This window comes from Aquitalea magnusonii (assembly GCF_003202035.1).
In the GTDB taxonomy this organism is placed as follows: Bacteria; Pseudomonadota; Gammaproteobacteria; order Burkholderiales; family Chromobacteriaceae; genus Aquitalea; species Aquitalea magnusonii.
Window position 1 is genome coordinate 1 of the sequence record NZ_QJKC01000024.1, and the last position, 43,615, is coordinate 43,615.

The following is a 43,615-nucleotide window of genomic DNA, read 5'->3' on the forward strand; positions in this document are numbered from 1 at the left end:
CGCCTTCCCATCCCGAACAGGACCGTGAAACGCCTTAGCGCCGATGATAGTGTGGCATTCGCCATGTGAAAGTAGGACACCGCCAGACTCCCCTTTAGAAGCCCAGCTCAACAGAGCTGGGCTTTTTGCATTGCATGCGCCCATCTTGCTTTCAATTGCGACGGGTCGTGTCGTGAAAATAGCCGCTGAGAAGCGGCTATTTGCATTGATTGGCAGCGGATAGGGGGTGCGCTACAGCATCAGGTTCAGCATGCGATCAATGCGTACCCGGCTGAGCCGGGTGAGGATGGTGCGCACTTTCAGTGGATAGTTACGTACGCTTTCCAGCTGGCGATAGTGGCTGATGCGGGTGGTGTGTTGCAGGATGTGCTGCTGTTCGGCATGGCTTTGCGCTTGCAGTTGCTGTTCCGGATCGTGAATCAGCAAGGCATTTTCCAGATCCAGCCGGAATGCACGTGGATTCATATTGTTGCCGGTCAGCAGAATGTGCTGTGCATCACACCACATGCCTTTGAGGTGATAGCTGTTTTCACCTTCTTTCCACAAATGCAGATTAAGCTTGCCGCTTTCGATCTGTGCCTGGCGACGTTTGGCAAAGCGGCGCAGGTTCATTTCATACAAATAGGGCAGGGCACCAATCAGCTTGAAGGGTTCTGTCTCGGGAATGAAAAAATCGTTGGCGGTTTTGTCGCCCACGATGATGGTGACTTCCACGCCGCGTCGCAGTGCGCGGTTGATGGCGCGCAGTACCGCCATGGGGAAGTTGAAATAGGGCGTGCAGATGACCAACTGGTGCTCGGCCTTGGCGATCAGCTGCAGAATGAGGCGATTCAGTGCATTGCCCTTGCCCAGCCCAACTACCGGGGTAACACCCATGCCGTGCTGGCAGGTTTGCTCGGGCGGCAGGGTGTAGTGCATGGTTTCCAGTCGGCTGCGGAAGGCGCGGATTTCCTTGCGGATGCTGCGGGTGCTGGGTACCGGTTTGTCTAGCCGGAACACAGCCTCGTCATTGAAAAAGTGTTGGCACAGCAAGCTGACCATGCTGTCGGCCAGTGCGGCATTGTCCAGCAGGTGATAGCGGTCGAAACGGTACTTGTCCTGCTTGTGCAGATACACATTGTTGAGGCTGGCACCGCTGTAGATCACCTGGTTGTCGATAACGAAACCTTTCAGGTGCAGTACGCCGAACAATTCACGGGTTTGTGCCGGGACACCATAGACCGGCAGTTCGACCGCGTGACGGCTGCATTCCTCGCGGTACCAGGCAGCATTGCAGCTGTCTTGGCTCTCGCCGATGCGGCCGCGTTGTGCGCGATGCCAGTCCACCGTGATGCGGATGTCCAGTGCGGGATTGGCCTGTTTGGCTTTGAACAGCGCTGCCAGTATTTCCTGACCGGCCTCGTCCTGTTCCAGATAAAGTGCCGTGAGATAAATACGCTGCCTGGCGCTGGCGATGGCTGCCAGCAGGGCATGCCGAAACGCGGCTGCGCTGGACAGGGTGGTAAAGGCGGCGGCGCTCAGCGGAAAACGCGGCAGGCGCTGCAATGAAGGCCGGTCAAGAAGAAATGCCATGCGGGATCGATCACGAGTAAAACGGTTGATCGGGGCATCCTAGCATCGTTTGCCGGTTTTGGGGCTGCTAGCAGGGTCATGCTGGCCGTCAGCACGTGGGCGGCTAGACGCCAAGGGTATCGCGCAGGCGGTGGTAGAGCGTTGACAGCCGCAGCAGGCTGTCTTCCAGCGAGGCTGGCAGTGGCAAGGGGTGTGCATACAGCTTGTTGAATACATCAAAGCAGCCGATATCTCCCGCCATGGTCTCTGCCAGCATGTGCCCGGCCATGCCACTCAATGCGACGCCATGGCCGGCAAAGCCCTGGGCATGATAGATGCGCTGGCTCTGGCGGCCGATCTGCGGCAGGCGCGCCGGACCGATGTCCACATGCCCACTCCAGGCATAGTCGATCTGCCGGTTTTGCCACTGGGGAAAGATGCGGGCCAGTCGTGCCTGATACTTGGCCATCATTGCCTGCGGGCTACTGCTGGAACTGCCTGGATAGCCACCAAACAGCAGGCGTTGATCCGGTGTCAGGCGGAAATGCTCAGGCAAGGGGCTGCCTTCACAAACGGCGGCTCCTTCCGGCAGCAGGCTGCTGGCGAGCGCTGGCGGCAGCGGTGCCGTGACAATGAACTGTGAGCGCAGCGGTACGATGCAGCGTCGCAATCCGGATGCTAATGGCCCGATATCGACATTGCAGGCCAGTACCATTTTGTCGGCATTGACCCAGCCCTGAGGTGTGCCGATTTGCAAGCCGCGTTTGTCCTCGTCGATGGAGGTGACGGGGGAGTGTTCGAACAGCTTTACCCCCGCTTGCGAGGCCGCCCGTGCCAGCCCCTGTGCATATTTGAGCGGGTGCAGATGACCGCAGCCGCTGTCGTAAAGTGCAGCGCTGAAGCAAGGCGAGTCGATGTGGCGGCGCAGTGCTGCTCCTTCCAGCCATTGCGCGTCGTGATAGCCATAAGCCTGCAGCTGGCGCTGCCGTGCCTGTACCCACTGCTGTTGCCGGCGATTGCTCACGGTGGTGAGGACGCCCCAGTGCAGGTCGCAGTCGATCTGATGGCGGTGGATGCGGTTGGCAATCAGCGAGACCCCCTCCAGTGAGGCATCCCAGCATTGTCGTGCACCGCGGCCACCCAGCTGTTTTTCAAATGCAGCCATGCTGGCGGCAAAACCGTGCAGGATATGCCCGCCATTGCGACCGGATGCGCCAAAGCCGACCAGGGCGCCTTCCAGCAAGGTCACCGAGAGTCCTTTTTCGGCCAGGCTCAGCGCGGTGGACAGGCCGGTAAAACCGGCCCCCACCACACAGACATCACAGCGTATGACTTCGTGCAGAACCGGGTAGCGCTCACGCAGTGGCGCCGTGGCCGCGTGCCAGGAGTCGATATGATGGCCATCAAACTGGGCCAGATGCGGTGCGTGTTCACGGTTCATGCAAGCTCTTTCAAGCCTGGCTTAGCAGATGGCGATACTCCCAGGGGCTGACCTGGCGATTGAATTCCTGCCATTCGCTCAGCTTGAGCTGACAATAGGTGGCAACAAACTGCGGTCCCAGCATGGCGGCCAGTTCAGCATTGGCGCTCAGCCGCTCCACCGCTTCCAGCTGGGTGCGGGGAAAAGCGTAGGGGCGGCCATAGGCGCTGCTATCCAGCGGAGCCGTGGGCTGCAGTTCCTGTTGCATGCCAAGCAAACCGCAGGCCAGGGTGGTGGCCAGTGCCAGATAGGGGTTGGCATCCACACCGGGCAAGCGGTTCTCCACCCGTCTTGCCTGCGGGCCACCATGTGGAATGCGCAAGCCGCAGGTACGGTTGTCGTAGCCCCATTCCACATTGATGGGCGCTGCGGTAAAAGGGGCCAGCCGGCGGAAGGAGTTGACGTAGGGTGCCAGGAGCAGCAAGGCATCCGGCAGATAATGTTGCAGCCCGGCGATATAGTGGGCGAAGCGTGGCGCAGGTTGGCCGTTGTCCAGCGAGAAGGCATTGCGGCCGCTATCGGCATGTACCAGGCTCTGGTGGATGTGCATGGCACTGCCGGCATCATCGGCCAGGGGTTTGGCCATGAAACAGGCTTCCAGCTGATGGCGGGCTGCCGCCTCACGCACCATGCGCTTGAACAGGAAGGCCTGATCGGCCAGCGCAATGGCATCGCCATGCTGCAGATTGATTTCCAGTTGGCCGCAGCCAACCTCTTGCAGCAAGGTATCCGCACCGATGCCCAGGCATTGGCAGCCATGCTGGATATCGCCCAGCACCGCATCCAGATCGTGCAGCCGGTCCAGTGAATAGGGCTGGCGCAGGCTGTCGCCGGGGCTGCCGTAGCAGGCCGGGGCTTGCGGAGCGGCATCCAGGCTGCTGCGGCGGGCAAACAGATAAAACTCCATTTCCGGCGCGACGACCGGCGTCAGGCCCAGTTCGGCATAGCGTGCCACTACCCGCTTGAGCACATTGCGCGGCGCGAACTCCACCAGGCTGCCATCTTCATGCAGACAGTCGTGAATCAGCATGGCGGCCGGTTCGCGGCTCCATGGCAACTGGCGCAGGGTGCTGGCGTCAGGCAGCAGGCGCATGTCGGGATCGAGCTCGGGCACCAGCTGTTGCAGGCAGTGGCCGCTGACGCTTTGTACCAGGCCAACCTGGGAAAAGCGCAGCTCGCTGGTGGTGAGCAGGCTGGCCGTGGGGACAAGCTTGCCGCGTGCGCTACCGGTGATATCGGAAAACAGGCATTCGATCGTGCGAATGCCGTGGCTGTGCAGCCAATTTGCAGAATCTTGCATGGATGGTCCTTGTGCTAGGCATTGTCGTGAGCCGCCATACGGCGGGTATTACGGCACAACGCTAGCGGTGACCGACTGCAGTAAACGGCTGGATGAAGAAGCCCAGTGACAAGGCTGTCGGATTGGCCCACGGGCACAGCGCCACCATGGCCAGAGGCCGGGCGGAGAAGGCTGGTGGACTGCGACGTGCTTGCATGAGGCCGGGCATCCTGATGAGGGGTGGGGAGGATTGCGCTGAATTTTTAAACGGCTTTACCCGGCGGCGTCAATTCTTTTTCATGTGCCTGGCGCATGCTGTGGTGGATTTGCCGGGCATGCGGGTGGACAGGCGCATGGCAAGAGCTGACGAAATGTGCAAAAATTCGGTCAACTAGACGATTTGCAGGTTTTTTTCATGCTGGACCGGGACGGATATCGCCCCAATGTCGGAATCATCCTCATTAACGGTAAAAATGAGGTGTTCTGGGGCAAGCGGGTGCGCGAGCATTCCTGGCAATTTCCGCAAGGAGGCATCAAGCCGGGCGAAAGTCCGGAGGCGGCCATGTACCGCGAGCTTCTGGAGGAGGTCGGGCTGTTGCCGCAACATGTCAAGATCGTGGGGCGTACCCGCGACTGGCTGCGCTATGACGTGCCCAGCAACTGGGTAAGGCGCGAATGGCGTGGCAGCTACAAGGGGCAGAAGCAGATCTGGTTTCTGCTGCGGCTGACCGGGCGCGATTGCGACGTCTGCCTGCGTGCCAGCAGCCATCCGGAGTTCGATGGCTGGCGCTGGAATGATTACTGGGCGCCGGTGGATGCGGTGATCGAGTTCAAGCGCGATGTGTATATCCGTGCCCTGACCGAATTGTCGCGTTTTCTCAAGGGCCTGGAAAACTACGACAGCTTTGTGCAGCGCATGCGCCAGCCTGCCTGCGGCTTGCCGGACAAACTGCAGGATCACTGACGCCGCCTTGCCGGGCGATCGGCCTCATTCTTCAAGCAAGCGGCGGCCCAGTGCTGCCGCTTGAGCATCATGCCGGCCCTGCCGTGTGGCGGGGTGGCGACATCATTCAGCTTGGCCCTGGCTGCAGGGCCGATACAGGCGACGAAACAAGCTATGACTCAACAGTACGACGAATCCTCGGTACGGGTGCTCAAGGGGCTGGAACCGGTCAAGGAACGGCCGGGCATGTATACCCGCACCACCGACCCCACGCATATTTGTCAGGAAGTCATCGATAATGCGGCCGACGAGGCGCTGGGCGGCTATGCCCGCAAGATTGCCGTCACCGTGCACCAGGATGGCTCGCTGTCGGTGGAAGACGATGGCCGCGGCATTCCGGTAGGTCTGCATCCGCAGGAAGGTGTGCCGGTGGTGGAGCTGGTATTCACCCGGCTGCATGCCGGCGGCAAATTCAACAAGAAGGATGGCGGTGCCTATGCCTTCTCCGGTGGTCTGCATGGCGTGGGGGTGTCGGTGACCAATGCCTTGTCCACCCGGCTGGAAGTCGAGGTCAAGCGCGAAGGCGGCGTGCACCGCCTGGTGTTTTCCGGCGGTGATGTGATTGAACCGCTGGCCCGCGTTGGCGACTGTGGCCCGCGCACCAGCGGCACGCGGGTGCGGGTATGGCCGGATGGCAAGTATTTTGAAAGCCCGCGTTACTCGCTGCCAGAGCTGGAACGCCTGCTGCGCGCCAAGGCAGTATTGCTGCCTGGCGTGGCGGTGACGCTGACGGTGGAGAAGCCCAGCGGTGACGAGGTCAAGGTATGGCAGTACCCGCAGGGCCTGAAAAGTTATCTGGCCGAGCTGTGCAACGGCGATGAACCGATTGCGCCGCTGTTTGCCGCCGAAGCCTATATCGGTGACGACCACGAGCAATTTGCCAAGGGCGAAGGCGTGCAGTGGGCGATGGCCTGGTTCGAGGACGGTGCCAGCGGCGAGAGCTATGTCAACCTGATTCCCACCCCTTCCGGCGGTACCCACGAGGCGGGTTTGCGTGCCGGGGTGTTCGATGCGGTGAAGAGCTTTATCGACCATCACAACCTGCTGCCGCGCGGCGTCAAGCTGATGGCGGAAGACGTGTGGAGCCGGGTGCGCTTCGTGTTGTCGGCCCGCGTGCTGGACCCGCAATTCCAGGGCCAGACCAAGGACAAACTGACCAGCCGTGATGCCCTGAAGCTGATTTCCAGCCTGGCGCGTGACCCGGTGGAGCTGTGGCTGAACCAGAATGTGGAAGCCGGCAAGAAAATTGCCGAGCTGGCCATCCGTCAGGCGCAATCACGGCTGAAATCGGTCAAGAAAGTCGAGAAGAAAAAAGGCTCTGGCGTGGCGGTGCTGCCGGGCAAGCTGACCGATTGCGAAAGCGAAGACATCGAGCGCAACGAGCTGTTCCTGGTTGAGGGTGACTCGGCCGGTGGCTCGGCCAAACTGGCGCGCGACAAGGAATACCAGGCCATCCTGCCCTTGCGCGGCAAGGTGCTCAATAGCTGGGAAACCGACAAGGACCAGCTGTTTTCCAATGCCGAAATCCATGACATCTCGGTGGCCATCGGTGTCGACCCGCATGGGCCGGATGATCACCCGGACTTGTCCAGCCAGCGTTACGGCAAGATTGCCATCCTGTCCGATGCCGATGTGGACGGCTCGCATATCCAGGTGTTGTTGCTCACCTTGTTCTTCCGCCATTTCCCGCGGCTGATCGAAAACGGCAATATCTACATCGCGCAGCCGCCGCTGTTCCGGGTGGATGTGCCGGGCTCAGGCAAGAACCGTCCGCCGCGCAAGATTTATGCGCTGGACGAGGGCGAGCTTAATGCCATTCTGGATCGTTTGCGCAGTGAAGGGGTGCGTGAGGGCAGCTGGGGCATTTCCCGCTTCAAAGGCTTGGGTGAAATGAACCCGGAGCAACTGAAGGACACCACCATGAATCCGGATACCCGCCGCTTGTCGCGGGTGCAGGTGCGTCCGGGCGAGCTGGCCCATACCCTGTCCACCTTCGTCATGCTGATGGGCAAGGGCGAGGCGTCCAGCCGTCGTAGCTGGATGGAAGCCAAGGGCAATGAGGTGGAAGCCGATATCTGAGCCAGTCGCTGTCTGGCGCGGATGGGCAATGCACAAGGGGACCTGCGGGTCCCCTTTGCGATGGCGGCTGCCGCAGGTTCAGTCGGCCAGCGCGATCACCACGCGCTTGTTGCGTGCGCCCTTGCTTTCAATCTTTTTCACCAGCAGGCGGCCGATCTCGCCGGTGCTGCGCACATGGGTGCCGCCACAGGGTTGCAGGTCGACACCCTCAATTTCCAGCAGGCGGATTTCCGGCAAGTCCAGCGGCGGGGTCACCGACATGGTCTTGATCAGCTCCGGACGGGCTTTCAGGGCTTCGCCGCTGGTCATCTGGATGCTCACTGCCAGGTCTTGCGCTACCAGCGCATTCAGGCCGGCCTCGATCTCGTCCTTGTCCAGCTCCATGCCTTCCGGCAAATCAAAATCCAGTCGACCGCCTTCTGCGGTCAGATTGCCGCCGGTGACCCCGGCCTTGATCACCACCGACAGCAGATGCAGGCCTGTATGCACCCGCATGTGGCGGTGACGGCGTGCCCAGTCCAGCGTCAGGGTGACCGGGCTGCCTGCTGCCAAGCGCGGGGCAGCGGCAGCGGTGATATGGAGTATTTCGCGGGTTTCACGGTTGCGGCGGGTATCGCTGATGGCCAGCGTGCTGCCATCGGCCAGGCTCAGCGTGGCGGTGTCGCCCGGCTGGCCGCCGCCCAAGGGGTAGCACAGGGTGTCTGCCAGCACCAGGCCAGCATCGTCATGGCGCACCACCGTGGTTTCCAGCTGGCGTTGGTAAGGGTCGAGGTAAAAGCGTTCCGGCATGACGGCTCCTTGGGTGGCGAATGATCTGATCATGACAGGGTGATGGCGTTGCGCTGCCATTTCAAGTGGCAATTCCCCGGCAAATACAGGGTGACAGCTTGTGAAGCCGCGCCGGGGGTAAGATAATCGCGGCTCTTTACTTATTCTGTTCCCCTGTTGCCGCCATGAGCCAAGCCCACAATCTGGAAAACTACACGCCGCCGCCGGATACCGGCCTGTCGGTCATTTACGTGGATGACTGCCTGCTGGTGGTGGACAAGCCGTCCGGCCTGCTGTCGGTGCCGGGGCGCGGCGAGGGCAAGGAGGATTGCCTGGTCAGCCGGGTGCAAAAAGTGTATCCGGATGCGCTGACGGTGCACCGGCTGGATATGGCGACCTCGGGGCTGGTGATCTTTGGTCGCGGCGCGGCCATGCAGCGGGCGTTGTCCATCGCCTTTATGGACCGCAAGGTGAAGAAGCGCTATATCGCTGTGGTGGATGGCATTGTCGAAAGCAATAGCGGCACCATCGACCTGCCGCTGATCATCGACTGGCCCAATCGCCCGCGCCAGAAAATCGACCATGTCGAAGGCAAAGAGGCCATCACCCATTACCGCGTGGTATCGCGCGATACCACACGCCACACCTCGCGCATGGAGCTGGACCCACAAACCGGCCGTGCCCACCAGTTGCGCATGCATATGCTGCATCTGGAAAGCGGCCACCCGATTCTGGGGGATGACATCTACGCGCCGCCGGAGGTGCTGGCCAAGGCCGATCGCCTGCTGTTGCATGCCTCGCGGCTGGTTTTGCGCCACCCGATTACCCGTGAAGAAATGGAATTCGAGGCACCGGTGCCGTTTTGATGGTCGGCGCTTGCCCGCAAAAAAGCCTGCTTGAACCACAAGCAGGCTTTTTTACTGTAGACGGCCAGCTTACTGCCGTGCAGTGCGGGTATTGGCGGTGGGCGCGCTTTCCCAGTTGCTGCGCCAGGGGTTGATGTCCAGGCCGCCACGGCGGGTGTAGCGGGCGTATACCGTCAGCTGCTGCGGTGCGCAGGCGCGCAGGATGTCGGTGAAGATGCGCTCCACGCACTGCTCGTGGAATTCATTGTGCTGGCGGAAGCCAATCAGATAACGCAGCAGCGCTTCACGGTCCAGCTGCGGGCCGGTGTAGCGGATTTGCACGCTGCCCCAGTCCGGCTGGCCGGTCACCAGGCAGTTGGACTTCAGCAGATTGCTGCACAGGGTTTCGCTGACGATATTACCGGTGTCGGCACGCAGAATCTCCGGGCAGGGCGCGTAGTGGTCCACGGCGATGTCCTGCTCGTCGATGTAGTCGCCATCCAGTTCGGCAATGCGCTCGGCGGCAAAGTCCTGCGGCAGCTGCACGCTGACCGTGACGGTGCCACCAGCGGCATTGGACAGGTCCAGCGCCAGCTGCGCCTGTAATTCAGCCAGGCTGGCGATACGGGTCTGGTTATAGCTGTTCAGGTAGAGCTTGAACGATTTGGATTCGATCAGGTTGGGGCTGTCCGCCGGAATGCGGAAGGTGGCAATGCCCACCTGCGGCTTGCCGCGTGCATTCAGCCAGGACAGCTCGAAGCCGGTCCAGATATCCACGCCGGCAAAGGGCAGCGCCTGCTCATCCACGCCGATTTCATCACGCTTCATCTGGCGCGGAATGGGAAACAGCAGGCTGGCGTCGTACTGGTCCTGATAGCTGACGGTCTTGCCCAGCGGGGACTGTTCCGGTGACATGGCTTGGGGTTGCATAAGGACTCCAGTCAAAACGGGATCAATGTTCACGGCGCATGAACTGGCGCGGGCGGAAGCCCAGCGCAAACAGCATGGCAAAATAAGTGATGGCGCCGGCCACCACCAGCAAGGTCAGCCAGCATACGCGTTGCCAGGCGTGGCCGTCCCAGTGGATGGGCAGCAGCCATTGCAGTGCCAGCAACACGGCGGCCATGGCCAGGATGGCCAGGGCCATCTTGCCAAGAAAGCTGCTCCAGCCGGCTTGCGGCTGGTAGATCTTGCGTTTGAGCAGGGTGGACAGCAGCAGGCTGGCGTTCAGGCAGGAGGCCAGGCCGATGGAGAGCGCCAGCCCGGCATGCTTGAGCGGGAAGACAAAGGCCAGGTTCATCAGCTGGGTGCAGCCCAGGGTGATCAGCGCAATGCGCACTGGCGTCTTGATGTCCTGGCGCGCATAAAAGCCCGGTGCCAGCACCTTGACCAGAATCAGCCCCAGCAGGCCAAACGAATAGGCAATCACCGCCTGCTGCGACATCAGCGCATCGTGGGCGGTAAAGCGGCCATACATGAACAGGGTGGACAGCAAGGGGCCGGACAGCAGGCCCAGGCCCACGGTGGCCGGTACCGCCAGCAGCAGCGACAGGCGGATGCCCCAGTCCAGCAACACGCTGAATTCGCTGTCGGACTTGCTGGCGGCATGCTTGGACAGCGAGGGCAGCAGGATGGTGCCCAGCGCCACGCCCAGTACGCCAGAGGGGAATTCCATCAGCCGGTCGGCGTAATACATCCACGACACACTGCCGGTGGGTAGGAAGGAAGCAAAGGTGGAGTTGATCAGCAGCGAAATCTGCGCCACCGACACGCCGAAAATGGCCGGGCCCATCTGGCGGATCACCCGCCATACCGCGGCATCCTTGAAGTCGAAGATGGGCATGGTGAGCATGCCGATCTGCTTGAGGAAGGGCAGCTGCCATACCAGCTGGATCAGCCCGCCAACAAACACCGCCCAGGCCATGGCCATGATGGGCGGGTGAAAGCTGTGGGTGAAAAACAGCGCAAACACGATGAAGCTGAGGTTGAGAAAAGTGGGGGTGAAGGCCGGAATCGAGAACCTGCCCCAGCTATTGAGAATGCTGCCGGTCATCGACGACAGCGAAATGAAAAAGATATAAGGAAAGGACACGCGCAGGATGTCGGCAAACAGCGCGGCCTTGGCCGGTTCGCGGTAAAAGCCGGGGGCGGAAATCCACATGATGGCCGGTGCGGCCAGCATGCCGATGGCGGTGACCAGCAGTAGTACCGAGCCCAGCACGCCGGTGACCTTGGCCACGAATTCGCGCGTTTCGGCCTCGGTTTTCTGGTTCTTGTATTCGCCCAGAATGGGGACGAAAGCCTGGGAGAACGCCCCTTCGGCGAACAGGCGGCGCAACATGTTGGGAATCTTGAAGGCGGCATTGAAAGCATCTGCCGCCATGCCGGCGCCAAAGACGCGGGCGATAAGGGTGTCGCGGACCAGGCCGAGAATGCGCGACACCATGGTCATGCTGCTGACTGCAGCCAGAGCCTTGAGCAGGTTCATTTATTGGGGGGAGGGCGGGTTGAGCAAGCCGGCTAGTTTACGCTGGCGGGTTTATTGTTGCAAAACCTGAGTTTAAGGCTTAGAATCGCGGGTTTCAGATTCCGCTCATCAGGAGAAAGATTCATGGCTAACAGCGCACAAGCTCGCAAGCGTGCACGCACAGCCCTTAAGCAGCGCGCGCATAACGCCAGCCTGCGTACTGCGTTCCGTACTGCAGTAAAGAAAGTGCTCAAGGCAATTGAAGGTGGTGACAAGGCTGCGGCCAAGGTTGTGTTCCACGCTTCCACCAAAGTAATCGATCGTATCGCTGACAAAGGCGTGTTCCACAAGAACAAGGCTGCTCGTCACAAGAGCCGTCTGTCTGCTCAGATCAAGGCCATGGCCTGATCCCAGCCCAGCGCTGACGAATACGCAAAAAGGCCCCGCAACTGCGGGGCCTTTTGTGTTTGCCGCGCCGGCGCAGCCACGGGGGTGTTGCGCCATTGCCACGACCCGTGCTTCAGCCTAGCAGGGCAAAGGCCTGGCTGGCCATTTCCCCTTCTTCGTCGGTAGCCAGTACGTAGGCATGATGCAGGCTGTCGCTGCTGGTCAATTGCCGGGCATGGGCCAGATTGGCCGCGTGATCGGCGGCAAAGCCCAGCCAGCCCAGCTGGCCCAGCACGCGGCCACGGACTTCTGCCGAATGCTCGCCGATGCCGGCGGTAAAGATGATGGCGTCCAGCCCCTTCATGGCGGCGGCCAGCGAGGCAATTTCGCGCACGATGCGGTAGCAGAACAGCTCCACCGCCTCACGCGCGGCCGGCAGGCTGCTGGCCAGCAGCTCGCGCATGTCGGCGGACAGTCCGCCGGATACGCCCAGCAGGCCGGAGTTCTTGTACAGCTCGCGCCGCACCTCGCCCACGCCCATGCCTTCATGTTCCATCCAGTACAGCACCACTTCCGGGTCCAGATAACCCGGACGGGTGCCCATCATCAGCCCGTCCACTGCCGAAAAGCCCATGCTGGAGGCCACGCTGCGGCCTTGCTGGATGGCGCAGGCACTGGAGCCGCTGCCCAGATGGCACACCACTACCCGCGCATCGGCCAGCCCCAGGCTGGCCAGCTTGCGGGTGATCGAGGCATAGGACAGACCGTGAAAGCCGTAGCGGCGCACGCCTTCCTCATGCCAGTGGCGGGCAATGCCGAAGCGGGTGGCCACCTCGGGCTGGCTGGCGTGAAAGGCGGTGTCGAAGCAGGCCAGCTGCGGCAGCGTGGGGTCGAGCGTGCGGAAGGCATCGATCACCTGCAGGCTCACCGGCTGGTGTAGCGGGGCCAGCGGAATGAAGGCTTCCAGTGCCTGGCAGCTGTCTTCATCCAGCCGGGTGACGGCGTGGAAGCGGCTGCCGCCATGCACCACCCGATGCACCACGGCGGCGACGGCGATGCCGTGATCGGCCAGGGTATTGATCATGGCGGCCACCGCCGCTGCGCGGCTGTCATCGCCCAGCTCGCGTTCTTCCAGCTGCTGGTGCAGGGTGTCGTGCAGGCTGAGGCTGGTGTGCTTCTGGCCGAAGTGATCGATCAGGCCGCGCATCAGCAGGGCGCCGCCATCCATGGCGTAGGCGCGGAACTTGAGGGTGGAGGAGCCGGCGTTGACGGCGATCAGGGCCTTGATCACTGGCTGGCTCCACGGCGGCGATGGGCCAGGACATTGGCCACGGCGGCGGAGGCCAGGCGGCCGGTGGCATCTTCGGCGCGGCTGGTCAGCACAATCGGCACGCGTGCGCCCATCACGATGCCAGCGGAGGAGGCCGCGGCCAGGTAGGTGAGCTGCTTGGCCAGCATATTGCCGGATTCCAGGTCGGGCACCAGCAGGATGTCCGGGTCGCCAGCCACTTGCGACACGATGCCCTTGGTGTCGGCGGCCTCATGCGAAATGGCATTGTCGAAGGCCAGCGGGCCATCCAGCAGGGCGCCCTTGATCTGGCCACGGTCGGCCATCTTGCACAGCGCGGCGGCATCCAGCGTGGCGCGCATGGCCGGGTTGATGGTTTCCACTGCGGCCAGAATGGCCACCTTGGGGCAGGCGATGCCCAAGGCGTGGGTCAGGTCGATGGCGTTCTGGCAGATGTCGCGCTTGGTCATCAGGTCGGGTTCGATGCTGATGGCGGCATCGGTGATGAACAGATAACGCGGGTAGCTTTCCACCTTCATGATGAACACATGGCTGATGCGGCGGTCGGTACGGATGCCGGTGTTGCGGGCCAGCACTTCCGTCATGAATTCGTCGGTATGCAGGCTGCCCTTCATCAGGATGTCGGCATAGCCGTCACGCACCAGCTTGACCGCCTGTTCGGCCGAGGCATGGCTGTGCGGGGTGTCGATCACTTCGTAGCGCGAGAGGTCGACATCCAGTTCTTCGGCCAGCTTGTTCAGGCGGCTGCGCGGGCCGATCAGGATGGGCGTGGCAATGCCGTGCTCGGCCGCCTCCACCGCCCCCAGCAGCGCCTCGCGGCTGCAGGGGTGGGCCACGGCCATGGGCAGCGGACCCTGATTGGTCGCTTGTTGCAGGATATCGTCAAATGCTTTGTCATCGCGGGTCATGGATGGTCTCCGGGCGCGAACGGGAAAGGGGATTGGCCAGCTTGCGCTGGCCGCCGTGGCATCAGGCCATGATGTGATGGCCGCCATCGACATAGATGGTCTGGCCGGTGAGGCTGCGGGCTGCATTGGAAATGAGGAAGGCGCAGGTCATGCCCACGTCTTCGATGTCTACCAGCTTGTTTTGCGGCGCACGAGCGATGGCATCGTCGATCAGCTGGTCGAAGTGGGCAATGCCGGAGGCGGCACGGGTCTTGAGCGGGCCGGGCGATACGGCATGCACGCGGATGCCCTTGTGGCCCAGTTCGCTGGCCATATAGCGCGACACGCTTTCCAGCGCGGCCTTGACCGGTCCCATCATGTTGTAGTTTTCCACCACTTTGTCCGCGCCGTAGTAGCTCATGGTGATCAGCGAGCCGCCATCTTTCATCAGCGGTTCGGCATGGCGTGCCATTTCCACGAAGGAGTAGCACGATACATGCATGGCTTGCTGGAAACCTTCACGCGAGCAGTCGACGACGCGGCCGTGCAGGTCGTCCATCGGGCAGAAGGCGATGGAGTGAATGAGGAAGTCCAGCTTGCCCCAGTGTTGCTCGATATTGGCGAACACCTCTTGCATCTGGCCCGGCTGCTCCACGTCCAGCGGCATCACCAGCGGGGCTTCCAGCTTGTCAGCCAGCGGGCGGACATATTTTTCCGCCTTGGCATTCAGGTAGGTGACGGCGACTTCCGCCCCCAGTTCGCGCAGCACGCTGGCGCAGCCGTAGGCGATGCTGTTTTCGTTGGCAATGCCGACAATCAGGCCTTTTTTGCCATTGATGATATTGCGGATGCTATCCATATAGTCCTCTGGTAAAACCATTTTTCAAGTAGGTCGATGTCATCGTGGCAGCGTGATGTTGCGAGTGCGTGAAAACAGCATTTTTGTATTGCGGCGACAGTCGGATATAATCGAAGGTTTGTGGGTAAGCGACTTGTGTTTGCCTTCTCTGACCGCACTTTGCATCATAGGTCAGGGCCACGCGTTTATTGTGCACTGCAGTAAAAGCGTATTGTGCACTGTAGCAAAAATACGCCATTTATGCCATTTAGATGATGGTTGGAGTGAAATATGCCGATCTACGAATACCGCTGTACTGCCTGTGGCGCAGCCAAGGAACATCTGCAGAAAATGAGCGATGATCCCATCGCCCAGTGTCCGGCCTGTGGCAGTGCCGACTATCACAAGCAACTGTCTGCTGCCGGCTTCCAGCTGAAGGGTTCCGGCTGGTATGAAACCGACTTCAAGAACAGCAGCTCCGGTGGAGGTGGCCACAGCTGCGGCAATGGTTCTTGCGGCGGCGGGTGCGCTTAACACCCCATGACACAAATCAAAATGACCGTACGGGGCTACCTGGTGGCCGGCCTGCTGATCTGGCTGCCGCTGGGTATCACCCTGTGGGTGCTGAACCTGATCATCGGTTCGCTGGACCAGACCCTGAACCTGCTGCCGCACGAGTGGCGGCCCGAGCAGCTGTTCGGCTTCCGCATACCCGGTCTGGGTGTGGTGTTCGCCTTCCTGATGCTGCTGGGCACCGGCATGTTGGCCGCCAATGTGCTGGGGCAGCGCCTGGTGGATTTCTGGCACGGGCTGCTGTCGCGCACGCCTTTTGTCAAATCCATCTACAACAGCGTCAAGCAGGTCAGCGACACGCTGCTGTCGGATTCCGGCCAGGCTTTCAAGAAGGCGCTGCTGGTGCGCTGGCCGCATCAGGACGCCTGGACGGTAGCCTTCCAGACCGGTTCCCCGGCACCGCAGGTGCTGGCGGAAATGGGCGAGGAAGAACATGTCAGCGTTTATGTGCCGACCACGCCTAACCCGACTTCCGGCTATTTCATCATGGTGCCCAAGCGTGACACACGCGAATTGACCATGAGTGTGGACGACGCGCTGAAATACGTGATCTCCATGGGGGTGGTGGTACCCAATCCACCGCCGCAGGAGCTGCGCTCCCGCCGGCAGGACGAATCCAATCGCCAGGGCTAGGCAATCCAGCGCCTGGCCCGGCTGTGCACTGAACGACATTCAGACTTACCAATACAGAATTCAATACTAAGGGTTACCCGATGCGTACCGACTACTGCGGACTTATTGACAAGAAATACCTCGGCCAGACCGTCACCGTGAAAGGTTGGGCGCATCGTCGCCGCGACCACGGTGGCGTGATCTTCATCGACCTGCGCGACCGCGAAGGCCTGGTGCAGGTGGTGATCGACCCGGACACCCCGGAAGCCTTCAAGCTGGCCGACAGCAGCCGCAATGAGTACGTGCTGGCCATTACCGGCATCGTGCGCGAGCGACCGGCCGGCACCGCCAACAGCAAGATGATTTCCGGCGAAATCGAAATCCTGGCCAAGGAAATCGAAATCCTCAACAGCGCCGCCACGCCGCCCTTCCAGATCGACGACGAGAACATCTCGGAAAACGTGCGCCTGCTCAACCGCGTGATCGACCTGCGTCGCGCCCCGATGCAAAAGAACCTGCGCCTGCGCTACCGCGTGGCCATGGGCGTGCGTAACCACCTGGACAAGCAGGGCTTCATCGACATTGAAACCCCGATGCTGACCCGCTCCACCCCGGAAGGCGCCCGCGACTACCTGGTGCCGTCCCGCGTGCATCCGGGCGAATTCTTTGCCCTGCCGCAATCGCCGCAGCTGTTCAAGCAGCTGTTGATGGTGGCCGGCTTCGACCGCTACTACCAGATCACCAAGTGCTTCCGTGACGAAGACCTGCGTGCCGACCGTCAGCCCGAATTCACCCAGATCGATATCGAAACCTCGTTCCTGAACGAGGACGAGATCATGGACATCACCGAAAACATGGCGCAGGAAATCTTCCGCGACGTGATGAATGTCGAGCTGGGCAAGTTCCCGCGCATGACGTACAACGACGCCATGTTCCTCTATGGCTCGGACAAGCCGGACCTGCGCGTGTCGCTGCAGTTCACCGAGCTGACCGACCTGATGAAGACCGAAGAATTCAAGGTCTTCCGTGGCGCGGCCGATATGCCGAATGGCCGTGTGGTGGCCCTGCGCGTACCGGGCGGTGCCGCCCTGTCCCGCAAGGAAATCGACGAGTACACCCAGTTTGTTGGTATCTACGGTGCCAAGGGTCTGGCCTATATCAAGGTCAACGACAAGAGCAAGATCACCAACGACGAAACCAGCGGCCTGCAGTCGCCCATCGTCAAGTTCCTGTCGGTGGCCGCGCTGGAAGAAATCATGGCGCGTACCGGTGCCGACAACGGCGACATCATCTTCTTTGGTGCCGACAAGGCCAAGGTGGTGAATGAAGCCATCGGCGCGCTGCGTATCAAGATCGGCCACGAACGTGGCGAGAAGGATGGTTACTTCGTGCGCGAATGGCGCCCGCTGTGGGTGGTGGACTTCCCGATGTTCGAACACGACGAAGAAGCCGACCGCTGGACCGCCTGCCACCATCCGTTCACCAGCCCGAAACCGGGTCATGAAGACCTGATGGACACCGATCCGGGTGCTTGCCTGGCACGCGCCTACGACATGGTGCTGAACGGTTGGGAAATCGGTGGTGGTTCGGTGCGTATTCACCGCGCCGACGTACAGGAAAAGGTATTCGCTGCGCTGAAGATCACCCCGGAAGAACAGCAGAACAAGTTCGGCTTCCTGCTGGACAACCTGAAGTTCGGCGCACCCCCGCACGGTGGCCTGGCCTTTGGTCTGGACCGTCTGGTGACCCTGATGGCCGGTGCCGAGTCCATCCGCGACGTGATTGCCTTCCCCAAGACCCAGCGCGCCCAGTGTCTGCTGACCAACGCCCCGAATGCGGTGGACGACAAGCAGCTGCGCGAACTGAACCTGCGTCTGCGTCAGAAAGCCGAGCCGGCTGCCTGAGCCAGCTCCTGGCTGACATGGCCTGCAAAACGGACACCAAGGTGTCCGTTTTTATTTATCTTGATAATTATCTATGTACATGTGTAAAATTATAATTCATTCAAGGAGAGCAAGATGACACAGGTCGCAGAAAACAAGGCCATCGTGGTGGAACGCACCCAGACCGGGGTGAAAATTGAAAAGCGCCTGCTCAAGGTATTGAAGGCGATGGCGGAATACCACGACATCACCCTGGGTGATTTGCTGGAAGGCATTGTGTTGCATGCCTTCGATGGCAAGGTGGCGTTTGGTGAGGAGTCGCTGGCGCGCATCCGCCAGCTCAAAGAGGTATATGGCCTGGAGCTGGATGCCAGTGCCAGTCACCGCCTGCAGGAGAAATCCTGACCGTGACAAGCCAGACCCAAGGGCCGGGTGGCTTGAAACCAAAGCCTGCCGCCCGCATCTGATAAGGATCGCCAGCAGGGCGAGTCGGCTATTGCGAAACTTTATCGACACGATATGGATTTACAATTGGCCGATGATGGGCGGGCTGTTTTATAAAGCCCCCGCATTCCGCAGCGTTTGCGCATCGCCCGATACCGCAAACGCTGTCATATCAAGAAACTCAAGGAGATCCGCATGGCCGTACTCGTTGGTAAGCAAGCACCGTTCTTCGCTGGTGAAAAAACCTTCTCCGCCGTTCTGGGCGATGGTCAGATTGTTGACAACTACTCCTTCCAGGAAGCCACTGCCGGCAAATACGCCGTGGTGTTCTTCTACCCGCTGGATTTCACTTTTGTTTGCCCGTCCGAGCTGATCGCCTTTGATCACCGTCTGGCCGAATTCAAGGCCCGCAATGTGGAAGTGATCGGCGTGTCCATCGACAGCCAGTTCACCCACGCTGCATGGCGCAATACCCCGGTGGAAAAGGGCGGTATCGGCCAGGTTGGCTACACCCTGGTGGCCGACATCCAGCACGAACTGTGCAAGGCTTTCGATGTGGAAGCCGATGGTGGCGTGGCCTTCCGCGGCTCCTTCCTGATCGACAAGGCCGGCGTGGTACAGCACCAGGTGGTCAACAACCTGCCGCTGGGCCGCAATGTGGATGAAATGATCCGCATGGTTGACGCGCTGCAATTCACCGAAGAACACGGTGAAGTATGCCCGGCCGGCTGGAACAAGGGCAAAAAGGGCATGAAGCCGAGCGCTGATGGCGTGGCTTCCTACCTGGCTGAAAACGCCGCCCAGCTGTAATCTTCCTGCTTGCGCTGCCGTCATGACGGCAGCAATCGGCATCCGGACCCCGCTTTCAGGCGGGGTTTTTGCGTTGGGCCTGCTATACCGGAATAAACAGCGATAAACAGGTGGCCCATTTGCAATTGTCTTCATCGCGGGTGGAAACGGCAGTTCGCTTGCATGTGCTGCGCCTGACCGTTGATGCCCAGCCCTTTTCCATGATCGCCGCGGCCCTGCTGGCGCTGACCCTGCTCATGCATTCGCCCTGGCCTGCCGTGGCGGGCTGGTGGGGCTGCATGCTCTGTGCCCAGCTGTGTTATCGGCAGCTGCTGCTGCGTTTGTTGCAGCCAGACCGGATTGGCCAGTCGCTCAGCCAGCGCGATTTCCTCTGCTTTTGTGGTGCCACCTTGTTGATCAGCCTGCTGTGGAGTTGTGCGCCATGGTGGCTGGTGGCCGACAATGATCCCTTGTACATGATGCTGGTGCTGCTGTGGCTGGCGGCCGTGGCCGCCGCCTATGCCGCCTATTTTTTCAGCGTGCGCCCCCTGTTTTACCTGGCGCTGCTGGTGCTGGTGCTGAGCGCCATGCTCAAGCTGTTGCTCAGCGGGGTGCCGGTGCTGTATCTGGCCGCGCTGTCCTGCCTGTTGTACGGCATGGCGCTGGTGGTGGTGATCTGGCCCTTGCACCGCATCATCCGCGACAGCTTTGTCGCACGCGATGAAAACGCTGCGTTGCTGAACGAGCTGGGGGCGCAGCAGCAGCAACTGGAGGCAGTCAATCTGCAGCTGGAAGAGCAGGGGCGCTTGCTGGATGAAGCCCTGGTCAAGGTGGAGGAGCTGGTGGCGCATGATCCGCTGACCGGCGCACTGAGCCGGCGCGCCATCCTGCTGCAGGGCGAGCGGCTGCTGGAGCAGGCCAGCCTGGCAGGGCAGCCTTTTTGTCTGGCCATGCTCGACCTGGACCATTTCAAGTCCATCAATGATGGTTTTGGCCATCTGGTGGGGGATGAGGTGCTGCGCCAGACCTGCCTGCTGCTGGGCGCCGAGCTGCGTGCCAGTGACAGCCTGGGGCGCTATGGTGGCGAGGAGTTCATGCTCTTGCTCAGCGGTGCGGAGCTGGCCCAGGCCCAGCCGCGGCTGGAGCAGATGCGGCTGCGCCTGCAGCAGCATGACTGGTCGGACTTGACCCGGCAACAGCCGGTGACCGTTTCCATCGGCCTGGTGGCCTGGCAGGCCGGGCTGGATCTGCCACAACTGATCCGCCGTGCCGATGATCTGCTCTACGTGGCCAAGCGTGCAGGGCGCAACCGGGTAATGGTGGAGCAGACGGCAGCACTTGCCGAGAAGGGCCGCGCATGAAGCCCGTACTTCCCTTGCTGCAGGAGCAGGCCGGATGGCGTGAAGAGGCCGACCTGGTGCGTTACTTCATCGACATCGCCTATCGTTCCATTCTGGCGGTGATATGCGGCCTGCCTGTTCTGGTCACCATCATCTACCAGCATGCCCAGCCCTTGCATCTGGCCTTGTGGTTGCTGCTGTTCGGCCTGGTCGAATGGCGGCTGTGGTGGGTGATCCGCCGCTTCCGTGCCGCCGATCTGCATCCGGGCAGCGTGTTCCAGCACTACACTGCGGTGCGTGATTGTCTGCTGGCCAATTGTCTGCTGTGGGGCGCCAGCATCTGGGTGATGGATTCGCATCAGCTGGATGATCCCTACCACCTGTTGCTGCTGCTGTGGTTGACCGGCATTTTTGCCTTGCTCTGCATCATGATGGCAGCGTGCCGGGATATCCATGCCCTGTTTTTTGCCACGTTCTGGGCGTATCCGCTGTGTAGTCTGCTGGTGCATGGCCAGCGGCTGGAACTGATGATACTGGCCGGCCTGTTGCTGTATCTGGTGGCGCAGTGGCGCTTTCTCGGCCGTTTCCACCGTACCTTGTTCGATACCGTCAAACTGCGCCATGCCAATCAGAGCATGATGGAAAACCTGGTCGAGCTGCATGTGCAGGCGGCGGTCAAGCGCGAAAGACTGCAGCAACAGCAAAGGGAACTGACCGAGGCGATTGCCGAGCGCCAGCGCTTGCTGGAATGCGATGCCCTGACCGGCTGCTACAACCAGCGCGCCTTGCGCCGCCAGCTGGATGCCCACGCCGCCGCCAGCGCCGCCAGCGGCCGCGAATGGGCGCTGGCGATGCTGGATCTGGATCATTTCAAGCAGGTGAATGACAGCTTTGGTCATCAGGCGGGTGATGCGGTGTTGCAGCAACTGGTGCAGCAGTTGTCCAGCCTGCTGCCGCCAGGGCTGGAGCTGTTCCGTTATGGTGGCGAGGAGTTTGTCATCCTGGCTGCCGGGCTGGCCGAGGCTGAGCTGGCCGCTGCGCTGGATGACATCCGCCACACACTGGCCGCGGCACGCTGGGAAGCGTTACCGGCCAGCTGGCAACAAACCGTGTCGGCCGGGGTGGTGGCCTGCCAGCCGGGAGACCCGGTCAATCACAGCCTGCAACTGGCCGACATGGCCCTGTATGCAGCCAAGCATCAGGGACGCAACCGGGTCTGTCTGGCCAGTGCCCTGGCCACCCCGCCACTGGAACGGTTCAGCCGTAGCGGCTAGGCGCGTTATTTCAGTGGCAGTTTGGCCTTGACCGTGTGCATCATGGTGGCTTGCACGCTGGCCACCGGGTGCAGGCCGTCCGGCTGGAACTTGCTGATGTCCGTGGCAAAGCCGGCCACCAGCAGCGGCACATAGGGCAGCTGGTTGCGTTTGGCTATGCTGTCGTATACCGCACGGAACTCCGCCGTATAGCGGGGGCCATAGTTGCTGGGCAGCGCCATGCCCACCAGTACCACCCGCGCTGCCGCCCGCCGTGACAGATTCACCATCTGTTGCAGATTGTCCTGTAGCCGGGACATGGGCAGGCCGCGCAGGCCATCGTTGGCTCCCAGCTCCAGAATCACGATATCCGGCTTGTGGCGGCGCAGGGCTTCCGGCAGGCGTGCCAGCCCGCCATCGCTGGTTTCGCCGGAGATGCTGGCATTGATAATCCGGTGTCGTGGCTCCAGATCCTGTTGTAGCAGGCTGACCCAGCCCTGGCCCGGTGCCAGTCCGTAGCCTGCCGACAGGCTGTCGCCCATCACCAGGATGGTGGCGGCAGAGGCCGGCAGTGCCAGCAGGGCGGCACACAGAACGCTAACAATGTTGACCATTGCAGAAGGCATATGACTCCAATCGATAACAAGGCAGTGCTGTCGGCGCAGAATCTGGCCAAACAGGTGGTGTTTAACGGCGAGCCGCTGAATATCCTGCATGCGGCCAGCCTGTCCGTGGGTCCGGGCGAAAGTGTGGCCATTGTCGGTGCTTCCGGCTCCGGCAAATCCACCCTGCTGTCCTTGCTGGCTGGGCTGGACCAGCCCAGCAGCGGCGAAGTGGCCCTGTTCGGCCAGTCGCTGGCTGGCCTGAATGAAGACGGCAGGGCATTGCTGCGCAGGGACAAGGTGGGGTTTGTCTTCCAGAATTTCCAGCTGATGCCGCAACTGACGGCATTGGAAAACGTCATGCTGCCGCTGGAACTGGCCGGGCGCAAGGATGCGCGCGACAGCGCCAGCCAGATGCTGACGCATGTCGGCCTGGGGCAGCGGCTGCGGCACTACCCGCGCCACCTGTCCGGCGGCGAGCAGCAAAGGGTGGCGCTGGCGCGCGCCTTTGCCATCCATCCGGGCATCCTGTTTGCCGATGAGCCTACCGGCAATCTGGACGCGGCCACCGGCCGCCAGATCATCGACCTGCTGTTCCAGCTCAATAGCGAACAACACACCTCGCTGGTGTTGGTGACCCACGATAACGAACTGGCCAGCCGCTGCGATGCCATTTACCGCCTGGTGGATGGCCGCCTGAACGGAGCGCGGGCATGAGCTGGTGGAGTCGTCTGCTGCTGGCTGCCCGCTTTGTGCGGCGCGAAATCGTCTCCGGCGAACTGACCATTCTGGCGCTGGCCCTACTGGTGGCGGTGACGGCACTGACCAGCGTGAGTTTTTTTTCCGACCGGGTCGAGCGTGCACTGACCACCCAGGCCACCCAGCTGCTGGCAGCCGATCTGGTACTCAATGGCAATCAGCCGGCACCGGCAGCCATTCGCCAGGAGGCGCAGCGGCGCGGGCTGCAGCTGGCCGACAATATCAGTTTCCCTTCCATGGTGTTTGCCCAGGGCCAGGCTACGCTGGCCACCTACAAGGCGGTCAGCAACCATTATCCGCTGCGCGGTGAAATGACCGTGCGCGGTGCGGACGGGCAGCCAAGCACGGGTGTGCTGCATCCGGCTGCCGGCACCGCCTGGGCCGATGCCCGCCTGCTGCGCAAGCTGGGGCTGAAGCTGGGTGATCGCATCAGCGTCGGCAATAGCTCGCTGCTGCTCAGCGGCGAAATCCTGCGCGAGCCGGACGGGGCCATGGACCTGTACAACTTCGTGCCGCGGCTGATGTTCAACAGTGCCGACCTGGCCGCCACCGGCCTGATCCAGGAAGGCAGCCGCGCCCGCTGGCGGCTGATGCTGGCCGGAGACGACCGGCAGATCAGCGCCTTTCGCCAGTGGCTGGGCCAGCATCTGCCTGCCGGCAGCCGGCTGGAGAATGTGGAAGAAGCGCGCCCGGAAATCCGCACCGCGCTGGAGCGGGCACGCCGTTTCCTCGGCCTCACCGCCATGCTGACCGTGGCACTGGCCGCCGCCGCCGTGGCGCTGGCGGTACGGCGCTATCTGGCGCGGCACTGGCAGCCGGTGGCGGTATTGCGCTGCATGGGGCTGACCTCGTCCGAGGTCTTGGGGCTGTTTGTCTGCCTGTTCCTGCTGCTGGGGCTGCTGAGTGGTGCACTGGGGGCGCTGGCCGGCTACGCCGTGCAGCTGGGGCTGATGCAGCTGAGCAGCCGTTTTGTCGGCGAAGTCCTGCCCGACCCCGGCTGGCATAGCTGGCTGCTGGGACCGGCCGCCTCGCTGCTGTTGCTGGCCGGCCTGGCCTTGCCGCCGCTGCTGGCCATCCGCAATGTTTCGCCGCTGGCGGTACTGCGCAACGATGTGGTGCTGGTGCGCAGCAATCTGCTGGCACCGCTGGCGGCGCTGCTGGCCTTGCTGGCGCTGGCTGCCTGGCAAATGGACGATGTCAGCCTGGCGGCCTGGCTGCTGGCCGGCATGACCGCCTTTTTCGCCGGGGTGGCGCTGCTGGCCTGGGGCATGTTGTGGCTGCTGCGGCGGCTGCCGGCCGCGCCACGCACCGGCTGGCGCTATGGTGTGGCCAATCTGGCGCGCCGCCCCTGGCTGGCCATCGTGCAGATCGTGGCACTGGCGGTGGGCATCATGGCCCTGCTGACGCTGACCGTGGTGCGCGACGACCTGATCTCTGCCTGGCAGCACAGCATTCCGCCGGATGCCCCCAACAAGTTCGTCATCAATATCCAGCAGAATCAGCGGGCGGCATTGCGCGACCGCTTTGCCGTGGCCGGGCTGCAGCAGCCTGAGCTGTCACCGATGATTCGCGGCCGGCTGATTGCCATCAACGACAAACCGCTGCGCCCCTCCGCCCTGGCCGACGAGCGCGCCCGCCGGCTGGCCGAACGCGAGTTCAACCTGTCGTGGCGGGATGATCTGCCACAGGGCAACCGGCTGGTGGCCGGCAGCTGGTGGCAGGGCAAGGCCAAGCCGCAGTTTTCGGTGGAGCAGGGGCTGGCCGGCACGCTGGGCATCCGGCTGGGCGACACACTGGCCTTTGATATCGGCGGCAGCACCTATCGTGCGCGTGTCACCAGCCTGCGCGCCGTGGCCTGGGACAGCTTCCGGGTGAATTTCTTTGTGCTGGCACCGCCTTCGCTATTGCAGCAGCAGCCCGCAAGCTGGATCAGCAGTTTCCGGCTGGAAGGCGCACAGGAAGAATTTGCCAACCGGCTGGTGGCGGCCTTCCCCAATATCACCATCATCGACGTTAGCGCTATTCTGGACGAGGTGCGCGCCATGGTGGACAAGCTCACCCGCGCCATCGAGGCCATGTTCGTGCTGGCGCTGGCTGCCGGTGTGCTGGTGTTGTGGGCGGCGCTGGCCGCCACCCGTGACGAGCGGCTGTCCGATATCGCAGTGATGCGTGCCTTGGGGGCCTCGCGCGCGCAGCTGCGCGCCGTGGTGCTGGCCGAGCTGGCCTGGCTGGGAGCGTTTACCGGCTTGCTGGCGGCGCTGGGCGCCATGGGCATTGGCGGCATTGCTGCCGGCAAACTGTTCAATCTGCCCTGGAGTGTCAATTTCTACTTGCTGCCCATCGGCATGGCTTGCGGTGTGGTGGTGGTGACACTGGCCGGCTGGCCGCTGGTCGGCCGGGTGGCACGCGCTTCGCCGCTGGCGATTTTGCGCGCAGGGCAGTGAGCCCATAACAAGGCGGGCAGGACAGCCCGCAAGGAGTGTGGAGAGATGGATACGCAAGTGTTGGCCGCCATGGCCAAGTGGCCGAATGTGCCGGCGGTGTTTGGCTGGCTGCGGCTGGATGGACGCGGGCAGTGGTGGATACGTGATGAACGCCTGACGCATGCAGGCATGGTGGCATTTTTCAACCGCAATTACAGCCGCGACGCACATGGCCGCTACTATGTGCAGAACGGCCCGCAAAAGGTGTTTGTCAGCCTGGATGCCGCGCCACTGGTGGCGCGACTGGTCGATGGCACATGGCAGACACTGCCGTGTGATGACGACGTGCAGGCCCGTGCCGCCTTCATGACGCCCGAAGGCCAGCTGTTTATCGAAATTGCCGGCGAACTGGCCGTGGTGGACGACCGCGATCTGGCCACGGTGGCCGCCGCCGGCCTGGGGCAATGGGATGGCGATACCACACGGCTGCCCGCCACCCTGCAGCTGCACGACCATCCGCTGCCGCTCAGCCTGCATACCCTGCCGGCCCTATGGCAGCGTTATGGTGTGGTGACCCGGCCGCAAGCCTAGCAGGACTGACAATCCCCCCCCGCTGCCGCGCGCTGCCCGGCCTGCGCTACCGGCTAGTGCCGGAGCGCCTGGGCGCGTGCTCAATCCAGCCGTACGGCCCTGGCCCGGAGCAGGCGCTGGCGTCCGGCCAGCAGGCCGAAACACAGTGCAGCGCCAGCGATGCCGCCAAACAGCCAGCCGGCTGGCCGCCAGTTGCCGGCCGCATCATGGATGATGCCGGCTGCCAGCGGACCGGCGGCGGCGATGGTATAACCCACGCCCTGGGCCATGCCCGACAAGTGTGCCGCCACATGGCTGTCCGGCGAACGCAGCACCAGCAGGCTGAGCGCCATGCTGAAGGCGCCGCCCTGGCCTATGCCCAGCAGCACGGCCCACAGCCAGAGCTGGCCTGGCGGGGCATACAGCATGCCCAGCAAGCCGGCCAGCGTCAGCGTCATCACGCAGGCAATGGGCAGGCGCTGATCCGGGCAGCGCTGGGCCAGCAGCGGCACCCCCAGCGAGGCCAGCACCTGGCTCATGATGGACAGCGACATCATCAGGCCGGCATCCAGCGGCGACAGCCCGCGTTCGATCAGGATGGACGGCATCCAGCCAAACACGATGTAGGACAGCGAGGACTGCAGGCCCATGTAGGCGGTGACCTGCCAGGCCAGTGCTTCACGCCACAGGCCGCTGACCTGCCAGTGGCCGGCATGGCGCTGCTGTCCTTGCCCCAGTTGTGGCCACCACACGACGAAGGCCAGCAGGGCCGGGATCGCCCAGAAAGCCAGTGCCACCTGCCAGCGTTGACCAAACAGATGATCCAGCGGCACGGTGGCGCCGGCGGCCAGCGCCGCACCCAGACAGAGCGCCATGGTGTAAACGCCGGTCATCAGCCCGGCCTGCTGCGGAAAGTCGCGCTTGACGATGCCAGGCAGCAGCACGCCGATCATGCCGATGGCGGCGCCGGACAGCAGCGAACCCAGCAGCAGGCCGTGCAGGCCCAGCTGGCTGCGCAGGGCGATACCGGCCGCCAGCAGCAAGAGTACGGCGGCAATGCTGCGCTCGCTGCCAAAGCGGCGTGCCAGTTGCGGCGCCAGCGGGCCGAACAGGCCCAGGCACAGCACCGGCAGCGTGGTGAGCAGGCCGGCCATGGTGGCGGAAATGCCGATTTCGGTCTTGATCTGCCCCAGTACCGGCGCCAGGCTGGACAGGGCCGGCCGCAGATTGATGCCGATCAGCACCAGGCCTGCCACCAGCAGCCAGCGTGGTGTGGTGGGTACGGGGGCCTGCTGCACGCCATCATCATCGATTTCGGCGTCGATCAGCAGTTCGTCCGCCAGACTGGGCGGTGCAGAGGGGGGCGTGCGGGACATGGTTTTCTTTGCGGGAGGGGTTGAGCTGGCCACTGTCAGCCGGCGTTGGGTGGCAGCAGGGCATCCAGTGCCTGCAATAAGGGGCCGGTGACGGCTGCGGCGGCCTGGCCGGCCGCTGTGGCATCACGATTGCGAATGGCCGTGACAATGGCCTGATGCGAGGCCAGGTCCGGATCGGGCAGGGCCTCGTCCTGAATGGAAAAGCGGATGCCCAGTTGCACCGTGCGCGAGAAATAGCGGTACAGCTCGGCCAGTGCCGCGTTGCCGCAGGCATCGGCAATCGCCAGGTGAAAGTCCAGATCACGGGCAATGAAGTCGTCGGCGTTTGGGTACTGCTGCTGTTCGCCGCGTACCGCCAGGCAGCGTTCAATCCGGGCAATGTCCTGCTCATCGGCGCGCAGGGCTGCCAGCCTGGCCGTGCTTTCCTCCAGCACCGCCCGTACTTCCAGCTGCTCGCGCAGGCTGGCCCGGCTGATGCTGCGCATGGCCTCGGCCGGGCTGGTGATGGCGCGCACATAGGTGCCGTCGCCCTGGCGCACTTCCAGCAGGCCGGCATACAGCAAGACCCGGATGGCTTCGCGCACGGTATTGCGGCTGATGCCCAGTTGTTCGGCCAGCTCCGCTTCGGTGGGAATGCGGCTGCCCACGGCCCATGTGCCGCTGGTCAGTCGCTGGCCCAGTTCCTCCAGCGCCAGATCAACCAGGGAACGCTTGCTGTGTGTCAGTTTGCTCATGGTCATGCTCATTCATCCAATCATCCGATGTATTTTGCCGCATGCAGCGTTCAGGGGCAAGCGGGGTGAGGTGGGGAGTGGGGAGTGGGGAGTGGGGAGTGGGGAGTGGGGAGAGTGGCGGGCTGTCATCGCCCGCCTTACTGCTTATTTGGCTGCGGAAGCAGCGTCCTTCACGCATTTCTTCACAAAGCTGTTCTTGGCGGCGCCGGCCAGTTTCTTGTCGGCAGCCTTGCCTTCACACATGGCTTGCGGTGCGGCAGCCTTGCTGTCTTTCTCACATTTCTTCAGGAAGCTGGTCTTGGCGGCGCCAGCCAGTTTTTTCTCGGCCGCCTTGGCATCACAGCTGGCGTCTGCAGCCAGAGCGACATTGGCAGTGGCCAGGGTCAACAGTGCCATCATCACGAATTTGCGCATTGCAGTTTCCTTTAACGTTGGGCGGGAGACATTCCCGGCGGTCCGGCCGGCATCGAGGGTAAAAACCGGCCTTGGGCAAACTACCATAAAACACATGACAAAAATTATCCATTACGGATTGTTACAGCGCTTGTCAAAGTTTGTTCCTGATGCGCTTACTGGGCCGGCGACAGCGCACGGGCCAGCTGGCGTGCATTCTTGGCAGTCCAGCTATTGATCAGCTTTTTCAGCAGCTCGGCGGTGATGGCCTCGTCCTTGGTCTTGCTGCCCGGATTTTCCAGCAGGTTGACGCCGCCAGCCAGCAAGGTGTGATCCTGCGAGTCGTCAAGCTGACCCATGGTGGATACTTTCAGCAGATAGGGATCGGTGCCGGTGGCGAAGCGCGCCAGGTTGAAGGCGGCCTTGATCGGCAGGATGTCGCTGACTGCCAGGCCGGGTTTGTCCTGCTGGAAGCCGGTCACTGCCACGCGCAGGCGGGCCACGCCCGGCCCCGGCGCGGTGACGACCTGGATTTTTTCCTTGCGCAGCGCGGTTTCCATGCTCATGCGGTAGTAATGATCGATCTTGTTTTTTTCCGCGGCGACCAGCAGCTGCCAGTGGCCATCGGGCTGTCTTTCCAGAAAGGACAGCGGCTCCAGTATCACCGCGTGGTACTGCTTGAGGTCGGCGCCGGGTTTGAGATAAAGCATCTGGCCGGGTACTTTGGGATTGGGCTGGAAGGCTTCCGGCGGCAGATTGAACAAATGTTGCTGGTTTTCCTCGGCCAGGGCGCTGTGGCTGAGTGCGCTCAGGGCGATAATGGCGCAGGCAAGGCGGAAAAACGGTTTTTGCATAAGGTGTCTCCGGTATGGGGTGGGCAGCATGGGAGAAGGCGGCGAGCCGGGAGTTCCCTGCCGTCGGCACAACGGGTGCAGCGCTTACTATAGCTGTCATGACAGCGTGATGCTGGTGCGCATGCAGCTTTGCCAGTGGCAGGCCGCGGCAAGGCCAGCCGGCCCATGCGGCATGTCAGGCGCGGCCCTTGCTGGTATCATCACAGCCTTGCCCAATCACCCTGTCGCCGATACCCGCCGTGCCTGCCAAACCCAGACGAAAATCCCCTGCCTTGTGGCCACGCATCCTGTTGCTGGCCGTGCTCACTGTTGCCGCCTGGCTGAGCTGGGTGGTGATCATCCCGGTCGACCTGCCGCAATCCCCCTACAAGCTGACCATCGGCCCCAATCGCACGCTGGGGCAGGTGGCACGTAGCCTGGCGGATGAAGGCATCATCCGCAACCGCAATATCATGATGTTGCTGGGGCGGGCGCAGGGCATGGATCGCAAGATCAAGGCCGGCCTCTATCAGTTCAATGGCTCGGTCTCGATGTGGAACATCCTGCAGCGGCTGGCTGACGGCCATCCCGACGAGGCCAGCCTGACCGTGATCGAGGGCTGGAACTTCCGCCAGCTACGGCAGGCCATCGACCGCAATCCCGACATCGTGCATGAAGCGCGTGACTGGAGCGATGCGCAGTTGCTGCAGCAACTGGGGCTGAACGACATCAGGCCGGAGGGGCTGTTTTTCCCCAGCACCTATCTGTTCACCCCCGGCAGCAGCGATCTGGAACTGTACCGGCGCGCCTATGCCACCATGCAGCAGAAGCTGGAAGCGGCCTGGGCTGCGCGCAAGCCGGATCTGCCCTATCACACGCCCTACGAGCTGCTGATCATGGCCAGCCTGGTGGAAAAGGAAACCTCGCTGGATGCCGACCGTCCGCTGGTGGCGGCGGTGTTTGTCAATCGCCTCAACAAGGGCATGCGCCTGCAGACCGACCCCTCGGTCATCTACGGCATGGGCACGGCCTATCAGGGCAATATCAGCAAGGCCGACCTGCGCCGCGACACCCCGTACAATACCTATACCCGCAACGGCCTGACGCCGACGCCGATCTCGCTGCCCGGCCAGGCTGCGCTGGAAGCAGCCGCCAATCCGGCCAACTCCAGCGCCCTGTATTTCGTGGCCAAGGGCGATGGCAGCTCCTATTTTTCGGAAACACTGGAACAGCACAATCAGGCCGTGCGCAAATACATTCTGAAGAAAGGCTCCAATGACTGAGCACACCGGGCGTTTCATCACGCTGGAAGGCATAGACGGCGCCGGCAAGAGCACGCATCTGGGCTTTATCCGCGACTGGCTGGCCGCGCAGGACATCGCGGCTGAATTCACCCGCGAACCGGGCGGCACCCCGCTGGGCGAGCAGGTGCGCGCGCTGTTGCTGGCGGTGGACACCCAGGTCTCGCTGGAAGCCGAAACCCTGCTGATGTTCGCCTCGCGCCAGCAACTGCTGTCCAGCCTGATCCGCCCGGCGCTGCAAGCCGGACGCTGGGTGGTGTCCGACCGTTTTACCGACTCCACCTTCGCCTTTCAGGGCGGTGGGCGCGGTGTGCCGGCCGAGCGTATTGCCGTGCTGGAAAACTGGGTGCAACAGGGCCTGCAGCCCGATCTGACCCTGCTGTTCGATGTGCCGCTGGAGGTTGCCAGCCAGCGCATGGCCGGCAGCCGCCAGCTGGACCGTTTCGAGCAGGAAAAAGCCGATTTCCACCAGCGGGTGCGCGATGCCTATCTGCAACGGGCAGCACAGGACCCACGCTTCCGCGTGCTGGATGCCACCCGCAGCATCGCCCAGCTGCAACAGGAAATCGCCGGCCATCTGACCGCCTTGCTGGAGCAACGCTGATGCTGTTTCCCTGGCAACAGCAAGACTGGCAGCGGCTGAATGCCGAGCGCGCACGCCTGCCCAATGCCTGGCTGTTCATCGGCCCGGCCGGCACCGGCAAGCTGGAATTCGCCCTGCATCTGGCACAGTCGCTGCTGTGCGAACAATTGCAGGCCGATCACCAGCCCTGCGGCCAGTGCGAGGGCTGCCGCTGGTTCGAGCATGGCACCCACCCCGACTTCCGCCGCCTGTCGCCGCAGACCGAAGAAGAGGAGGAGGGCAAGGAAGCCAAGCCCGGCCGCAAGCTGCCGCTGATCAAGATCGAGGCAGTACGCCAGGTGATCGAATTCGCCCATCTCACCGCCCACCGTGCCGGACAGCGCATCGTGGTGGTGGAGCCGGCGGAAAACCTCAATCCGGCTGCGGCCAATGCCTTGCTGAAAATCCTGGAGGAACCGCCGCAAGACGTGCTGTTCCTGCTGGTGGCGCAGGCGGCACAGCGCCTGCTGCCCACCATACGCAGCCGCTGCCGCCAGTTTCCCTTGTCGGCCCCCAGTCCGGCTCAGGCGCTGGACTGGTTGCGCCAGCAGGGCGTGAGCAATGCCGAGGCCGAACTGGCCCACAACGGCGGCGCGCCGCTGTTCGACCATGACCCGGTGCTGGCCAAGCTGCGCAGCCAGTTTGTCGATGGCCTGGGCCAACCCACGTTTGCCAGCATCCTCAATCTGGCCGAGCTGGTGGACAAGCAGAAGCTGCCGCTGGCCATTCCGCTGGGCTGGCTGGGCAAATGGCTGCACGATCTGGCTGGTTTGAGTCTGGCGGGGATTGTCCGCTATCATCCCGAACAGCAAGCGGTATTGCAGCAGCTGGTGGCGCGTTGCGACCCGGTGGCGCTGATGCGTTGCCAGGACGCCCTGCAACAGCTGGCCCCGTTTGGCCAGCACACGCTCAATACCCGGCTGCAGCTGGAAGCGCTGCTGATGGATTATCTGAAGATTTTCGCCGGAGGCCGCCAGGGCTGATCGCCTGCCGCAGCACGGCAGCGTCGGCCAGCTATAATGCAGGGGCCAGGTGGATGGCGGCTCGTGGCAGCATGACGCAGCATGACAAGGAAAGCGGAAAACGCGCATATGGAAAATACCACTCGTCCCGACCTTAGCCGCCCCGGCGTGCTATCGCTGCACATCAAGGAGCGCAGCGCCCTGTTTGCCGCCTACATGCCCTTCCTGAAAAACGGCGGCATCTTCATTCCCACCAACAAGGACATGAAGCTGGGCGAAGAGGTGTTCCTGCTGCTGACCCTGATGGACGAGCCACAGAAAATCGCCGTGCAGGCCAAGGTGGTCTGGATCACCCCGGCTGGTGCCAATAACAGCCGGGTACAGGGCATAGGCGTGGAATTTTCGGCCGGAGAAGCCGGCAACCAGGCCAAGGCCAAGATCGAAACCCTGCTGGGTGGCGTGCTCAACTCCAGCCGCCCCACCCATACCATGTAATCCCGTTGCCCGGCTGTGGCCGGGCACATTGCCAGCCAGATACCACACCATGCTTGTCGATTCGCACTGCCATATCAATTTCCCCGACCTCTCCAGCCGTCTGCCCGAGGTGCTGGCCAATATGCAGCACAACGGTGTCGAGCTGGCGCTGGTGATCGGCGTCTCCCGCCCCAAATACCCGGAGGTGCTGGCGCTGGCGGAAAACCACGACAATCTGTACGCCACCGTCGGCATTCACCCGGACGACCCGGATGCCGAAGAATTCAGCGAAGATGAACTGCTGGCCCATGCCGCCCATCCGCGTGTGGTGGGCATTGGCGAAACCGGGCTGGACTACCACTGGTGCAAGGGCGACCTGGAATGGCAGCACCAGCGTTTCCGCACCCACATCCGTGCCGCCAGGCGCGCCGGCCTGCCGCTGATCATCCACACCCGTGAATCGGCCGCCGACACCATCCGCATCCTGCGTGAAGAGGGGGCCGGGCAATGCGGCGGCGTGATGCACTGCTTTACCGAAAACTGGGAAGTGGCACAGGCCGCGCTGGACATCGGCTTTTATATCTCCTTCTCCGGCATCGTGACCTTCAAGAACGCTGCGCAGATCAAGGAAGTGGCGCAAAAAATGCCGCTGGAACGCATGCTGGTGGAAACCGACTCGCCCTATCTGGCCCCGATACCCTATCGCGGCAAGCTGAACGAGCCGGCCTATGTGCGCCATGTGGCCGAACATATTGCCGAACTGCGCGGCATCAGCTTCGAAGAAGTTGCCGCCGCCACCAGCGACAACTTCTATCGCCTGTTCAGCAAGATCCAGCGCCCGCAAGCCGGGCAGCAAGGCTGATGCCATGAGCGCACTGCAGCCGGGTCAACTTGAAATCACCATTCTCGGTTGCGGTTCCAGCTCCGGCACCCCGGCCATCGGTTGCCAGTGTGCCACCTGCACCTCAAGCGATCCGCGTAATCACCGCACCCGCTGCTCGGCCCATATCCGCTGCGGCGAGCTGGGTCTGCTGATCGATACCGGACCCGACCTGCGCCAGCAGGCCCTGCGCGAAGGCATCCGCCAGGTAGACGCCGTGCTGTATACCCACCCGCATGCCGACCATCTCAACGGTATCGATGACCTGCGCGCCTTCTGCTATGTCCGGCAAGGCGCGGTGGTGCTGTATGGCAATGCCTTCACCATGGACAATATCACCAGCCGCTTTGGCTATGCCCTGCAGCCACCCTCCAAAGTGTGGGACAAGCCGGTGCTGCTGCCGGAAGTGGTCAGTGGCCCCTTCCAGCATGCCGGCCTGCCCATTACTCCCATCCCGTTGCAACATGGCAGCTGGCCCTGCCTGGGCTGGCGCATCGGCAATGCCGCCTGGCTGACCGACCTGTCGCATATCCCGGATGACAGCCTGGCGCTGCTACAAGGGCTGGAGGTGTTGTTTCTGGACTGCCTGAACATGGATGGCTACCCCTCGCACCTGGGCTTTCATCAGTCACTGCAGTGGGCGGCACGCATCGGCGCCCGCCGCACCGTGCTGATCCACATGATTCACCGGCTGGAATACCACGCGCTATCGGCGCTGTGCCCAGCGGGAGTCGAAGTGGGCTATGACGGCTTGCGGGTGGTGGTGTAGTTGCATTATTGGTAACTGCTCATTGGTATCTCTGTCCCTTGGTCTGGCATGCCACTATCTCCTGATTCTTTACCCGGCGTGCTATTTTTGCTGCAAAAGCCTGACCATAAAGTGTTTTGCCGCATGCCAGCGCTGACAACAAGCGATGTAAGGACGGGGAGTGTCGTGAGCTAATCGATATTTCCATGTCGAGACAGCTTGTAATGCCTTGAAAAGCTTGCCATACCTTTTTGCTAAGCTCAGGATTGTCGATTACAATGCCATAGTGATTACTTTGAAGAAGTTGCCAGGCAGGGCCCTCCCCTGAAGCTGTAGGCCAGTTCCACTGGTTCTGACTTGCTGGCCATTCATTGCATAATGTTTACTCAAACATGGAGTTTGATATGAAGAAAATTTTGCTTCTGGCGCTGCTCGCTACTTTCGGTACTGCTCAAACTGCTTTTGCTGTTGGTGAAGAAGCCGCTGCAGTCGCTCCGGGTTCTGCTGGTGGTGCTGCCGCCGGGTCTACTGGCGCCGCCGCAGGTGCAGGTGCTGGTACAGCAGGTGCTGCAGCCGGTGCTGGTGCTGCTACGGCAGGTGCGGCAGCAGGTGCAGTCGGTGCTGCTGCAGCGACCACCGCAACGATTGGTCTGGGTACGATTGCTGCAATCGGTGCCTCTGTTGCAGGTATCGTTGCCGCTGCTTCGAGCAACAGCAACTCCACCAGCACCCACTCCACAGCATCTCACTGATGTTGTTGTAGTCTGTCTCGCCGTTTTTGCCCAAAAGCCACTGATTTGGTGGCTTTTCTCATTTTTCAGGTTCTATGCGCATCATTTTTGCCAGAAAATTATTTGTAACCGCCATGGCCATGGGGTTGGTGGGGGGCGTACAGGCCGCACCCAATCTGGATGGGCAGGATGGTTACATAAAAATGCCAAATGCATTAACGGGGACTGATGGGACTTGGAGCTGGGGTAATAGTTTTGACCGGCCATATAGTACAACCTGGACTTCAGTCAGTTTTCTGCCCGTGGTGCAGGCTGGTTTTCGCTATGTCGGTGTGATTGGTGTTCCCGGATTTACCGAAGAGCCTTATAAAAGTGAATATGGTCGCTACAAGGACAAGGTTTTTGATGTAAAGATTCAATTGCTTCCCGAAAGCCGCTATCTGCCTGCCATCGCATTTGGCCGGCTGGACTTGTTTGGTACTAATTTGTGGCGAGCAGATTATATTGCCATGACCAAGAATTTTGGTTCGCTGGAAGCCAGCCTGGGTTATGGCAGTGGCCTGATCGACAAGGCCTTTGGAGGGCTGCGGTGGACGCCTGAGCGCTTTCCAAGCTGGTCTTTGGTTGGCGAGTATGATGCGCATAATTACCAGAAAGATTTTAACAGCGCATCGACCTTTGCCTCGCAACGCAAAAAGGGCGTGAGTACCGGTATCGAATACCGCTGGGGCTGGCTATCCACTCAGGTGGCACACCAGAATGCCACCAATAGCATCAATTTCATGGTCAACATCCCGCTTAATGAGCGGGAATTTGTCCCCAAATTTCAAGAGCCGGGGTTTTACTCGCCTTCCGAATTGCCCACGCGACCCAGCGCTGCGCAATGGCAAGAGGATGATTCGTATCAGATCAAGCTTGCCAAGGCACTGCAAAAACAAGATTACGCTCTGGTTAGCAGTAGCTACGCCAATGGCACATTGTCCCTTAATCTCACCAATACCCGTATTTCCAATGTAGGGCGCAGCGTGGGGCGGGCAGTCAGAACTGCCTTGTACTTCATGCCATTGGAGACAAAAGCCATCAAGGTGACGCATACCGAAATGAGTATGCCGGTGGTGACATATGAATTCTTCAATTTGCCCAAATTGCAGGAATACCTGGCAGGAAAAATCAATCGTGAACAGTTCAATCAATATGTACTGGTCCGTTCCGCAGACTCCAGCGACCTGATTGTTCAGGATGACCAGACGGCTACGGCGATTGCTGCTGGCCTGCAGGAGGGGATTGATTTCAATGTGGTCTCGTCAGAAGATGGCGATATCGTACAGTTGCGTAGCCGGGATTCCCTGCTTAATCGTATAAAAATTGCGCCCAAGGTCAGTTTTTTCTTCAACGACCCAAGTGGTGCCTATTTGTATGATTTGAAAGCGGTTGCAAATTATGATCGCCGGCTGGGCTCGGGTTTGTATTTTAATTCGGAAGTCGGCGCTACGATCGCTACCAACAATACCAAAAATATGAAGGCCTCCAATAGTTTGCTGCCACATGTGCGCAGCGATGTGGCCGAGTATATCAATGGTAGCCGGGTGAAAATTGACCAGGCAGTGGTCAATCAGTTTTTCAAGCCGGGGACGGATTGGTATGGAAGATTTTCTGCCGGTATCTATGAAGAAATGTTTGCCGGTAGCGGTGGCCAGTTATTATATTCTCCGGCAGGCAAACGCTGGTCTGCTGATTTGAGTATTGATGCATTGCGCCAGCGAGATATCTATGGCGGCCTGGGTTTCCGCCACTACGATACATTGCAAACGCTTTTGTCAGTCCACTATCGCCTTCCCTATGACATGACTGCGACAGCAAGGGCTGGCCAGTTTCTGGCCAAGGACGAAGGGCTGCGTTTTGAATTGAAACGACGCTTCCGTTCAGGTATTGAAATCGGCGCCTGGTATACCTATACCAATGCTCATGATATTACCTCGCCAGGCTCGCCAAATTCTCCCTATCAGGATAAAGGGGTGTTTTTCTCTATCCCTCTTGGTCCCATGCTTACAATGGATAACCGCTCGGTTGGCAATTTTGCCTTGTCACCCTGGAGCCGAGATGGTGGTCAGATGGTGGCCAGTCCGGGCGATTTGTACGGAATTGTCGAAAACAGCCAGCGTGATGCCTCACGTTTTGATGGCCTGGGTAATTTCTCGGAAAGAAACGACGAAATCAATCACCCGGCAAATGCCAATCCGATTGAAACATTTCAGCCGTGGCCTGCGGTAAAATTGCGGCTCGATGATTCCGTCAACGAGTTTCCGGAATTGTCGCCCCTGGTACAGGGCAGTTTGTTGGCAACCGGGGCAATTGGCATTGCGGCCCTGTCGGATAGCCGTTGGGACAGCTTGATGAAACATGGCCAGCATAACCGCTTGCTCAAATACTGGGGGGATGGTGCCAGCGCAGCACCGGTCATCGGGGCCGGGCTTGCGGGTATGGCCATGGCTTTCGGCGATGAACGTCTGCAGAATACCGGCTTTATAGCCTTGCAGGCCGCCGCGGTCTCTGTTGCCGGCAATATGGCGATCAAGCAGGTGGTCAACAGGGCCCGTCCGGGTGATGGAAATGGTGCCTGGTCTACCCAGCCGGCAGGGGAGTCGCGTAGTTCCAGTTCGTTTGCATCCACCCATGCGGCAGCCAATTTCGCACTCGTGACCCCTTTTGCTTCCGAATATGATGCTCCCTGGCTATATGGTGTTGCAGCCGTAGCATCGTTGGGGCGTACTGCTAACCGGCAACACTGGTTATCCGATGTGGTCGCTGGCGGCCTGGGTGGTTTTGCAGTCGGAAAATGGCTGTGGAGTTCACAGCGGGATGCCAGCCGTTACCAGACCATGTTTGGTCTTGCTCCCAATTCGGCCAGCATCACGGTGCAGAAATCATATTGATCGCGAAGTAGGCGTCTCCCTGGAGGAGACGCCGATTGAAGCAGGCTAATGGTTAGCCGACAGTTGTCGGCCTCTGATATTTTGAAAACAGGATGTTCCGTAATGATCAGAAAAGAATTTCGTAACCAGGGCGCAAGGGTCGTTATCAGCATGGCGATGCTCTTTCCTGGTTTGGTGCTGGCGGCCAATAGCGATGCCGCTGCGGCAGCGGCTTCGGCCAGCAATCCCTTCCTGATGCCAAGCTACCAGGCGGGTGCGGATACGGGACTGCCATCCATCACCAATGTGGTCTCACCGGCAGCGGGCGGCGGGGCGGTTCAGGCGCCGGCTGCACAGCTGCAGCCGCTGGCCAGCTTTGTTACCAGCCATCAGGAGTCGGCCTTTGCCCAATATGTGGACGGGGTGACCGGCAGCAAGCTGGATGTGTTTGGCAGCAACCTGTTTCAGAGCGTGCCCACTACGTTTGCTCCTCTGAATGCCACCCAGGTCAATGGCGATTACGTGATTGGCGCGGGTGACGAACTGCAAATCCGTGGCTGGGGCATGGTCGATATCGATCTTACCGTTCCGGTAGACCGCTCCGGCAGCATCTATCTGCCGCGGGTCGGCAGCGTAAAGGTGGCCGGGGTGCGTTTCCGCGATCTGCAGGGATATCTGAAGAAATCAGTCAACCGGGTTTTCACCAACTTTGATCTTACCGTCAGCATTGCCCAAACCCGTGCGGTACAGGTGTATATGGTGGGACATGTGGTGCGGGCCGGCACCTATACCCTCAGCGCCATGAGTACCCTGCTCAATGCGCTGTTTGCCTCTGGTGGCCCTTCCGGTACCGGGACCATGCGTAATATCCAGGTCAAGCGGGGCGGCGAAGTGGTCACCACCTTCGACCTGTATGACATGCTGGTCAAGGGGGACAAGAGCCATGATATTCCGCTGCAGGATGGTGATGTCATCTACATCCCCGAAGTCGGTTCACAAATTGCCATTACCGGCAATGTAAAACAGCCTGGCATTTACGAACTCAAAGGCAGCACCACGCTCGCCGATGTGGCCAGCTGGAGTGGCGGCTTTGATTCCGCTGCGGAAAACCAGCAAATCATTATTGAAAAAAACGTCGATAACAAATACCAGCCCTTGGTCGACCTGCATGGCAGCAGCGAGCAGCTGGCCAAACAACTGCCGCAGTATCCTGTGGCGCCCGGCAATATCCTGCGGGTATTCGCCCCGTCCGCCGTGGCGGTACAGGCGCAAAAGCAACGCGAATTTGTCACCGTGGCTGGCGAAGTCAAGCAAACCGGTGTGGTGCAGATCCAGAAAGGAGAAACCCTGCGCGAGCTGGTGTCGCGCCTGGGCGGGGTCAGCGACAACGGTTATGTCTTTGCCACCAGGGTGACACGCGGCAGCATTGCTGCGGTACAGCAGCAAAAGCTGGACGAACTGGCCGACCGCTTTGAAAAAGATGCCACCACCAATGCCCAGCAGCGTATGGCGGGGCTGACCGATGCCGGTTCGATTGCCAATATCCAGGCCGAACTGGCACGGCAGCAAGCATTGGCCAAGAAAATGCGCTCCATCAGGGCAGAAGGGCGCATCGTGCTGGAGCTTGGCAATGGCAAGGCCGCAGTGAAGAACCTGCCGGACCTGCCGCTGCAGGATGGTGACCAGATCTACATCCCGCGCCGGCCCGACACGGTTGATGTGCTGGGTTCGGTCAACCAGCAGTCCGCCTATATCTACCGCAGCAACCGTACAGCAGCCGACTACCTCAAGCTGGCTGGCGGGATTACCCGTACCGGAGATGAAGGTGCCATGTATCTGCTGCGTGCCGATGGCACTGTCGACGCCCAGGGTGGCTGGCTGGGTGGGGTAGCAGGTAGCAATGTCAATCCGGGGGATGCACTGGTGGTGCCGGAGAAGATCGACCGCAGCACCTGGATGGAAAACATCAAGGAATGGACCACCATCCTCTACCAGTTTGGCCTGGGTGCTGCCGCCCTCAAAGTATTGAAAAACTGAACCCCGTAGCCTGTTGCCCTGATGGGCGACAGGCTAGCCAAGCAATGCATGGGCACCGGCCCAAGTTTACGAGAAAGTCGCCAATAATGACGGATACCACCCGTGAAGCAGCACAAGTCCCGGTTGAAACCGAAATGGATTTACTGGCTGCGCTGACGGTCATTCTTAAACACAAAAAAATGATTGCCGCGTCCACCCTGGGCCTGAGCAGCGCCGCGCTGCTGGCCAGCTTGCTGATGACGCCAATCTATACCGCAACCAGCAGGATCATGCCGCCACAGCAGCAAAGCTCCACCCTTACTGCAATGCTCGGGCAATTGGGTTCACTGGCCGGGGCTGCCGGTTCAATCGCTGGCCTGAAGAATCCGAATGATTTGTATGTCGGCATGTTGCAAAGCCAGAGCGTGGCCGACAACCTGATTCGCCGTTTCAATCTGCAGCAGCGTTATGAAGCCAAGACCATGATTGACACGCGTGAAAAGCTCTCCCGCGTTGTTGACATCCTGTCAGGCAAGGATAGTTTGATCACGGTATCGGTTGATGATAAAGACCCCAAGTTTGCCGCTACCCTGGCCAATGCCTATGTGGAAGAACTGAGTAAGGTCACCCAGCGGTTGGCAGTAACCGATGCCGCCAAGCGCCGGCTGTTTTTCGAGCAACAGCTGAAAGAGACCAAGGACAAGCTGGCAGATGCCGAAGTCGCCCTGAAGAAAACCCAGGAACAAACCGGCATCCTGCAACCGGAAGGGCAGATCCAGGTCATCGTATCCAATATGGCGCAGTTGCGCGCCGGCATTGCCAGCAAGGAAGTCGAGCTGAGTGCCATGCGCAGTTTTGCCACCGCACAAAACCCCAATTTGCTGAAAACCGAGCAGGAATTGCAAGCCATGCGCGCCCAGCTGGCCAAGCTGGAACAAAACCAGGCTGCCAAAGGCGCCGATATTTTTGTGCCCACCGGCAAGCTGCCGGAAAGTGGCATGGAGTATATACGCCGTCTGCGCGATGTGAAGTACTATGAAACCATGTTTGAACTGATGGCCAAGCAATTCGAATCCGCCAAACTGGATGAGTCCAAAGACTCCTCCAGTATTCAGGTATTGGATACTGCAACTGCGCCGGACAAAAAATCCAAGCCCAAGCGTGCTTTGATCTGCATTGCCGGGTTTATTACAGGCTTGTTTTTTGGTCTACTTGGCGCTTTTGTTCGTGAGGCCTATATCATTAGCCGGAGTAGTGACCAGAACGGACGCTGGAAAGCACTTGCTGCCGCCTGGAAAAGTCAGAAGTCATCGTGATATCGTGATATCGTGATATCGTGATTCGGCCGTTTTTTACCATACAGGTGAATCAGGCATGTCTGTTGTCTATTTGGTGCAACTGTAACTGACAAGGTTACTACTTGAGATGGGGCAGGGCCAATAAAATGCCTGTCACCTTCACCATCAGCATGGTGCCCTATGCCTGCTGTCAATCAATCATATTTGACTCCTGCCGCATGCGGAGGGGACTGATTTTGATTATTTAAGATCGCAGTGATTGTTTGTCATTTCTATGGCATGAGTTTTCCTGTTGTGTAATTAAAGTGGGAAATATCCGGCCGGCAACTGCAATACACATGACTGTGTATCCATCACACCATTGCATGGTGTATTCGATGAAAATGGATTAGACATGCAACGTAAAGGTATTATTCTGGCCGGTGGTAGCGGCACCCGCCTGTATCCGGCAACCCTGGCGGTCAGCAAACAACTGCTGCCCATCTACGACAAGCCAATGATCTATTACCCGCTCAGCACCCTGTTGCTGGCCGGTATTCGCGACATCCTGATCATTTCCACCCCGCAGGACACCCCGCGCTTCGAGCAACTGCTCGGCGATGGTAGCCAGTGGGGCATCAATCTGCAGTACGCAGTACAGCCCAGTCCCGATGGCTTGGCCCAGGCCTTCATCATTGGCGAAGATTTTCTGGCGGGGGCAGCTTCCGCCCTGGTCTTGGGTGACAACATCTTTCACGGGCATGATTTCCCCAAACTGCTGAAAGCGGCCAACGCCAAGCAGCAAGGCGCCAGCGTGTTTGCCTACCACGTACAGGACCCGGAGCGTTATGGCGTGGTGGAATTCGACGCCCAGGGCAAAGCCTTGTCCATCGAAGAAAAACCTGCCACTCCGAAGTCCAACTATGCCGTCACCGGCCTGTACTTCTACGACAATCAGGTCGTCGACATTGCCAAGTCCATCCGCCCCTCACCACGCGGCGAGCTGGAAATCACCGACGTCAACAACCGCTACTTGCAGCAAGGCCAGCTGGATGTGCAAACCATGGGCCGTGGCTATGCCTGGCTGGATACGGGTACCCACGAATCCATGCTGGAGGCCAGCCAGTTCATTGCCACTGTGGAAAACCGTCAGGGCCTGAAAGTCGCCTGTCTGGAAGAGATTGCCTACCTTCAGCAATGGATAGATGCCGCACAACTGGAAAAACTGGCGCAACCACTGAAAAAAAATGCATACGGAATGTATTTGTTGCAGCTGCTGAAATAAAGACCACCTGACTCATGAAAATCATTGATACCGCAATCCCGGATGTAAAGATTATCGAGCCTGCTGTGTTTGGCGATCAGCGTGGGTTCTTCTTTGAGAGCTTTAATCAGAAGCACTTTGACAATGCCATTGGTCGGCCGGTCAATTTTGTTCAGGATAATCACAGCCGATCAAGCAAAGGCGTTCTGCGTGGCCTGCACTACCAGCTGCCACCGTTTGCCCAGGGCAAACTTGTGCGTTGTGTGGTGGGGAAAGTCTACGATGTCGCAGTCGATATCCGCCGTAGCTCGCCCACTTGCGGTCAATGGGTTGGCGTCGAGCTATCCGCCGACAACAAGCGCCAGTTGTGGATCCCGGAAGGCTTTGCCCATGGATTTGTCACCTTGTCGGATGCTGCCGAGTTTTTATACAAAACAACCAACTATTGGGAAAAATCCGCAGAGCGGGCCATTGTCTGGAATGATCCTGTTTTGAATATAGAATGGCCTGAAATCGATATGCCTCAGCTCTCGGCAAAAGACCTGGAGGGCGCGTTTTTTGAAAGCGCTATCCTGTTCGATTAGGATGCTCCATTTTTTGCATGATTATCCTGGCTGTATTGGATCAAAGTTATTGAAAGATAGTGACAATGCGGAATATGAATTTTGATGTTATCAGTGGGCGGAAAATCCGCTTCGCTCTGGTCGGCTGCGGCCGCATTGCCAACAACCATTTCGGCTCGCTGGAAAAGCATGCCGACCGCGCCGAGCTGGTGGATGTCTGCGACGTAGACCCGGCCGCGCTGCAAGCTGCCGTCGAGCGCACCGGCGCCCGTGGCCACAGCAATCTCACCGATATGCTGGCGATTACCAATGCCGACATCATCGTGCTGACCACCCCGTCCGGCCTGCACCCGAGCCAGAGCATCGAATGCTCGGAAGCCGGTTTCCA

42 protein-coding genes and 1 rRNA gene are annotated in these 43,615 nt (G+C 60.7%); 28 read left to right on the top strand and 15 right to left on the bottom strand.

The window, feature by feature from the left end:
- A 5S ribosomal RNA gene (gene rrf / locus DFR38_RS21935) occupies positions 1 to 88 on the top strand; the annotation flags it as partial.
- A 143-nt stretch (positions 89 to 231) separates the two neighbouring features.
- Here the strand turns inward: rrf and pssA are convergent.
- The 4 genes from pssA to DFR38_RS21760 form a co-directional block, all read right to left on the bottom strand.
- Positions 232 to 1,572 (bottom strand): CDP-diacylglycerol--serine O-phosphatidyltransferase, encoded by a 1,341-nt coding sequence (gene pssA, locus DFR38_RS18525; protein ID WP_059286584.1) that lies wholly within the window; start codon positions 1,570 to 1,572, stop codon positions 232 to 234.
- Positions 1,573 to 1,675: 103 nt separating this feature from the next.
- Positions 1,676 to 2,992, bottom strand: coding sequence for an NAD(P)/FAD-dependent oxidoreductase (locus DFR38_RS18530; RefSeq protein WP_059286583.1), 1,317 nt, complete (start codon positions 2,990 to 2,992; stop codon positions 1,676 to 1,678).
- 10 nt (positions 2,993 to 3,002) lie between these two features.
- Entirely contained in the window at positions 3,003 to 4,331 is a 1,329-nt protein-coding gene (locus tag DFR38_RS18535) for a glutamine synthetase family protein (RefSeq protein WP_059286582.1), read from the bottom strand.
- A gap of 61 nt (positions 4,332 to 4,392) precedes the next feature.
- On the bottom strand, positions 4,393 to 4,527 hold the full coding sequence (locus tag DFR38_RS21760; protein WP_255524408.1) for a hypothetical protein: 135 nt from the start codon (positions 4,525 to 4,527) through the stop codon (positions 4,393 to 4,395).
- Between the two features lie 198 nt (positions 4,528 to 4,725).
- On the opposite strand from DFR38_RS21760, the gene DFR38_RS18545 reads away from it, so the two are divergent.
- Both DFR38_RS18545 and parE read left to right on the top strand, forming a co-directional pair.
- On the top strand, positions 4,726 to 5,274 hold the full coding sequence (locus tag DFR38_RS18545) for an RNA pyrophosphohydrolase (RefSeq protein WP_059286585.1): 549 nt from the start codon (positions 4,726 to 4,728) through the stop codon (positions 5,272 to 5,274).
- Between the two features lie 153 nt (positions 5,275 to 5,427).
- Entirely contained in the window at positions 5,428 to 7,392 is a 1,965-nt protein-coding gene (gene parE / locus DFR38_RS18550) for a DNA topoisomerase IV subunit B (RefSeq protein WP_059286580.1), read from the top strand.
- 78 nt (positions 7,393 to 7,470) lie between these two features.
- Here parE and DFR38_RS18555 read toward each other — a convergent pair whose 3' ends face one another.
- On the bottom strand, positions 7,471 to 8,181 hold the full coding sequence (locus tag DFR38_RS18555; protein ID WP_059286579.1) for an alanyl-tRNA editing protein: 711 nt from the start codon (positions 8,179 to 8,181) through the stop codon (positions 7,471 to 7,473).
- A gap of 164 nt (positions 8,182 to 8,345) precedes the next feature.
- Between DFR38_RS18555 and DFR38_RS18560 the strand changes: the two genes are divergently transcribed.
- Positions 8,346 to 9,026 carry a pseudouridine synthase gene (locus DFR38_RS18560; RefSeq protein WP_059286578.1) on the top strand — a complete coding sequence of 227 codons (681 nt, stop codon included), beginning with the start codon at positions 8,346 to 8,348 and terminating at the stop codon, positions 9,024 to 9,026.
- Between the two features lie 69 nt (positions 9,027 to 9,095).
- Here DFR38_RS18560 and queF read toward each other — a convergent pair whose 3' ends face one another.
- Together queF and murJ are read right to left on the bottom strand one after the other, a co-directional pair.
- Positions 9,096 to 9,935 (bottom strand): NADPH-dependent 7-cyano-7-deazaguanine reductase QueF, encoded by an 840-nt coding sequence (queF, locus tag DFR38_RS18565; RefSeq protein ID WP_059286577.1) that lies wholly within the window; start codon positions 9,933 to 9,935, stop codon positions 9,096 to 9,098.
- Positions 9,936 to 9,957: 22 nt separating this feature from the next.
- Positions 9,958 to 11,493 carry a murein biosynthesis integral membrane protein MurJ gene (gene murJ, locus DFR38_RS18570; protein ID WP_059286576.1) on the bottom strand — a complete coding sequence of 512 codons (1,536 nt, stop codon included), beginning with the start codon at positions 11,491 to 11,493 and terminating at the stop codon, positions 9,958 to 9,960.
- 123 nt (positions 11,494 to 11,616) lie between these two features.
- Between murJ and rpsT the strand changes: the two genes are divergently transcribed.
- A complete protein-coding gene (gene rpsT, locus DFR38_RS18575; RefSeq protein WP_045847229.1) occupies positions 11,617 to 11,880 on the top strand; it encodes a 30S ribosomal protein S20 in 264 nt (87 codons plus the stop codon).
- A 112-nt stretch (positions 11,881 to 11,992) separates the two neighbouring features.
- Here rpsT and DFR38_RS18580 read toward each other — a convergent pair whose 3' ends face one another.
- The 3 genes from DFR38_RS18580 to fabI all read right to left on the bottom strand — a co-directional run bounded on the left by DFR38_RS18580 (position 11,993) and on the right by fabI (position 14,914).
- Positions 11,993 to 13,150: an acetate/propionate family kinase gene (locus tag DFR38_RS18580; protein ID WP_110313755.1), complete on the bottom strand. Its 1,158-nt coding sequence runs from the start codon at positions 13,148 to 13,150 to the stop codon at positions 11,993 to 11,995.
- On the bottom strand, positions 13,147 to 14,076 hold the full coding sequence (locus DFR38_RS18585) for a phosphate acetyltransferase (protein WP_110313756.1): 930 nt from the start codon (positions 14,074 to 14,076) through the stop codon (positions 13,147 to 13,149). Before DFR38_RS18585 ends, DFR38_RS18580 begins: the two co-directional genes overlap by 4 nt.
- Before the next feature lie 61 nt (positions 14,077 to 14,137).
- The gene (gene fabI / locus DFR38_RS18590) at positions 14,138 to 14,914 is read right to left on the bottom strand and encodes an enoyl-ACP reductase FabI (RefSeq protein WP_059287006.1); all 777 of its coding nucleotides are present in this window, start codon (positions 14,912 to 14,914) and stop codon (positions 14,138 to 14,140) included.
- 270 nt (positions 14,915 to 15,184) lie between these two features.
- Here fabI and DFR38_RS18595 point away from each other — a divergent pair, with 270 nt between their 5' ends.
- From DFR38_RS18595 to DFR38_RS18625, 7 genes are all read left to right on the top strand, one after another.
- Positions 15,185 to 15,427 (top strand): FmdB family zinc ribbon protein, encoded by a 243-nt coding sequence (locus tag DFR38_RS18595; RefSeq protein WP_059287007.1) that lies wholly within the window; start codon positions 15,185 to 15,187, stop codon positions 15,425 to 15,427.
- Positions 15,428 to 15,433: 6 nt separating this feature from the next.
- Complete coding sequence (locus DFR38_RS18600; protein WP_059287008.1) at positions 15,434 to 16,099, top strand: DUF502 domain-containing protein; 666 nt, start codon at positions 15,434 to 15,436, stop codon at positions 16,097 to 16,099.
- 80 nt (positions 16,100 to 16,179) lie between these two features.
- Complete coding sequence (aspS, locus tag DFR38_RS18605; protein ID WP_059287009.1) at positions 16,180 to 17,982, top strand: aspartate--tRNA ligase; 1,803 nt, start codon at positions 16,180 to 16,182, stop codon at positions 17,980 to 17,982.
- A gap of 114 nt (positions 17,983 to 18,096) precedes the next feature.
- Positions 18,097 to 18,366 carry a hypothetical protein gene (locus DFR38_RS18610; protein ID WP_059287010.1) on the top strand — a complete coding sequence of 90 codons (270 nt, stop codon included), beginning with the start codon at positions 18,097 to 18,099 and terminating at the stop codon, positions 18,364 to 18,366.
- Positions 18,367 to 18,600: 234 nt separating this feature from the next.
- A complete protein-coding gene (locus DFR38_RS18615; protein WP_059287015.1) occupies positions 18,601 to 19,215 on the top strand; it encodes a peroxiredoxin in 615 nt (204 codons plus the stop codon).
- Between the two features lie 119 nt (positions 19,216 to 19,334).
- Entirely contained in the window at positions 19,335 to 20,555 is a 1,221-nt protein-coding gene (locus tag DFR38_RS18620) for a GGDEF domain-containing protein (protein WP_146216016.1), read from the top strand.
- Positions 20,552 to 21,808 carry a GGDEF domain-containing protein gene (locus DFR38_RS18625; RefSeq protein WP_110313757.1) on the top strand — a complete coding sequence of 419 codons (1,257 nt, stop codon included), beginning with the start codon at positions 20,552 to 20,554 and terminating at the stop codon, positions 21,806 to 21,808. The genes DFR38_RS18620 and DFR38_RS18625 overlap by 4 nt, the downstream gene beginning before the upstream one ends.
- 5 nt (positions 21,809 to 21,813) lie before the next feature.
- Here the strand turns inward: DFR38_RS18625 and DFR38_RS18630 are convergent, their stop codons facing one another.
- Entirely contained in the window at positions 21,814 to 22,401 is a 588-nt protein-coding gene (locus DFR38_RS18630) for an arylesterase (protein WP_059287014.1), read from the bottom strand.
- A gap of 12 nt (positions 22,402 to 22,413) precedes the next feature.
- Between DFR38_RS18630 and DFR38_RS18635 the strand changes: the two genes are divergently transcribed.
- Genes DFR38_RS18635 through DFR38_RS18645 form a run of 3 tightly spaced genes read left to right on the top strand, consistent with a single transcriptional unit; the run spans position 22,414 to position 26,162 of the window.
- Positions 22,414 to 23,106 (top strand): ABC transporter ATP-binding protein, encoded by a 693-nt coding sequence (locus DFR38_RS18635; protein WP_110313758.1) that lies wholly within the window; start codon positions 22,414 to 22,416, stop codon positions 23,104 to 23,106.
- On the top strand, positions 23,103 to 25,592 hold the full coding sequence (locus DFR38_RS18640; protein ID WP_110313759.1) for an ABC transporter permease: 2,490 nt from the start codon (positions 23,103 to 23,105) through the stop codon (positions 25,590 to 25,592). The genes DFR38_RS18635 and DFR38_RS18640 overlap by 4 nt, the downstream gene beginning before the upstream one ends.
- Before the next feature lie 45 nt (positions 25,593 to 25,637).
- Complete coding sequence (locus tag DFR38_RS18645) at positions 25,638 to 26,162, top strand: DUF2946 family protein (protein ID WP_110313760.1); 525 nt, start codon at positions 25,638 to 25,640, stop codon at positions 26,160 to 26,162.
- A gap of 80 nt (positions 26,163 to 26,242) precedes the next feature.
- Here the strand turns inward: DFR38_RS18645 and DFR38_RS18650 are convergent, their stop codons facing one another.
- The 4 genes from DFR38_RS18650 to DFR38_RS18665 form a co-directional block, all read right to left on the bottom strand.
- Positions 26,243 to 27,517 (bottom strand): CynX/NimT family MFS transporter, encoded by a 1,275-nt coding sequence (locus DFR38_RS18650; RefSeq protein ID WP_110313761.1) that lies wholly within the window; start codon positions 27,515 to 27,517, stop codon positions 26,243 to 26,245.
- A gap of 35 nt (positions 27,518 to 27,552) precedes the next feature.
- Positions 27,553 to 28,251, bottom strand: coding sequence for a FadR/GntR family transcriptional regulator (locus tag DFR38_RS18655; RefSeq protein ID WP_211310790.1), 699 nt, complete (start codon positions 28,249 to 28,251; stop codon positions 27,553 to 27,555).
- 144 nt (positions 28,252 to 28,395) lie between these two features.
- Positions 28,396 to 28,665 carry a hypothetical protein gene (locus tag DFR38_RS18660; protein ID WP_110313763.1) on the bottom strand — a complete coding sequence of 90 codons (270 nt, stop codon included), beginning with the start codon at positions 28,663 to 28,665 and terminating at the stop codon, positions 28,396 to 28,398.
- A gap of 155 nt (positions 28,666 to 28,820) precedes the next feature.
- Complete coding sequence (locus DFR38_RS18665; protein ID WP_158527765.1) at positions 28,821 to 29,498, bottom strand: DUF3313 domain-containing protein; 678 nt, start codon at positions 29,496 to 29,498, stop codon at positions 28,821 to 28,823.
- A gap of 272 nt (positions 29,499 to 29,770) precedes the next feature.
- Between DFR38_RS18665 and mltG the strand changes: the two genes are divergently transcribed.
- The 13 genes from mltG to DFR38_RS18730 all read left to right on the top strand — a co-directional run.
- Entirely contained in the window at positions 29,771 to 30,760 is a 990-nt protein-coding gene (mltG, locus tag DFR38_RS18670) for an endolytic transglycosylase MltG (RefSeq protein ID WP_059286491.1), read from the top strand.
- Positions 30,753 to 31,382, top strand: coding sequence for a dTMP kinase (tmk, locus tag DFR38_RS18675; protein ID WP_059286492.1), 630 nt, complete (start codon positions 30,753 to 30,755; stop codon positions 31,380 to 31,382). Before mltG ends, tmk begins: the two co-directional genes overlap by 8 nt.
- Positions 31,382 to 32,383: a DNA polymerase III subunit delta' gene (locus DFR38_RS18680; protein ID WP_110313765.1), complete on the top strand. Its 1,002-nt coding sequence runs from the start codon at positions 31,382 to 31,384 to the stop codon at positions 32,381 to 32,383. The genes tmk and DFR38_RS18680 overlap by 1 nt, the downstream gene beginning before the upstream one ends.
- 108 nt (positions 32,384 to 32,491) lie before the next feature.
- Positions 32,492 to 32,857, top strand: a complete 366-nt coding sequence (locus tag DFR38_RS18685) for a PilZ domain-containing protein (RefSeq protein ID WP_059286493.1) — start codon at positions 32,492 to 32,494, stop codon at positions 32,855 to 32,857.
- 49 nt (positions 32,858 to 32,906) lie between these two features.
- Entirely contained in the window at positions 32,907 to 33,698 is a 792-nt protein-coding gene (locus DFR38_RS18690; protein WP_110313766.1) for a TatD family hydrolase, read from the top strand.
- A 4-nt stretch (positions 33,699 to 33,702) separates the two neighbouring features.
- Complete coding sequence (locus tag DFR38_RS18695; protein WP_059286494.1) at positions 33,703 to 34,485, top strand: MBL fold metallo-hydrolase; 783 nt, start codon at positions 33,703 to 33,705, stop codon at positions 34,483 to 34,485.
- Positions 34,486 to 34,868: 383 nt separating this feature from the next.
- Complete coding sequence (locus DFR38_RS18700; protein ID WP_110313770.1) at positions 34,869 to 35,216, top strand: hypothetical protein; 348 nt, start codon at positions 34,869 to 34,871, stop codon at positions 35,214 to 35,216.
- A gap of 74 nt (positions 35,217 to 35,290) precedes the next feature.
- Positions 35,291 to 38,128 carry a YjbH domain-containing protein gene (locus DFR38_RS18705; RefSeq protein WP_110313767.1) on the top strand — a complete coding sequence of 946 codons (2,838 nt, stop codon included), beginning with the start codon at positions 35,291 to 35,293 and terminating at the stop codon, positions 38,126 to 38,128.
- Positions 38,129 to 38,284: 156 nt separating this feature from the next.
- Positions 38,285 to 40,144 carry an SLBB domain-containing protein gene (locus DFR38_RS18710; protein WP_211310792.1) on the top strand — a complete coding sequence of 620 codons (1,860 nt, stop codon included), beginning with the start codon at positions 38,285 to 38,287 and terminating at the stop codon, positions 40,142 to 40,144.
- Entirely contained in the window at positions 40,081 to 41,439 is a 1,359-nt protein-coding gene (locus DFR38_RS18715; RefSeq protein ID WP_239688717.1) for a GumC family protein, read from the top strand. The genes DFR38_RS18710 and DFR38_RS18715 overlap by 64 nt, the downstream gene beginning before the upstream one ends.
- A 376-nt stretch (positions 41,440 to 41,815) precedes the next feature.
- Positions 41,816 to 42,685 carry a glucose-1-phosphate thymidylyltransferase RfbA gene (gene rfbA / locus DFR38_RS18720; RefSeq protein WP_059286500.1) on the top strand — a complete coding sequence of 290 codons (870 nt, stop codon included), beginning with the start codon at positions 41,816 to 41,818 and terminating at the stop codon, positions 42,683 to 42,685.
- 14 nt (positions 42,686 to 42,699) lie between these two features.
- Positions 42,700 to 43,248: a dTDP-4-dehydrorhamnose 3,5-epimerase gene (gene rfbC / locus DFR38_RS18725; protein WP_059286501.1), complete on the top strand. Its 549-nt coding sequence runs from the start codon at positions 42,700 to 42,702 to the stop codon at positions 43,246 to 43,248.
- Positions 43,249 to 43,322: 74 nt separating this feature from the next.
- A partial coding sequence (locus DFR38_RS18730; RefSeq protein WP_158527767.1) for a Gfo/Idh/MocA family protein occupies positions 43,323 to 43,615 on the top strand: 293 nt, incomplete at its 3' end.

What these genes read in the sequence shown, in the direction of transcription:
- DFR38_RS18695 (WP_059286494.1), top strand. Translation starts at nt 33,703, where the DNA reads ATGAGCGCACTGCAGCCGGGTCAACTTGAAATCACCATTCTCGGTTGC.
- DFR38_RS18715 (WP_239688717.1), top strand. Translation starts at nt 40,081, where the DNA reads ATGGACCACCATCCTCTACCAGTTTGGCCTGGGTGCTGCCGCCCTCAA.
- DFR38_RS18625 (WP_110313757.1), top strand. Translation starts at nt 20,552, where the DNA reads ATGAAGCCCGTACTTCCCTTGCTGCAGGAGCAGGCCGGATGGCGTGAA.
- DFR38_RS18705 (WP_110313767.1), top strand. Translation starts at nt 35,291, where the DNA reads ATGCGCATCATTTTTGCCAGAAAATTATTTGTAACCGCCATGGCCATG.
- DFR38_RS18685 (WP_059286493.1), top strand. Translation starts at nt 32,492, where the DNA reads ATGGAAAATACCACTCGTCCCGACCTTAGCCGCCCCGGCGTGCTATCG.
- DFR38_RS18640 (WP_110313759.1), top strand. Translation starts at nt 23,103, where the DNA reads ATGAGCTGGTGGAGTCGTCTGCTGCTGGCTGCCCGCTTTGTGCGGCGC.
- DFR38_RS18655 (WP_211310790.1), bottom strand. Translation starts at nt 28,251, where the DNA reads ATGAGCAAACTGACACACAGCAAGCGTTCCCTGGTTGATCTGGCGCTG.
- DFR38_RS18600 (WP_059287008.1), top strand. Translation starts at nt 15,434, where the DNA reads ATGACACAAATCAAAATGACCGTACGGGGCTACCTGGTGGCCGGCCTG.
- DFR38_RS18535 (WP_059286582.1), bottom strand. Translation starts at nt 4,331, where the DNA reads ATGCAAGATTCTGCAAATTGGCTGCACAGCCACGGCATTCGCACGATC.
- parE (WP_059286580.1), top strand. Translation starts at nt 5,428, where the DNA reads ATGACTCAACAGTACGACGAATCCTCGGTACGGGTGCTCAAGGGGCTG.
- rfbA (WP_059286500.1), top strand. Translation starts at nt 41,816, where the DNA reads ATGCAACGTAAAGGTATTATTCTGGCCGGTGGTAGCGGCACCCGCCTG.
- DFR38_RS18615 (WP_059287015.1), top strand. Translation starts at nt 18,601, where the DNA reads ATGGCCGTACTCGTTGGTAAGCAAGCACCGTTCTTCGCTGGTGAAAAA.
- DFR38_RS18610 (WP_059287010.1), top strand. Translation starts at nt 18,097, where the DNA reads ATGACACAGGTCGCAGAAAACAAGGCCATCGTGGTGGAACGCACCCAG.
- DFR38_RS18700 (WP_110313770.1), top strand. Translation starts at nt 34,869, where the DNA reads ATGAAGAAAATTTTGCTTCTGGCGCTGCTCGCTACTTTCGGTACTGCT.
- DFR38_RS18665 (WP_158527765.1), bottom strand. Translation starts at nt 29,498, where the DNA reads ATGCAAAAACCGTTTTTCCGCCTTGCCTGCGCCATTATCGCCCTGAGC.
- fabI (WP_059287006.1), bottom strand. Translation starts at nt 14,914, where the DNA reads ATGGATAGCATCCGCAATATCATCAATGGCAAAAAAGGCCTGATTGTC.
- DFR38_RS18710 (WP_211310792.1), top strand. Translation starts at nt 38,285, where the DNA reads ATGCTCTTTCCTGGTTTGGTGCTGGCGGCCAATAGCGATGCCGCTGCG.
- DFR38_RS18660 (WP_110313763.1), bottom strand. Translation starts at nt 28,665, where the DNA reads ATGCGCAAATTCGTGATGATGGCACTGTTGACCCTGGCCACTGCCAAT.
- DFR38_RS18690 (WP_110313766.1), top strand. Translation starts at nt 32,907, where the DNA reads ATGCTTGTCGATTCGCACTGCCATATCAATTTCCCCGACCTCTCCAGC.
- DFR38_RS21760 (WP_255524408.1), bottom strand. Translation starts at nt 4,527, where the DNA reads ATGCAAGCACGTCGCAGTCCACCAGCCTTCTCCGCCCGGCCTCTGGCC.
- queF (WP_059286577.1), bottom strand. Translation starts at nt 9,935, where the DNA reads ATGCAACCCCAAGCCATGTCACCGGAACAGTCCCCGCTGGGCAAGACC.
- rfbC (WP_059286501.1), top strand. Translation starts at nt 42,700, where the DNA reads ATGAAAATCATTGATACCGCAATCCCGGATGTAAAGATTATCGAGCCT.
- DFR38_RS18530 (WP_059286583.1), bottom strand. Translation starts at nt 2,992, where the DNA reads ATGAACCGTGAACACGCACCGCATCTGGCCCAGTTTGATGGCCATCAT.
- DFR38_RS18555 (WP_059286579.1), bottom strand. Translation starts at nt 8,181, where the DNA reads ATGCCGGAACGCTTTTACCTCGACCCTTACCAACGCCAGCTGGAAACC.
- DFR38_RS18650 (WP_110313761.1), bottom strand. Translation starts at nt 27,517, where the DNA reads ATGTCCCGCACGCCCCCCTCTGCACCGCCCAGTCTGGCGGACGAACTG.
- DFR38_RS18630 (WP_059287014.1), bottom strand. Translation starts at nt 22,401, where the DNA reads ATGGTCAACATTGTTAGCGTTCTGTGTGCCGCCCTGCTGGCACTGCCG.
- DFR38_RS18560 (WP_059286578.1), top strand. Translation starts at nt 8,346, where the DNA reads ATGAGCCAAGCCCACAATCTGGAAAACTACACGCCGCCGCCGGATACC.
- DFR38_RS18585 (WP_110313756.1), bottom strand. Translation starts at nt 14,076, where the DNA reads ATGACCCGCGATGACAAAGCATTTGACGATATCCTGCAACAAGCGACC.
- murJ (WP_059286576.1), bottom strand. Translation starts at nt 11,493, where the DNA reads ATGAACCTGCTCAAGGCTCTGGCTGCAGTCAGCAGCATGACCATGGTG.
- pssA (WP_059286584.1), bottom strand. Translation starts at nt 1,572, where the DNA reads ATGGCATTTCTTCTTGACCGGCCTTCATTGCAGCGCCTGCCGCGTTTT.
- tmk (WP_059286492.1), top strand. Translation starts at nt 30,753, where the DNA reads ATGACTGAGCACACCGGGCGTTTCATCACGCTGGAAGGCATAGACGGC.
- DFR38_RS18595 (WP_059287007.1), top strand. Translation starts at nt 15,185, where the DNA reads ATGCCGATCTACGAATACCGCTGTACTGCCTGTGGCGCAGCCAAGGAA.
- DFR38_RS18545 (WP_059286585.1), top strand. Translation starts at nt 4,726, where the DNA reads ATGCTGGACCGGGACGGATATCGCCCCAATGTCGGAATCATCCTCATT.
- DFR38_RS18635 (WP_110313758.1), top strand. Translation starts at nt 22,414, where the DNA reads ATGACTCCAATCGATAACAAGGCAGTGCTGTCGGCGCAGAATCTGGCC.
- DFR38_RS18645 (WP_110313760.1), top strand. Translation starts at nt 25,638, where the DNA reads ATGGATACGCAAGTGTTGGCCGCCATGGCCAAGTGGCCGAATGTGCCG.
- aspS (WP_059287009.1), top strand. Translation starts at nt 16,180, where the DNA reads ATGCGTACCGACTACTGCGGACTTATTGACAAGAAATACCTCGGCCAG.
- rpsT (WP_045847229.1), top strand. Translation starts at nt 11,617, where the DNA reads ATGGCTAACAGCGCACAAGCTCGCAAGCGTGCACGCACAGCCCTTAAG.
- DFR38_RS18680 (WP_110313765.1), top strand. Translation starts at nt 31,382, where the DNA reads ATGCTGTTTCCCTGGCAACAGCAAGACTGGCAGCGGCTGAATGCCGAG.